This is a genomic window from candidate division WOR-3 bacterium, assembly GCA_039804025.1.
GTDB lineage: Bacteria > Hydrothermota > Hydrothermia > Hydrothermales > JAJRUZ01 > JBCNVI01.
In genome coordinates this window covers 1-57,671 of record JBDRZP010000006.1, presented here as the reverse complement: position 1 = coordinate 57,671, position 57,671 = coordinate 1, and the positions used below count along the sequence as shown (strand labels likewise).

General features: G+C 29.7%; 59 protein-coding genes and 1 tRNA gene (1 of these 60 running past the window's edge). 36 read left to right on the top strand and 24 right to left on the bottom strand.

All coding sequences use genetic code 11. From position 1 onward, the window contains the following. Positions 1-454, top strand: partial view of a zinc-binding dehydrogenase gene (locus tag ABIN73_03420; GenBank protein ID MEO0268772.1) — the 3' portion only. The gene continues 764 nt to the left of window position 1, outside the view; only the last 454 of its 1,218 coding nucleotides appear in the window; the start codon falls outside the window, past its left edge; its stop codon occupies positions 452-454. Here ABIN73_03420 and ABIN73_03415 read toward each other — a convergent pair whose 3' ends face one another. Further along, positions 455-1,654 (bottom strand): pyridoxal phosphate-dependent aminotransferase family protein, encoded by a 1,200-nt coding sequence (locus tag ABIN73_03415; GenBank protein MEO0268771.1) that lies wholly within the window; start codon positions 1,652-1,654, stop codon positions 455-457. A 126-nt stretch (positions 1,655-1,780) separates the two neighbouring features. Between ABIN73_03415 and ABIN73_03410 the strand changes: the two genes are divergently transcribed. Beyond that, positions 1,781-1,856, top strand: a tRNA-Pro gene (locus tag ABIN73_03410). A gap of 143 nt (positions 1,857-1,999) precedes the next feature. Here the strand turns inward: ABIN73_03410 and ABIN73_03405 are convergent. Further along, entirely contained in the window at positions 2,000-4,171 is a 2,172-nt protein-coding gene (locus ABIN73_03405) for an AsmA-like C-terminal region-containing protein (GenBank protein ID MEO0268770.1), read from the bottom strand. 11 nt (positions 4,172-4,182) lie between these two features. On the opposite strand from ABIN73_03405, the gene ABIN73_03400 reads away from it, so the two are divergent. From ABIN73_03400 to ABIN73_03375, 6 genes are all read left to right on the top strand, one after another. Next, positions 4,183-5,433 carry a trehalase family glycosidase gene (locus ABIN73_03400; GenBank protein ID MEO0268769.1) on the top strand — a complete coding sequence of 417 codons (1,251 nt, stop codon included), beginning with the start codon at positions 4,183-4,185 and terminating at the stop codon, positions 5,431-5,433. After that, positions 5,426-6,796 carry a glycosyltransferase family 39 protein gene (locus ABIN73_03395; protein MEO0268768.1) on the top strand — a complete coding sequence of 457 codons (1,371 nt, stop codon included), beginning with the start codon at positions 5,426-5,428 and terminating at the stop codon, positions 6,794-6,796. Before ABIN73_03400 ends, ABIN73_03395 begins: the two co-directional genes overlap by 8 nt. A gap of 147 nt (positions 6,797-6,943) precedes the next feature. Next, entirely contained in the window at positions 6,944-7,942 is a 999-nt protein-coding gene (locus tag ABIN73_03390) for an ATP-binding cassette domain-containing protein (GenBank protein ID MEO0268767.1), read from the top strand. Next, complete coding sequence (locus ABIN73_03385; protein ID MEO0268766.1) at positions 7,920-8,723, top strand: ABC-2 family transporter protein; 804 nt, start codon at positions 7,920-7,922, stop codon at positions 8,721-8,723. The genes ABIN73_03390 and ABIN73_03385 overlap by 23 nt, the downstream gene beginning before the upstream one ends. Then, the gene (locus tag ABIN73_03380) at positions 8,720-9,496 is read left to right on the top strand and encodes an ABC-2 family transporter protein (GenBank protein MEO0268765.1); all 777 of its coding nucleotides are present in this window, start codon (positions 8,720-8,722) and stop codon (positions 9,494-9,496) included. Before ABIN73_03385 ends, ABIN73_03380 begins: the two co-directional genes overlap by 4 nt. A gap of 245 nt (positions 9,497-9,741) precedes the next feature. Next, the gene (locus ABIN73_03375) at positions 9,742-10,470 is read left to right on the top strand and encodes a hypothetical protein (protein MEO0268764.1); all 729 of its coding nucleotides are present in this window, start codon (positions 9,742-9,744) and stop codon (positions 10,468-10,470) included. Between the two features lie 274 nt (positions 10,471-10,744). Here the strand turns inward: ABIN73_03375 and ABIN73_03370 are convergent, their stop codons facing one another. From ABIN73_03370 to ABIN73_03330, 9 genes are all read right to left on the bottom strand, one after another. Next, the gene (locus ABIN73_03370) at positions 10,745-11,848 is read right to left on the bottom strand and encodes a DegT/DnrJ/EryC1/StrS family aminotransferase (protein MEO0268763.1); all 1,104 of its coding nucleotides are present in this window, start codon (positions 11,846-11,848) and stop codon (positions 10,745-10,747) included. Further along, positions 11,845-13,002 carry a hypothetical protein gene (locus tag ABIN73_03365; protein ID MEO0268762.1) on the bottom strand — a complete coding sequence of 386 codons (1,158 nt, stop codon included), beginning with the start codon at positions 13,000-13,002 and terminating at the stop codon, positions 11,845-11,847. The genes ABIN73_03370 and ABIN73_03365 overlap by 4 nt, the downstream gene beginning before the upstream one ends. After that, positions 12,977-13,897 carry a site-specific tyrosine recombinase XerD gene (gene xerD, locus ABIN73_03360; protein ID MEO0268761.1) on the bottom strand — a complete coding sequence of 307 codons (921 nt, stop codon included), beginning with the start codon at positions 13,895-13,897 and terminating at the stop codon, positions 12,977-12,979. The genes ABIN73_03365 and xerD overlap by 26 nt, the downstream gene beginning before the upstream one ends. Beyond that, positions 13,884-14,816, bottom strand: coding sequence for a 4-hydroxy-3-methylbut-2-enyl diphosphate reductase (gene ispH / locus ABIN73_03355; GenBank protein ID MEO0268760.1), 933 nt, complete (start codon positions 14,814-14,816; stop codon positions 13,884-13,886). The genes xerD and ispH overlap by 14 nt, the downstream gene beginning before the upstream one ends. Positions 14,817-14,879: 63 nt before the next feature. Then, on the bottom strand, positions 14,880-16,748 hold the full coding sequence (locus ABIN73_03350; GenBank protein MEO0268759.1) for a hypothetical protein: 1,869 nt from the start codon (positions 16,746-16,748) through the stop codon (positions 14,880-14,882). Between the two features lie 71 nt (positions 16,749-16,819). Beyond that, positions 16,820-18,031, bottom strand: coding sequence for a hypothetical protein (locus tag ABIN73_03345; GenBank protein ID MEO0268758.1), 1,212 nt, complete (start codon positions 18,029-18,031; stop codon positions 16,820-16,822). Positions 18,032-18,034: 3 nt separating this feature from the next. Next, on the bottom strand, positions 18,035-19,351 hold the full coding sequence (locus tag ABIN73_03340; GenBank protein ID MEO0268757.1) for a cytochrome c: 1,317 nt from the start codon (positions 19,349-19,351) through the stop codon (positions 18,035-18,037). Between the two features lie 21 nt (positions 19,352-19,372). Beyond that, a complete protein-coding gene (locus tag ABIN73_03335) occupies positions 19,373-19,543 on the bottom strand; it encodes a winged helix-turn-helix domain-containing protein (protein MEO0268756.1) in 171 nt (56 codons plus the stop codon). 63 nt (positions 19,544-19,606) lie between these two features. Further along, the gene (locus ABIN73_03330; GenBank protein MEO0268755.1) at positions 19,607-20,020 is read right to left on the bottom strand and encodes an Rrf2 family transcriptional regulator; all 414 of its coding nucleotides are present in this window, start codon (positions 20,018-20,020) and stop codon (positions 19,607-19,609) included. 38 nt (positions 20,021-20,058) lie between these two features. Here ABIN73_03330 and ABIN73_03325 point away from each other — a divergent pair, with 38 nt between their 5' ends. Beyond that, complete coding sequence (locus tag ABIN73_03325) at positions 20,059-21,903, top strand: S8 family serine peptidase (GenBank protein MEO0268754.1); 1,845 nt, start codon at positions 20,059-20,061, stop codon at positions 21,901-21,903. Beyond that, positions 21,900-22,619 (top strand): cohesin domain-containing protein, encoded by a 720-nt coding sequence (locus ABIN73_03320; protein ID MEO0268753.1) that lies wholly within the window; start codon positions 21,900-21,902, stop codon positions 22,617-22,619. The genes ABIN73_03325 and ABIN73_03320 overlap by 4 nt, the downstream gene beginning before the upstream one ends. A 3-nt stretch (positions 22,620-22,622) precedes the next feature. Here the strand turns inward: ABIN73_03320 and ABIN73_03315 are convergent, their stop codons facing one another. From ABIN73_03315 to rpsQ, 9 genes are read right to left on the bottom strand one after another with little or no spacing between them, the layout of a single operon-like run. Continuing rightward, complete coding sequence (locus tag ABIN73_03315; protein ID MEO0268752.1) at positions 22,623-23,792, bottom strand: glycosyltransferase family 4 protein; 1,170 nt, start codon at positions 23,790-23,792, stop codon at positions 22,623-22,625. Beyond that, a complete protein-coding gene (gene rplR / locus ABIN73_03310; GenBank protein ID MEO0268751.1) occupies positions 23,782-24,159 on the bottom strand; it encodes a 50S ribosomal protein L18 in 378 nt (125 codons plus the stop codon). The genes ABIN73_03315 and rplR overlap by 11 nt, the downstream gene beginning before the upstream one ends. Then, positions 24,159-24,710 (bottom strand): 50S ribosomal protein L6, encoded by a 552-nt coding sequence (rplF, locus tag ABIN73_03305; protein ID MEO0268750.1) that lies wholly within the window; start codon positions 24,708-24,710, stop codon positions 24,159-24,161. The genes rplR and rplF overlap by 1 nt, the downstream gene beginning before the upstream one ends. Position 24,711: 1 nt before the next feature. Next, positions 24,712-25,107: a 30S ribosomal protein S8 gene (gene rpsH / locus ABIN73_03300; GenBank protein MEO0268749.1), complete on the bottom strand. Its 396-nt coding sequence runs from the start codon at positions 25,105-25,107 to the stop codon at positions 24,712-24,714. Position 25,108: 1 nt separating this feature from the next. Next, entirely contained in the window at positions 25,109-25,297 is a 189-nt protein-coding gene (locus tag ABIN73_03295) for a type Z 30S ribosomal protein S14 (protein MEO0268748.1), read from the bottom strand. Further along, complete coding sequence (rplE, locus tag ABIN73_03290) at positions 25,281-25,850, bottom strand: 50S ribosomal protein L5 (protein ID MEO0268747.1); 570 nt, start codon at positions 25,848-25,850, stop codon at positions 25,281-25,283. The genes ABIN73_03295 and rplE overlap by 17 nt, the downstream gene beginning before the upstream one ends. Positions 25,851-25,852: 2 nt before the next feature. Next, positions 25,853-26,173 carry a 50S ribosomal protein L24 gene (gene rplX, locus ABIN73_03285; protein MEO0268746.1) on the bottom strand — a complete coding sequence of 107 codons (321 nt, stop codon included), beginning with the start codon at positions 26,171-26,173 and terminating at the stop codon, positions 25,853-25,855. Continuing rightward, positions 26,174-26,542, bottom strand: a complete 369-nt coding sequence (gene rplN / locus ABIN73_03280) for a 50S ribosomal protein L14 (protein ID MEO0268745.1) — start codon at positions 26,540-26,542, stop codon at positions 26,174-26,176. Further along, on the bottom strand, positions 26,539-26,817 hold the full coding sequence (gene rpsQ / locus ABIN73_03275; GenBank protein MEO0268744.1) for a 30S ribosomal protein S17: 279 nt from the start codon (positions 26,815-26,817) through the stop codon (positions 26,539-26,541). The genes rplN and rpsQ overlap by 4 nt, the downstream gene beginning before the upstream one ends. 173 nt (positions 26,818-26,990) lie before the next feature. Between rpsQ and ABIN73_03270 the strand changes: the two genes are divergently transcribed. From ABIN73_03270 to ABIN73_03155, 24 genes are all read left to right on the top strand, one after another. Next, positions 26,991-27,368: a hypothetical protein gene (locus ABIN73_03270; GenBank protein ID MEO0268743.1), complete on the top strand. Its 378-nt coding sequence runs from the start codon at positions 26,991-26,993 to the stop codon at positions 27,366-27,368. After that, positions 27,365-28,663 carry a pilus assembly protein N-terminal domain-containing protein gene (locus ABIN73_03265; GenBank protein MEO0268742.1) on the top strand — a complete coding sequence of 433 codons (1,299 nt, stop codon included), beginning with the start codon at positions 27,365-27,367 and terminating at the stop codon, positions 28,661-28,663. Before ABIN73_03270 ends, ABIN73_03265 begins: the two co-directional genes overlap by 4 nt. Before the next feature lie 2 nt (positions 28,664-28,665). Further along, the gene (locus ABIN73_03260) at positions 28,666-30,840 is read left to right on the top strand and encodes an ATPase, T2SS/T4P/T4SS family (protein MEO0268741.1); all 2,175 of its coding nucleotides are present in this window, start codon (positions 28,666-28,668) and stop codon (positions 30,838-30,840) included. Further along, positions 30,834-31,670 (top strand): type II secretion system F family protein, encoded by an 837-nt coding sequence (locus ABIN73_03255; protein MEO0268740.1) that lies wholly within the window; start codon positions 30,834-30,836, stop codon positions 31,668-31,670. Before ABIN73_03260 ends, ABIN73_03255 begins: the two co-directional genes overlap by 7 nt. Beyond that, complete coding sequence (locus ABIN73_03250; GenBank protein MEO0268739.1) at positions 31,667-32,569, top strand: type II secretion system F family protein; 903 nt, start codon at positions 31,667-31,669, stop codon at positions 32,567-32,569. Before ABIN73_03255 ends, ABIN73_03250 begins: the two co-directional genes overlap by 4 nt. A 1-nt stretch (position 32,570) precedes the next feature. Next, positions 32,571-33,344, top strand: coding sequence for a tetratricopeptide repeat protein (locus ABIN73_03245; GenBank protein ID MEO0268738.1), 774 nt, complete (start codon positions 32,571-32,573; stop codon positions 33,342-33,344). Beyond that, the gene (locus ABIN73_03240) at positions 33,344-34,627 is read left to right on the top strand and encodes a hypothetical protein (protein ID MEO0268737.1); all 1,284 of its coding nucleotides are present in this window, start codon (positions 33,344-33,346) and stop codon (positions 34,625-34,627) included. Before ABIN73_03245 ends, ABIN73_03240 begins: the two co-directional genes overlap by 1 nt. After that, positions 34,624-37,197, top strand: a complete 2,574-nt coding sequence (locus ABIN73_03235; GenBank protein ID MEO0268736.1) for a hypothetical protein — start codon at positions 34,624-34,626, stop codon at positions 37,195-37,197. Before ABIN73_03240 ends, ABIN73_03235 begins: the two co-directional genes overlap by 4 nt. A gap of 3 nt (positions 37,198-37,200) precedes the next feature. Then, entirely contained in the window at positions 37,201-38,328 is a 1,128-nt protein-coding gene (gene cpaB, locus ABIN73_03230; protein MEO0268735.1) for a Flp pilus assembly protein CpaB, read from the top strand. 212 nt (positions 38,329-38,540) lie between these two features. Continuing rightward, positions 38,541-39,863, top strand: coding sequence for a hypothetical protein (locus tag ABIN73_03225; GenBank protein MEO0268734.1), 1,323 nt, complete (start codon positions 38,541-38,543; stop codon positions 39,861-39,863). A 56-nt stretch (positions 39,864-39,919) separates the two neighbouring features. Beyond that, positions 39,920-40,093, top strand: coding sequence for a hypothetical protein (locus ABIN73_03220; GenBank protein ID MEO0268733.1), 174 nt, complete (start codon positions 39,920-39,922; stop codon positions 40,091-40,093). Next, a complete protein-coding gene (locus tag ABIN73_03215; GenBank protein MEO0268732.1) occupies positions 40,090-40,242 on the top strand; it encodes a Flp family type IVb pilin in 153 nt (50 codons plus the stop codon). The genes ABIN73_03220 and ABIN73_03215 overlap by 4 nt, the downstream gene beginning before the upstream one ends. Before the next feature lie 16 nt (positions 40,243-40,258). Further along, positions 40,259-41,674 (top strand): TadE family protein, encoded by a 1,416-nt coding sequence (locus tag ABIN73_03210; GenBank protein MEO0268731.1) that lies wholly within the window; start codon positions 40,259-40,261, stop codon positions 41,672-41,674. 11 nt (positions 41,675-41,685) lie between these two features. Further along, a complete protein-coding gene (locus tag ABIN73_03205; GenBank protein ID MEO0268730.1) occupies positions 41,686-42,705 on the top strand; it encodes a Tad domain-containing protein in 1,020 nt (339 codons plus the stop codon). A gap of 17 nt (positions 42,706-42,722) precedes the next feature. Further along, positions 42,723-43,481 (top strand): TadE family protein, encoded by a 759-nt coding sequence (locus ABIN73_03200; protein ID MEO0268729.1) that lies wholly within the window; start codon positions 42,723-42,725, stop codon positions 43,479-43,481. 12 nt (positions 43,482-43,493) lie between these two features. Next, positions 43,494-44,003 carry a hypothetical protein gene (locus tag ABIN73_03195; GenBank protein MEO0268728.1) on the top strand — a complete coding sequence of 170 codons (510 nt, stop codon included), beginning with the start codon at positions 43,494-43,496 and terminating at the stop codon, positions 44,001-44,003. A gap of 37 nt (positions 44,004-44,040) precedes the next feature. After that, complete coding sequence (locus ABIN73_03190) at positions 44,041-44,211, top strand: Flp family type IVb pilin (GenBank protein MEO0268727.1); 171 nt, start codon at positions 44,041-44,043, stop codon at positions 44,209-44,211. 12 nt (positions 44,212-44,223) lie between these two features. Beyond that, positions 44,224-44,433 (top strand): Flp family type IVb pilin, encoded by a 210-nt coding sequence (locus ABIN73_03185; GenBank protein ID MEO0268726.1) that lies wholly within the window; start codon positions 44,224-44,226, stop codon positions 44,431-44,433. A 4-nt stretch (positions 44,434-44,437) separates the two neighbouring features. Further along, positions 44,438-44,608, top strand: a complete 171-nt coding sequence (locus ABIN73_03180; GenBank protein ID MEO0268725.1) for a Flp family type IVb pilin — start codon at positions 44,438-44,440, stop codon at positions 44,606-44,608. Positions 44,609-44,610: 2 nt separating this feature from the next. Beyond that, positions 44,611-44,823 carry a Flp family type IVb pilin gene (locus ABIN73_03175; protein ID MEO0268724.1) on the top strand — a complete coding sequence of 71 codons (213 nt, stop codon included), beginning with the start codon at positions 44,611-44,613 and terminating at the stop codon, positions 44,821-44,823. Then, the gene (locus tag ABIN73_03170) at positions 44,820-45,365 is read left to right on the top strand and encodes an A24 family peptidase (GenBank protein MEO0268723.1); all 546 of its coding nucleotides are present in this window, start codon (positions 44,820-44,822) and stop codon (positions 45,363-45,365) included. The genes ABIN73_03175 and ABIN73_03170 overlap by 4 nt, the downstream gene beginning before the upstream one ends. A gap of 86 nt (positions 45,366-45,451) precedes the next feature. Then, positions 45,452-48,427: a nidogen-like domain-containing protein gene (locus ABIN73_03165; protein ID MEO0268722.1), complete on the top strand. Its 2,976-nt coding sequence runs from the start codon at positions 45,452-45,454 to the stop codon at positions 48,425-48,427. A gap of 71 nt (positions 48,428-48,498) precedes the next feature. Then, positions 48,499-49,167: a hypothetical protein gene (locus tag ABIN73_03160; protein MEO0268721.1), complete on the top strand. Its 669-nt coding sequence runs from the start codon at positions 48,499-48,501 to the stop codon at positions 49,165-49,167. Positions 49,168-49,226: 59 nt separating this feature from the next. Then, positions 49,227-50,189 carry a hypothetical protein gene (locus tag ABIN73_03155; GenBank protein ID MEO0268720.1) on the top strand — a complete coding sequence of 321 codons (963 nt, stop codon included), beginning with the start codon at positions 49,227-49,229 and terminating at the stop codon, positions 50,187-50,189. Here the strand turns inward: ABIN73_03155 and ABIN73_03150 are convergent. Genes ABIN73_03150 through folE form a run of 4 tightly spaced genes read right to left on the bottom strand, consistent with a single transcriptional unit; the run spans position 50,173 to position 55,763 of the window. After that, positions 50,173-51,972, bottom strand: a complete 1,800-nt coding sequence (locus tag ABIN73_03150) for a hypothetical protein (protein MEO0268719.1) — start codon at positions 51,970-51,972, stop codon at positions 50,173-50,175. The genes ABIN73_03155 and ABIN73_03150 overlap by 17 nt on opposite strands. A 34-nt stretch (positions 51,973-52,006) precedes the next feature. Continuing rightward, positions 52,007-53,968, bottom strand: coding sequence for a hypothetical protein (locus tag ABIN73_03145; GenBank protein MEO0268718.1), 1,962 nt, complete (start codon positions 53,966-53,968; stop codon positions 52,007-52,009). Positions 53,969-54,016: 48 nt separating this feature from the next. Then, on the bottom strand, positions 54,017-55,414 hold the full coding sequence (locus ABIN73_03140) for a hypothetical protein (protein MEO0268717.1): 1,398 nt from the start codon (positions 55,412-55,414) through the stop codon (positions 54,017-54,019). Continuing rightward, positions 55,398-55,763 carry a GTP cyclohydrolase I gene (gene folE, locus ABIN73_03135; protein MEO0268716.1) on the bottom strand — a complete coding sequence of 122 codons (366 nt, stop codon included), beginning with the start codon at positions 55,761-55,763 and terminating at the stop codon, positions 55,398-55,400. The genes ABIN73_03140 and folE overlap by 17 nt, the downstream gene beginning before the upstream one ends. Positions 55,764-56,705: 942 nt before the next feature. Between folE and ABIN73_03130 the strand changes: the two genes are divergently transcribed. Beyond that, positions 56,706-57,332 (top strand): hypothetical protein, encoded by a 627-nt coding sequence (locus tag ABIN73_03130; GenBank protein MEO0268715.1) that lies wholly within the window; start codon positions 56,706-56,708, stop codon positions 57,330-57,332. 5 nt (positions 57,333-57,337) lie between these two features. Next, positions 57,338-57,671, top strand: a 334-nt coding sequence (locus tag ABIN73_03125; protein ID MEO0268714.1) for a hypothetical protein, incomplete at its 3' end; no start/stop codon positions are given.

Below are 57,671 nucleotides of genomic sequence, written 5' to 3'. Positions count from 1 at the left end.
TTTAAAAGAAGATTATTTAAAGAAATTTGCTGAAATAACAGATTCAAAAATTTTAAAACCAATTTTAGGAAAAGAATTTTTAAATTCAGGATTTGATATAATTTTTGAATGCACTGGAAATAAAAATATGATAGAAAATTCTTTGAGATGGATAAAACCTGGTGGAAAAATTGTTTTAATAGGAACATTTGGAATTTTTAGTTTTATTGATTTAACATTACTCTGGTTTAAAGAGGCAAAACTTATAGGAACAAATTCTTCAAGCACTGAAAATTATTTAAATGAAAGAAAAAGATGCTATGAAATTGCCATTGATTTATTAAAAAATAAAAAGATAAGTTTAAAAAATCTTTTAACCCATAAATTTAAAATAGAGGATTATAAAAAGGCAATTGAGGCAAATTTAAATAAGGGGAAATATAAACTTATAAAATCAGCATTTATCTTTAAATAATTATATAACTCCTAATTTTTTCCCAACCTTTTTGAAAATTTCAAGACCCTTTTCTATATGCTCATCTGTATGGGTTGCCATACAACTTGTTCTTAAAAGTGAATCACCCGGCGGAACACCTGGTGGAACAACAGGATTAACATAAATACCTTCTTCTAAAAGTTCTTTCCACATATAAACTGTTTTCCATTTATCCCTCATATATACAGGAACAATTGGAGTTTGGGTTTTCCCTATATCAAATCCAAGTGATTTTAAACCGTTTCTCCATTTTTCAGATACTCTTTTTAAATTCTCAATTCTCTCGGGCTCTTTTTGCATAATTTCAAGTGCCTTTAATGCACTTGCAAGATTCGGTGGTGAGATTGCTGCACTGAAAATAAAAGACCTTGCAACGTGCTGAATGTAAAATATAACATCCTCATCACCGGCAATAAAACCACCAAGACTTGCAAAGGATTTACTGAATGTTCCCATTATTAAATCAACATCCTTTTCAACACCAAAATAATTTGCCGTTCCCCTTCCGCATTCACCAAGGACACCTATTGAATGGGCATCATCAACCATAATTCTTGCATTGTATTTTTTACATATTTTTATAATTTCAGGTAATGGAGCAATTTCACCGGTCATTGAATAAACACCATCAACTATGACAAGTTTGCCTTTGTCTTCTGGTAACTTTTTTAAAACTTTTTCTAAATCTTCTAAATCATTATGCTTAAACCTTTCCATCTTACCAAAGGACATCTTACATCCATCAATTATTGAGGCATGGTCTTCTTTATCAACAATTGCATAATCATCCTTTCCAACAATTGCAGAAATTGTTCCAACATTAGTTTGATAACCTGTTGAAAATACAATACATTTTTCTTTCCTTAAAAATTCTGCAAGTTTTTCTTCAAGTTCAAGATGAATCTTTAAAGTTCCGTTCATAAAGCGGGAACCTGTTACACTTGTTCCATATTTTTTAATTGCTTCAATTGCTGCTTCCCTTACCCTTCTATCAGTTGTAAGTCCTAAATAATTATTTGAACCAAACATTAAAACCCTTCTTCCATTAAATATTGCTTCAGTTCCTTCATTGTTTTCAAGGGGAAGAAAGAAAGGGTAAACACCTTTTTCAATTGCAATTTTTGCTTCATAAAGTGGATTCAAAGGAGTTAAATTCCTGCATTTTTCAAAAATATCCATAATTACCTCCTTCTTTGATAATTTTTATTTTATTTTTAGATATCTTATATAATCAAGAAACAGAAAGGAAATGTTTAATTATTCAAAGTTGAAATTTTTATATTTTTTTTATATAATTATTTTAATCGGGGCGTAGCGCAGTCCGGTTTAGCGCGCTACCTTGGGGTGGTAGAGGTCCGGGGTTCAAATCCCCGCGCCCCGATTAAATATTTTACCCCTCCCCATATTAGCCTATTTTTTTATAGGAAATCTGACTTTTGCCCGAAATAAACTTTTCCCCTTATACTCCACCAACTTTTATCCAGTAAAAACTTAAACTTCCTAATTCAACTCTATTTATCCTATCTAAAAACCAAACCTCTTTTTTAACTCTTCAAGTCCCTTTTTAACACCCTCTTCAAGTTTTTCCTTTCCTTTTTTCTTTAATTCTTCCTTTATTTTTTCTTCAAATTTTTGGGTATTAAGAGAAATAGAAGGATTTTTATATGTCCCCTTTATTTTAAAGAAAAGCTCAAAATCTCCTGACTTATCTGTAAAATAATTTGCAAGAGCTGAATACCTTCTCAAAAGCTCTGCCCCCCTTCCCCTGAATTTAAACAGAATATCAAAATCAAGGTCTCCTTTCAAAGATGCTCTACCTTTTGGTTCTAAAAAGTAATCAGAAGCATCTATTTTAAAATCAGGAAAATCTATAAAACCTTTTTCTATTTTTATTTTTAAATTTATGTTTTTAAACTTTAAATTTTTTAATTCCTCTATATTTAAAATCTCTGCTATTTTATCAAGAATCGGGTCCTTTTTAAATTCTCCATTAAAAGCAATTACAGTGTTTGAAGCATAAAGAGTCCCGAGAATATCATTGAGGTCAAACTTACTATCCGTTTCTATGTTTAAAATACCTTTTATTTCTCCGAGGTAAAACTTATGATTTCTCAAAAGTTCCGAAAATTCTAAATTTTTACCCTTCAAATTTGACCTCACTAATATACTGCCCTTTGTAATTTCAATATTACCTTCAAATTCTCCTCCATAAACTTTTCCCTTTAAATTTTTAATTCTTATACCCCTTTCATCAATTTCAATCTCAACTTTTATATCCCTTAAGTTGTCTTCCTTATAAACAAAATTCCTTATATTTCCTTCCATAAAAATTTTTACATTCTCAGGAAGAATAAGTTCAGGCTTTTTTGTTTCTTTTTTACCCTCACCAGTTTTTTTCTCCTCTGGCAGAACTTCATTTAAATTTAAATTGTTTGAATTTAAAAAACCTTTTAAAACAGTTATTTTACCTTTTGTTTCACTATTTAAATTAAAGGCTAAATCATTTTTTCCTGCATAAAATTTCCCTGAAATATCTAAATTACCCTTTGCACTCCCTTTTGCATTGAAATCCAGAGAATAATTTAAACTTTTGCCTGTAAATTCAAAAAGGTCCCCATTTATTTTTCCTTTTCCACTAAATTCATTTGGAAATAAAAGGGAAAATTCAATATTTAAATTACCCTTTTGTTTTTCTGAAGCAAAGTCTAAGTTTAATTCACCTCTTTTACCCTTAAATTCTATCAAAAATTTCGTAAAATCCACTTTTCTTAAAGGTGTTTTTACATAAAGGGATTTTCCATCAATTTTACCTTTTATATCAGGAATTATATCTTTATAATTACCACTTACATTGATTAAAACATCAAGATTACCACTTAAATCAATTTCTTTAACTTTTAAAATTTCTTTAACAAATGTAAGAGGTATATTTTTTGATTCAAGGGATATTTTATATTCAGGCTCTCCTACAAGTAATTTTAAAATCTCACCCTTTCCATTTAAATTTATATCTTTTACCTTAAGATCGTAATTTTTTATTTCCAGTTTATCCTTTGTTAAGTCAAAATTCAGATTGAAAGAGTATTTAATGGGAGAAACAAATTCAAAATCCTTTAAAGAAACATCACCATTACCCTTAAATTCAAAGGTATTCTTTGTGATACTTTTTGAAGAAATTTTTAAATTAAAGGGGTAAACAATTGTTCTTTTTCCCTTTAAAAGTACTATCTCTATTTTCGCTTTTTCAATTTCAAGACTTTTAAGAATAAAAAATACAGGAATTTCAATCTTTTGAGCTTCTTTTTCCTTTTCAGGTTTTTTAACAGGAACTTCTTCTTTCTGATATAAAAATACAGAGGGGTTTTTGATATAAATTGCGTCTATTTCAAGAGTTCTTTTAAAAATAAGGGGAAGGATTTTTAAGGAAAATTCAATTTTTTCAACATCAAGAAAATCTCTTTTTTCATCTTCCTTAACTTTTATATTTTTTGCACTTATACCTATTTTTCTTAAGGAAATATGGGGTTCCACCTTTTCAATTTTCACATCCTTTTTGAGTGCATCGCTCAAAGTTTTCTGGGTGAATTCTTTTATTCTTTCAGGTGTAAGGTAGCTTTTTATGATAAAGAAAATTGTTAAAAGTAAAATAAAAATTAAGGCAAAAAAGGAAAGAATTATAAATATAATTTTTCTCATAATAAAATTATATGGAAAAATTAAGGGAAAAGGCACAAAAAATTTTACTTAAAAATTTAAAAAAGGGTTTCAGTAAAAATCTTAAAAAAAATTACTTTTATATTTCACCTGATAAAGAGCATTATCACCAGTGGTTCTGGGATTCCTGTTTTCATATTATTGTTATGTCTGAATTTAATACTCAATATGCAATTAATGAACTTGAAACCCTTTTAAGTGTGCAAAAAGATAATGGTTTTATTCCCCATATAATTTTCTGGAATTTTAGATTAAAAGATCGTTTTAAAATATGGTGGAAAAAGGAGCAAGATCCGGACTATAAATTTTTCACTGCTGAAATTCAACCTCCTGTTATTGCTCTTTCCCTTAAAAAATTATATAAAAAATCAGGTGATAAAGAAATGTTAAAAAAATTTATATTTAAAATTGAAAGATACTATGAATATTTAGAAAGGGAAAGAGACCCTGATAGAGATTCACTTATTTCAATTATAACTCCAATGGAATCAGGAATGGACCTTTCTCCTCAATATGATATTGTTTTTCAAAATTTTGAATTTGACCCTCAAAACTCAGTTAAGAAAATTACTGAAATTTTATTTTTTTATAAAAAGATAAATTGGGATTTAAATATAATTTTTGAAAAAGAAATTTTTGATGTTGAGGATGTTGCCTTTAACACAATTTATGCTCTTTCCCTAAATTCCCTCTCCTTTTTGTTTAAGGAGATAGGAGAAGAAAATAAAAGTGAATATTACAGAAAAAAATATGAAGAAGTTAAAGATAAGATAATTAAAAAATTCTGGAATGAAGAAGATAAAATTTTTTACAGTTTATATCACAGGAATAAAAAAGAAGAGAAAATGAAAGTTAAAACAATTTCTTCACTTTTCCCTTTATGTCTTGATATTCCTGAGTATTATGTAAATCACCTTTTATCACATTTAACAGATCCTGAAAAATTTTTTCTAAATTATCCTGTCCCAAGTGTTTCAAGGGATGAAAAGAGTTTCGGACCTTTAACAGATACAAGATTTTTATGGAGGGGAACTACATGGGTAAATACGAACTGGTTTATCTATAAAGGTCTTTTAAGGCATAACAAAAAAGATCTGGCTGATATAATAAAAAAGAAAACAGAAGAACTTATTGAAAAATTTGGATTCTGTGAGTTTTATGACCCTCTAACAGGTTATCCTGGTAAGGCTATGAGAGATTTTTCCTGGAGTACCCTTATAGTTGATTTTAAACATGATGAATAGAAAGTTAATTTATTTAATTTTTTTATCAGGTTTTTTAATTCGTTTTTTACTTTACATTCAGAGAAGAGATCTATGGCATGATGAAGCTGCTCTTTTAATGAATTTAAAAGAAAAATCTTTTGTTGAACTAATTAATGAAAAACTTGAATACAATCAAATGGCACCTTTATTTTTTTTGATTTTAAATAAAGTTTCAGTAATTTTAGATAATGATAAAAACAATGAACTTATCATAAGATTTTTCCCCTTTTTATTTTCCCTTTTATCATTTTTTGTTTTTTATTTTTTAATAAAGGAATTAGATGATAATATTGGATTTCTGTTAATTTCTCTTATTGTTTTTTTAATTTCAGAAACTCTTTTACTTTATTCTTCAGAATTCAAACACTATTCCTTAGATGTTTTTACAACATGTTTATTTTTGTTTATTTTTTTTAAGTTTTTAAAAGATTATTCATTAAAATATTCCATTTTATTTTTTCTTTCAAGTTTAATTTTGCCATTTTTTTCCTTCACGATTTTTTTCTTTTTTCCTTCAATTATTTTAGTTTCCTTTTATCATTTTTATAAAAATAAGTTTTTAAAAAAAATTTATTTTTTAATTTTTTCAAGTTTAATTTTTTTAGTTTTCTCAATTTTTTATTACAAAATTTTTTTATTGCCTTATAGAGAAGTTAAAGGTTTGATTGATTACTGGAATGAATTTTATTTTAATCCTTTTAAAATTTCAGAATATGTAAGATTTTTAGGTGTTTTTATTTCAATTTTTCACGGAACTCTTGGTCTTAGAATCCCAATTTTAGTTTTTCTTTTTTTTATAAGTGGTCTTTTGCTTATTTATAGAAAAGATAAAATTCTTTTTTTATTTTTTGTTATTTGTATTTTGACAGTTTCATCCTTTTCTTTTCTGAGAATTTATCCCTTTCACGGAAGGCTTCTTTTATTTTTAGTTCCAGTTTTAATTTGCATCATTTCTATGAATTATTCAATAAAAAATTTTTTTTTAAAGAAAATATTTTACATAGCATTTTTTATAATTTTTGTTAAAACATTTTTTTATGATTTAAAACTTTTATTATATCCACACAGAATTGAAATAAAAAAGGCAATTTCAATTCTAAAAAGAGAAAATGTTAAATATGTTTATGTTTCAGGAAGTTTAGTGATGCCATTTAAAATTTATGAAAAAAATATAAAAGTTATTGAAAAAAACCAAATTTTTGCTTATTTAAAAAATAAAGACAGATTTTGGCTTATTCTTGATAACAGGGAAATTCGAGAATTTAAAGAAAAAAATTTCTTTTTTGTAGATACTTTTAAATATTTTAATGTTTATTTATGTAAAATAAAATATGTTTTGTAAATATTGGAAATATTGAAAAAAAGAAGATTTGATGGTATAAATATAACATAACAGAAAATTATAAAGAGATAATTATATCTTATTTTGCAAGTAATGATGTGATAGAGTTTTATTAATTTAACTTTCAAATAAAACAGGGGGTTAGTTATGAATACGGTTATAAAAGTTAGGAATCTTCATAAAATTTATAAAAGACCAATTAAAGAGAAAGGGCTTAAAGGAGCCCTGAAAGAATTTTTTAAAAGAAAATATGAAGAAGTTTATGCATTAAAGGGAATTAGTTTTGAAGTTTATAAGGGAGAGATTCTTGGTTTTGTTGGGCCAAATGGTGCAGGTAAAACAACATGTATGAAGATTCTATCAGGTGTTCTTTATAAAACAGAGGGTTATGTGAGTGTTCTTGGTTTTGATCCATTTAAAAGGGAAAAAGAGTTTTTAAAAAAGATAACATTTGTTATGGGGCTTGAAGGGTTTTTAGAGGAGATAGTATGGGATATATCAGCAAGAGATGGTCTTGATTTTATAAAAGACTTATATGAAGTTGATGATAAAATATTTAAGAATAATTTGAATGAAATGGTAGAAATACTTGATGTGAAAGATATTCTTGATGTTCCTTTAAGAAGACTTTCAAAGGGTCAAAAGATGAGGCTTGAACTTATTGCAAGTTTAATTTATAATCCAGAGGTATTATTTTTAGATGAGCCAACACTCGGTCTTGATATTGTTTCACAGAAAAATATAAGGGAATTCATAAAATATTATGTTGAAAAGAATAAAGCAACATGTATTCTAACAAGTCATTATATGAAGGATGTTGAGGAGTTATCTGATAGACTTATAGTTATAAACAAAGGTGAAATAATTTATGAGGGAAAAGTAAAGGGTGCAATTGAAAAATTTTCAGGTAAGAAATTGATAAAGTTCAGTTTGAAAAATGAAAAGAAAAAGGATGAACTGGAGAAAATTTATTCTAAAATTCATAAGGATGAGGAAGAGGAGGGGGTTTATAGAATTTTAGTTAATAAATCTGATGCACTTCTAATTGCAAGGAATTTGTTCCAAAATTTTGAAATAAGCGATATTGTAATAGAAGAGCCTGAACTTGAGGAGGTGTTAAGGGATGTTTTTGAAGAAAGCTTATAAATATATAAGTGTTTCAAAGATCAGTATTCTTCAATCTCTCCAGTATAAGGTAAACACATTTTTTCTTTTATCAATTATAATAATTCCGCCTCTTACTTATTTTTTCTTATGGAAATCAGTTTATGATCAACAAGAAATTATTGGTGATTATAAATTATCTGAATTAATAACATATTATATAATTTCTTATTTTTTTCTTGAAACAAAACCACACGCATGGTGGGAAATAGCAGATTCAATAAAGAATGGAACATTTTCTAAATATATAACAAAACCTATTAACTATTTTTTATTTTATTTTTTCTCTGCATATTCTTATTTATTTACCTGGTGGATTTTTGCTATTTTGGGTGTAATTTTATTATTTTTTGTTTTAAAAAATTACATAATTTTACCCTATGGGCTTTTGCCTTTCTTTTTATCTTTTTTATTTGGTTTTTTAGGTGGTGTTTTAGGTTATATAATTGAATACTTATTAAATCTCCTTGCCTTCTGGATTGAGAGGCCTTTTGCTTTTTTAAGAATCTTAGATCTATCAGTATATTTTTTATCAGGTTCAATAATTCCTCTTGATTTACTTCCTTTTAAAAAAATTTTTCTTTTTCTCCCTTTTAAATATATAAGTTTTTTCCCGGCGCAGATTTTTATTGGTAAAGCACAGAGTGTAAATATTGTGATTGAACTATTTATGTTAATTTTATGGATAATATTCTTTTATTTTCTTTCACAGATAGTTTTTTATTTTGGTAGAAAAAGATATAGTGCTCCTGGGAGTATATGAAAACTATATTAAAATTTTTATTTTTAAAATTAAAATCTCATATAGCCTTTCGGCTTGATGCATTTTTGCAGATCCTTTTTGGCTTTTTAGATTCCTTATTTGCATTTTTATTTTTCCAAGTTGTCTATTCTTATGTAAATAGTATTGTTGGTTTTGAAAAAGGAGAAATTTATATTTTAACAGGCACTGCGTATTTACTTGATTCATTATACAAAAGTATTTTTGGAGCAGGTATCATTTCTCTTTCACAACTTGTTAAAGAAGGAAGGCTTGAAAAGTATTTAATAAAACCCTTTAATCCTAAAATTATTATTGCTCTCAGAGATCCAAGATTTGATTGGTTTTACAGATTTCCTTCCTATTTTGCCCTTCTTGTTTATGGATTTTATCTTTTAAAAACTTTCCCTTCATTTACTGATATTTTACTTTATCTTTTTTCCTTTTTAATTTCTTTTATGATTTATTTATTTTTACATTACAATATTGTTCTTTTAACTTTCTGGATAATTGAAGTTTATAATCTTTACTACATAATTTATGATTTTTATGACCTTGCAAGATATCCAGAAAAAATTTATAAAGGAATTTTCAGAAAAATTTTTATTACGATAATTCCTGTTATAATACTTTCAAACTATCCGGTAAAATTTTTATTAAAAGAGAGAAATTTCTTTTTCCTTTTTTATCAGGCTTTTATTCTTTTTGTATTTTTTATTATTTTTGAATTTATGTGGAAAAAAGGTATTAGAAGATATGAAGGTGCTACTCTATAGATATAAAGAATTCATCATATTTAGGAAGAGAACCATATGCTTTTTATATTACTTAACAAGCTTTAAGATTTTTAACCCTAAAGGAAATAACAATTTTCACCTTTCTTGATTAAAATTTAACAATTAATCTGGAGGTTTAAAAAAATAAACATTAGAAATCTAAAGTCTTTATGGTATTCTATTAAATTGAAAAAAGTATTCTAAAAAAAGTATTATAATAGGGGTTTAAAAATGGAGGTTAAACTATGGGCTTCAAAATTTTAAAAGTTTTATCCTTTGTTCTTATAGGATTTTTCTATCAGGGTCAGGTTAGTATGAAAGAACTTAAGGGAGAATATGAAAAACCTCAAAAGGTATTTATTGAAGGGCAAAGAGGATGGGCTGAAAATGGAACATATTTATGGACAGCAGTATCAACTTATAATGTTGGAATAGGAACAAGTACACCTATCTATAAACTTGATGTTGTTGGTAATTCAAGGATTCAGGGTGATTTATATATAAATTCATGGCCAATTAGGATACAATCAGCTCCGAGTGCAGGACAGGTTTTAAAGTGGAATGCAGCCCAAAATGCATTTATTCCAGACGCAGATGCAGGTGGTACAGGAAATCAAGTTGTTTATACTTCGGAGGCAAGTACATCTTCTAATACATGGGTGGATGTACCCGGAATGTCTATTACTATTACAACAGGTAATCAAGGTGTTTTTGTATTGGCAGTCTTGAGAAGAACCAAACATTTTTCTTCAGGAAGTATTGGGTATTATAGGCTATTAATTGATGGTGTTCAAAAGGTATATGAAGAAGTTATATACGGTTTTACAAATGATACAAAAGAAATTGTTCTTTCCTGGTATGAAAATCTCTCAGCAGGAACCCATACGATAAAGGTTCAGTGGTGTACCAATGTTGCTACTTTATATATGAACGAAGGTGGAAAAGCAACAAGTAATCTTATAGTATGGAGATAAAAAATTAGAATTTTTAAATACTCTTTTTCTGTTTTTTAATATTATAAGAGTGATAAGATACTTGAAGGTGATATTATAGTCCAAAATTTTTATTTATTTCGGCAAGTTCAGGATTTTTCTTTGAATATTCCTTTAAGGCTGTAATGCAGTTCTTCTGTCCCATATTGCAAATCATATTGTAACAGCAACAATCCCAGCAAAGGAGCAACAACCCCGATAAAAATATAAATAAGATTATGTCTTATAAAAAGTAAAGAGTATTGAGAATGTTATGTTAGAATTTTTTTAACATTTCAATTATGTAATCTACCTCTTCATCTTCCAAACAAGGGTAAAGTGGCAAGGTAACTTCCCTTTTTGATAAATCTTCTGTTACATCAAGATAAATTCTTCCATACCTTTCCTTGATATAAGAAAAAAGATGAACAGGGGGATAATGATAGGAACACTGTATCTCCTTCTCCCTTAAATATCTTAGAAGTTCCTTCCTTTCTTTTTCATCTCCTGTAAAAATAGGATTTATATGATAGGAAGAAGGTTCATTTTCATCATAGGGAAATGTAAATTTACCTTCAATTTCTTCCCTTATTTTAAAATAAATTCTTTTTCTTTTTTCCTGCATTTCTTTTAGTCTTTTTAATAAAATATTCCCGAGGGCACCCTGAAGTTCAGTTGGTCTAAAATTAAATCCAGGAAAATTTATATCATAATTAGATACAAGATCTTTCTTTTCTACAGATAAATCTTTTATACCATGATTTCTCAGTAATTTTATTCTTTCATATAACCTTTCATCATTTGTTAAAACCATACCACCTTCACCTAAATGAAGATTCTTATTACCGTAAAAACTATAAACTCCTGCTATACCAAAAGTTCCAGCATACCTATTTTCTCTTTCAGCTGGAAAGGCATGGGCTGCATCCTCAATAAGATAAATTTTATTTTCTTTACAGAATTCTATATATTCTTTCATATCAACAATAAATCCTGCATAATACATAAAAACAAGTGCTCTTGTTTTTTTTGATAATTTCTTTTCAGCATCCTTTAAATCTATTACAGGATACTTTTCTGATATAACATCAACAAAAACAGGTGTTGCACCAAGATGAATTAAGGGTTCAACTGTTGCTGTGAAAGTAAAAGAGGGAACAAGAACTTCATCATATTTACCTATTTCAAGTGCTTTATAAACAAGGTGAAGTCCTGTAGTAGCAGAAGAAACAAAAACTGCTTTACTTTTAGTTAACTCTGCAATATTCTTTTCAAATTTTAAACATTCCTTTCCGAAGGATAATTGCCCTTTTTCAAGAACATCAAGTAAATAAGCCTTTTCTTCTTCTTTTAACTTTATTTTAAAATAGGGAATTTTCATCTTTTAAAATAATTTTCAATAAATTTTATTTCCTCAAATTTATCCTCTATTTTACCTTCTATTTTGTTTATTTTTATTTCTTTTAGAATTTTACCAATTTTTTCACCTTTGAATCCCATTTTAATTAAAAAATCACCATTAACAAAAATTCTTAAATTACAAAAGTTTTTTATAACACTTTTAATTTTATAATAAGGAAAATCTGATTTTAAAAGAGAAATAAATAAACTTTTATCCTTCATTTCATAACACCTTTCTTTTTTTTGATTTTTAAAAGAATTTAAAAATTCTCTCTTTTCATTTTTTTCAAGAAATGAATCTATTTTTTCTATATAATTTTCATTTTTTAGAATTATTGCGAGAATATATATCCAGTCTTCCTTTGAAAATTCCCTTGAATTTTTATCAAAAAGTTCAAGAAATTTTAATATTTTATTTTCTTCTTCCAGATTTTCTTCAAAATAACTTTTTAAAAGGTTAAATTTTAAAAGTTCTTCAATGATTTTTTTTCTTTCTTTCAGTATGCTTATTTCTCTTATTTCTTTTTTTATTCTTGGAAAACTTACATTTTTAATAAATTTTTTAGCCATTTCAAATTCTTCTTCAGCTATTTCTAAATCAAAATCAAGTTTTACTTTATACTTTATTGCTCTTATTGCCCTTGTAGGGTCTTCACGGAAACTTCCATTTTTTAAAATTTTTATTTTTTTATTTTTAATATCATTAATTCCATTATAAACATCAATTATTTTCATTTCAGGGTAAATTAAAAGGGCAACTGCATTAATTGTAAAATCCCTTCTTTTTAAATCCTCCTCAATTCTTTCTGCTTTTTCAATTTGGGGTAAACTTCCTTCCTTCAAATAATTTTCCTTTCTTGCCATTGCAAAATCAAACTCAAAATTATCAAATTCAAATTCATAGGTTTTAAAGGGGTAACTTTTATAAGGTTTTTTCCATTTTTTTGAAAGTTCTTCAATAAATTCCTTGGGATCTAATAGTAGAACAAAATCGAAATCTCTTATTTCCTCTTTTCCTAAAATTAAATCTCTAACTGCACCACCTACAAGGAAGAGTTCACTATTTAATTTTTTTGCTATTTCATAAATGTCTTTTATGTATTTATTTCTAAGTAATTTTTGAAAATCTACCATTTTTAAACTTACCTCTTGGATGATACTTTTCAATTACTTCATGTAAATGTGTTCTTGTTACATGGGTATAAATCTGTGTAGTTGAGATTGAGGAATGTCCCAAAATTATTTTTAAAGTTTTTAAATCGCAGCCATTTAAAAGCATATGTGTAGCGAAAGTATGCCTCAATATATGGGGATGTAATTTTTTAATTCCTGCTTTTATTGAATATTTTTTTAATATTTTCCAAAACCCCACCCTTGAGAGTTTTGTTCCATTTTTGTTTAAAAACAGAAAATCCGAATTTTTATTTTTTAAAATTTTATTTCTTTCTTTTTCTATGTATTCCTTTAGGTAAAAAAGACATATTTTATTTACAGGAATTATTCTCTCCTTTTCACCTTTTCCTTTAACTCTTATTACTTCTTCTTCAAAGTTTACATCACTTCTCTTTAAGTTTAAAGCTTCACTCACCCTCATTCCTGTGGCGTATAAAATTTCTATTAAAGCTTTATCTCTTAATCCATAAGGTTTTTCAATATCAATTGAGTTACTTAAGGCTTCAAATTCCTCATAAGTTAAAAAATAAGGTAATCTTAGAGATTTTTTAGGAAGTTCTATTAATAGTGTTGGATCCTTTTTAAAATTTTCCCTTTCTGATAAAAATTTAAAAAAACTTCTTAAAGTAGATAAAATTCTTAAAATTGAACTTTCTGAATAATTTTCTTTTTTTAATTCAGCAATAAAAAGTGTTATATCAAGGTTATCAATTTCAAATAAATTAATTTCATTTTTATTTATAAATGTAAAAAATTTTTCAAGGTCATTTTCATAACTTTCCTTTGTATTTATTGAATAACCTCTTTCAAGTAGAATATATTCAATAAATTTATTTTTTAAATCAAAAAGATTCAAGTTCCAAAGGTAAAGAAAACTTAATATTTTCCTCTATTCCACTTATTTCAATAACCTCTTCTGCACCATATTTTTTTAATTCTTCAATAATTTCCTGAACAAGACTTTCCGGAGTTGAAGCACCAGAAGTTATACCAAGTGATTTTATATTTTCAATTTCTTTCAAGGGAATTTCACTTTTATCATTTATAAGGTATGCTTTTGCTCCATATTTTTCTGCTATTTCCTTTAATCTATTTGAATTTGAGCTTTTTTGCGATCCTATGACAAGAAATATATCGGTAAAAGGAGCAATTCTTTTTACCATATCCTGTCTGTTCTGGGTTGCATAGCATATATCATCTGCTTTTGGTTTAACTATATTTTTAAATCTTTTCTGAATTTCCGTAATTAAATCCTTTGTATCATCAACTGAAAGAGTTGTTTGCGTTAATATTGCTATTTTTTCAAATTTTTTTCCATCAAGTTTATCCAGGTCTTCTTTTTTTTCAATAACAATTATTCTATCAGGAGCTTCACCTAAGGTTCCCTGAACTTCCACATGGTTTTTATGACCTATTAAAAGAATTAAATAATCGTTTTTTGCATAATACTTTGCCTCAAGATGAACTTTTGTAACAAGTGGACATGTGGCATCTATGACTTTTAATTTTTTTTTCTTTGCCTTCTCCCTGATTTCAGGAGAAACCCCATGAGCTGAAAATATTAAAATACTTTTTTCTGGAATTTCTTCAATATCCTCAACAAATATTGCTCCCCTTTTTTCAAATTCCTTAACCACTTTTTCATTATGAACAATTGCATGCCTTACATAAATAGGGGGACCAAATTTTTTCAAAGCAAGGTCAAGTATCTCAATTGCCCTTTCAACACCTGCACAAAAGCCTCTTGGTTTCGCAAGATAAATTTTAAATCCCATAGGTATATTTTAACCTTAAATTTTAATTATTTCAAAAATTTATAATTAGTTTAATTTTATTTTCTAGAAATCAACTCCAATATTTATTTCTGAATCAATTTTTTTCTTATGTTTCCATATTTTCTTATTTCCTGCAAATTTTTCATAATATTTATCTTTTCCTTTTCCATCTATAAATATTCCTATGCATTTTATATAATTTCTTAAGGAAGGTATTTTCCCTGTATCAATATTTGCTCTTCCAAGTGTTATTCCTCCCTTTGTTTTATACTCATCAATTCCTTCATAATCAATAAATATTCCAATTCCATTTGCATTACCTGCTCCTAAACTTAAATTAGGCGCTTCATATAAATCATTACCTTTATAATCCACTAAATATCCAAGAGAAAAATCATGTCCTGCTCCAATACCCATATTCATCTCTGTTTTATATTTATCATTTCCGTTTAAATCTAAAAGTGTGCCAATAGCAAAATGGGCTGAAGATCCCTGTGTATACCATATACCATTATATTCATCATTACCATTAAAATCTATTAAAAAACCTGAACCCATCCAGTATCCGCAACCCTGTCCAAAGACTCCTGAAAAATATTTATCATCACCATTTCCATCAATCAAAAAACCTGCACCTCCTGCAAGGGAGTGACCATCAGTGAAGTCAGCCCTTATTCCAAATCCCATACCCTGAGCAAGAGATACATTGTGTTTATCACTCTGAGGGGAGGGATACTTTACCGTATCATCCCTTGCAATATAAAAATCATTGCCCTCTTTATCGATTAATAAACCACATCCCTTAACAAATCCAAATCCCTGAATACCCTGAAACCCTTCATAGTAATCATCGCCTTTTAAATCACATAAAATACCTGCTCCAAATAAACCTGCACCTTCTCCATAGGCATCACAAAAATATTTATCATTTCCCTCAAAATCTAAAACTATTCCGTATCCAAATAAACCTGTTCCAATACTAATTTTTTCGCCAGAATATTCGTCATCCCCTTTTAAATCAATTAATATTGAAGTTCCACATAAACCCGCACCATTTCTTCCTCTATATTTATCTTTACCATTTAAATCAATCAAAATACTCAAGGGATAATCTTTATCTGTAATTGAAGAATTTAGGTATTCATCATTTCCATCAGGATCTATTATTAAAAGGTAAGGAGGAGAGTTATAAATATCATTTTCTTTTTTCCCTATAACTACCTTCCCGTAATTTGAATTTAACTCAAAGGTATTTTCAAATTTTGAATTTTTTAAGAATAAAAGCCCTTTTTGAATGAAAAAACTTATATCACTTGAAAGTTTTGAGATTATTTTAAAATCTAAACTTTCAATAATTTTTTCAATATGAGGATTTGAAAGACCATCTTCACCTTCTTCTTCAAAACCTTTAATTATTTTCTTTATATCTTCTTTTTCTATATTTTTTGTGAATTCATCTATTTCATTTAAATAAATTTTTATTCCCTTAAAAATTAATATTAAACCCTTTAACAAATTCTCATCAGAAACTGTAAGCTCCTCTTTAATACCAATTTGCTTTAAAATGTTATTAATATATTTACTTAGATTAATCTCTTTTAGAGAATCCATTAAAAATTTATGTGGTCTTTCAATTAATCCTCTCCTTACTCCTTCATCGATTCTTGCAAATCCAAAGTATGTTAAAGACCATAGGGAGTCACAATTTTCAAGTATTCCTTCTGAAATTATTTTTATATAAGTAGGTATCTTCAATGGTGAGAAAATTAAATTATCAAAAATTTTTAATCTGTATTTACCATATCCATAAATTTCAAAACCTTCTTTTTCAATTGATATTTCATTTAAAGAAATGTTAAGTTCTTTTGAAACCTTTAAAAAATATCTCTCTTCAGGGAAGATAAAATTTAATAAAATCAAAAATGTAATCATTTATTATTTTAAATGTAAGTATCTCCAACAAACAAACAGGTTAAATTAAATTATAATTCAGTTTCCTTAACCTATGATATATTTTTTATTGTTATTATAATTCCCAAGAAAACTATCACAAGGAGCCAGAAAATCATAAGGAAAATACTTATTTTCCCCCACTTTATTTCCTTTTCATTAGAAGTATAGATACCTTTGATTTTTCCTGCCTTGAAGGAGATGTAAATAAGAAAGGAAATAACTACAAGACCCATAATAAATGTGAGTAAAAATAGGAGAGTGCTTCCCAGGTCTAAATTTATCTTATAGTTAAAAATTGAGTAATCATACTGAGAAAGATAATTCATTCTCAAAATTTCCCTTCCATAACTCATGAAAAAAATTGTAATAAGTGATAAAAGTAAAATGATTTTGGGAAATGCATAAACCTTTTTTGAACTTACATAAAGGAAATAAAAGAGAACAAGAGAAAATATGATTCCTATAATAAGAAAGGGATTTAAGAAAAATTTAAACTCAAAGGGAACTTCTAATAAAAACCATATTCCAATTAAAATCTGTATAATCAAAAATAATAAAGCAATTTTAGAGCCAAATTTATAAGACCATTCAAGATAAGTTTTTTCAAAATCCTCTCTATTTTTAAAGTAATCCGAATAAAGCATTATGATAATTCCAGTCTGAATTAAAGAAGGTATTATAAAATGCAAAAATCTTGAAATTTGGAAATACTTTAAGTTAAGACCTGAGGTATTAACAGGTGAAAGTGATGTATAAAGAGACATCCATTTATCAGGTAATAGGGATAAATAGCTCAATGAATGAATTATAAAACCAGAGAACAAAAAGAGTAAAAGAGATAAAAGGACAAAAAATTTAAAAATACCTTCTCTTTTTTCCTTATTGTAATATCCGATATATACTGAAGTGTAAGCAATCATCATTGAGAATATAAATAGTGTCACATAAACTCCAAGAAGAGTGCTTGCTGTATAAAAGAAAACATCGTATATTACCTGAACAAAAAGAAGGGGTGCTATACCAAAAAGTATCGCAAGTGAAATAGAGATTGGTGTCATTTTAATTAAAGAGGATGATAGCCTTTTGCTGAATTCATCTCTTTTAAATGATAAATAAAGAGAAATTAAAAGTGTTCCGATTGTTAAATTTACAAAAAATATATGAAGAGTAAAGGTTAAAACCATAAGGAATTGGAATAAAAGAGGGAAAAAGGGTACTCCCATTTGGTCCTGTAAAATTTTAATTATATTTTTAACTTCCATTTTTTACCTCCCTTTTAAAGATATTAAATATTCAGCAAGAGCTCTTTTTTCTATTTCACTACCAAAAAATGGTGGCATATATTTATAATTTTCACCCATTAAATCAAGAAACTCCATTATACCTTCCACATCCTCAAAACCTATTCTCTCTATCATTTCTTTTAAAGGTCTTACTCCTTTATTTTCTAAGGAATGGCATGAAGAACATTCAATAAGTGCTATTAATTTTCCTGCTTTTAAAATATTTTTTTCATCAATATTTTTCATTTCAGGAGGTGTAAAAGGATAGATTTCAAGAATTCCCTTTCCATTTATTTTTGATACATCACTTTCAACTCCTTTTACTTTATGGTCAAAACCTATAATACAGTTTGAATATATAAATCCCGGAATTATATAGGGTTTTCTCAATATTTCCCTTATCCTTTCACCTGCAAATATACCTCCAAATAAAATTATTATCATTAAAAGAGAAGGTATGAATTTTGAGAGAAGTGTAGTAAAGTTGTTTAAAACAAAATATAAAAAAACAATAATTAAAGGTATAACAAAACCCATTTTAAGACCCTTTGTAACAAGAAGGGGATATATTTCTTTTGAGTGAGATGGTAAAGATTTTAAATATAAATATAAAAAGGGAATGGAGATAAGTATACTCAAAATACCGAGTAATGAAGCCTTTTTAATTACCTCATTTTTAACATTTTCATTTTTTACAAAATTAGTTATAAATATTGCATAAAGTGCTGTTATGGAAAACATTAATACTGTTCTTAATAAAAAGTGAGGAAAGTAGTTGGGATTGAAAAATCCGTAAAAGAAGTTTCCATTTAAGTTCCATTTACCTGTTGAAATCATAAAGGAGAGAATACCCACAATTATAGCCATGGTCGTCCAGGACCCGATTGCAAAGATAAGCCCTATTAAAAGATGGGTTTTCTTATCAACTTTTCCAAAGGTATAGTAATAGATAAATATTCCAAGAACTTCAATTATAAAAAACACCCATTCTGTAGCCCAACCCCAAACATAATTATGTATTATGCTTGAAATTCCCCTTGGTGAGGCGACCATTGTGGCAAACCATATTCCAACACCTGAAAGAGAACCAAAAATATAGGCAAAAACAATTAGTAAAAGGGCAAATTTTTTAACAAATTCAAGAAGTTCTTCCCTGTTTTCCTTGTAAGCCTTCCATTCCATATAAACATTAAACCACATAGCAGAAGTAGAAAGATGAGAGGGTAAAATATGAAAGGTAGCTAATATTGCTATAAGCCACCCAGAGGTTATCTGTGGTAAATAAAATATTGGATACATATTGACCCTCCTTATTCTAATTCATTTTACAGAATAATAGCACCTTTTTGGTATTATAACTTTTCCTTCCTTTTTCAGTTTTGATAAAATTTTTGTAACTTCTTTCTGGTCCATTCCTATTTTTTTTGCAATATCAGAAGGTCTCATTGGTTTTCCCTCTTTTTTTAGAATTTCTAAGATTTTTTCTTCCATATTTCCCTCCCTTTAAATTAAGGATTTGAACCTTAAAACTGGACTGAATTAGTCCTATTTTAATTATAAAATTTTTTTATATCTTTTTGCAAGTTTATAAAAATTTTCTTTTTTTAATTTTTTCTCTACATATTTTCTTATCTCAATCCATATAGGATGTACTGAGCATATATTTGAAAGATTGCAGTATCTTTTTTCTACTGCGCAGATGTTCATTGCAAGAGATTTTTCAAAAATTAATATAATATCAAGAAGAGAAATTTCCTCCGGTTTTTTTATTAATGAATAACCTCCCTTTATACCTCTTATTGATTTCAATATTCTATTTTTTTTAAGTTTCTGAATTATCTTTGAAAGGAATTCTTTTGGAATAAGAGTTTTTTGTGATATTTCCTTTACACTATAAATTTTTTTATTATTCTGACTCATATAAAGAACTATCCTTATCGCATAATCCGTTTCCCTTTTTATTCTCATATTTTGAATTTTTAATTATAAATTACTATAATTTTTTTATGAAAATATTTCTTTTTTTATTTTTCCTTTTAAGTTCAAATTATAAAAAAGATGAAGTAGTGGTAATATGTGAAGATGATTTAAAAACTGAAGTTTTAAATCTGATTTCTGAAAAGGGTTTTAAAATTTCTTATGTGAGTAAATACCTTCCCTTTTTTGTTGTTAAATTTGATCCAGAAAAGGAAGATATTGAAAATGTAATAGAAAAATTGAAAAATTTAAAAGGTGTTAAAAAAGTAACAAAAAATGCAATCCTCACCCCCTTTTATATACCCAATGACCCTTATTATCCTTATCAGTGGCACTTTAAAAAGATAGGAATGGAAACAGCCTGGAATTTTGGTTTTGGGAGTTCCTCAATAAGGCTCGCTGTGCTTGATGATGGATTTGCTTACAGAAATGGTCCTATTCCTTCTTATGAACAAAATGAGGTTATAAGTTCTGATGGTTATTATCACATAGCACCTGATTTACAGGGTTTAAGTGTTTTAGCTGCTTATGATTTTTACCATAATGACCCTTATCCTGACCCGTCTTCACCACATGGAACACATGTTTTGGGAACAATAGCACAGACTACTGATAACAATATAGGAGTTGCGGGAATTGCACCTTCCGTATCCATTATTCTTGCTCAGGTTTTAGGTCCTCAGGGTGGAACTGCTTCTCAGATTGCAGATGGTATTTCCTTTGCTGTTCAGAATGGTGCAAAAATTATAAATATGAGTCTTGGAGGACCACCTGGAGATTCAACAGGAATGAGTGTTATACATCTTGCTTTAAAAAATGCTTACACTCAAGGTGTTTTAGTAATAGCAGCTGCAGGCAATAGTTCTGTTTCAAAACTTTCTTATCCTGCAGCTTTTAAAGAATGTATTGCAGTAGGAGCAACAGATTATAGGGATTCCCTTTCCTATTATTCTCAATACGGCTTTGGTCTTGATATTGTAGCACCAGGAGGGGATGTAAAAGTTGATAGAAATAATGATGGCTATGCCGACGGAGTTTTACAGAATACATGTTACGAATCACAGGGAAAACCTCGTGTTGATTCCTTTGCTTACTTCTTCTTTCAAGGAACATCAATGGCTTCCCCTCATGTAGCTGGAATAGCAGCCCTTTGTCTTTCCCTTGACCAATATCTAACAAATCTTGATTTAAGGAGAATTTTAACCGGAACAGCAATTGACCTTGGAGAAAAAGGTTATGATACAATTTATGGATTTGGAAGAGTTTCTGCCCAAAAGGCGGTTTCCTTTTCTGCTCAAACTCAATACATTGTTTATCCAGGAGATGCTGATGCAAATGGAATTGTGAATGAGATGGATGTTTTACCTCTTGGAATTTACTTCGGTTTAACAGGACCTGCAAGGAACCTTGGGGATAATTTTTCCCCTCAGCCTGCTCAGAAGTGGATTCCAAGAATGGCTACTTTTGCCGATTGTAACGGTGATGGAGTAATAAATGAACAGGATGTTTTGACAATTGGTAAAAATTTTGGTCTAACTCATCCTTTGAGCTATTTTTTAAATTCCTTTTTAACTTTTATTCCAGAAATTGAAGAAAAAAGGGATTTCTTTTATTTACTTTACAGAACAAGTGATAATAAAGAAATAAAAAAATTTTTATCTGAGCTTTTGAATATTACTTATGAAGAGTCAGATGGTAAAATAGTTATTTTTGAAAGGAAAATTGAAGGTAACTTTAAGAAAATAAAAATTTTTGATATTTCAGGCAGAAAAATAAATTATAATAATATGATACCTTATAATTATAAAGGTATTTTCTTTATTTTATATAAAGAAGGTAAAATTGATAAGGAAAAAAGGGTGATTGTAAAATGAAAAAGTATATTATAATTTTCTTTTTTTTATTTTTCTTATTCTGTAAGAAGGGAGAGCCAGAAGTTATAGCGAAAGTTATAAATTTAAAACCATTTTATGTTGAGCTTTCCCTTGAAATCAAAAATTTTGATTATGTTGATTCTGTAATTATAGTGAGATTCCAGGAACCTTATTCACCTTTGAAATTTTCTTTCAGAGGTTTAATAAAAAGTTTCACAGATACTCTTTTAAACCCTGATTTTTCCTATAAATATTTGATAAAAGTAAAAGGTTCAAGTGTAAAGGAAACAAGTTTAAATGTAAAAACTCCTGTGCCTTCTGATTATATTTTAGTTCCTGAGCCCATCTATCTTGAAACTGATAAGAGTTTTAATCTTTCTCTTAAAATATATAACATTAATAAAGTTTTTGGGATTTCAGGAAGAATTCTTTTTGAAAATTCTTTTTTAAAAGTGGATAGCATAAAGAAGGGCTCTCTCTGGAGTCAGGATGATCTATTTTTCAGCACTGTGAAACAAGATACTATATTTTTTGCTGTTACAAAAAAGAGGGGTGCTCTTCCTTTTTCAGGTTCAGGAAAAGTTTTGAATGTTTATTTCTCAAAAAATAATACGGGGGTCTCAGATATAATTCCCTTCAAGATAGTTCTTACTGATTCTGATGGCAACTATCTTCCCTTACCAAAAATAAAAAAGGGTAAAATAATAATTAAATAAAAGTTAAGAAAGTAACTTGTAATAAATTTCCTCATATTTTTTAAAAATATTTTCAAAATATACCATTTTTATTTTTTCTTTTATATTTTTTTCCATTTCTTTTATTTTTTCTTTATTTTTTATTGCCTTTAAAATTTTCTCTTTTATTTCATAAGTATTGAAAGGATTCTTTATTATAAAACCTTCTTTTTCATTTTCAATTATTTCAGCGCTTCCGCAGAATTTTTTATCAGAAACAATACAAGGCGAGAGACTTTTCATGGCCTCAAAGACTACTATGGGACAAGGGTCATATAAGCTCGGGAAGATAAAAAAATCTGATGCTCTATAATAAAAGGAAATATCTTTTTTAAATCCTAAGAATTTTATTTTATTTTCCAAGTTTAATTTTTTTACCAGATAAGGATAAGGGGAATTTTTTTCATTTCCGATTATTAAAAGAAAAGCTTTTTCATTTAAATCTTTAAAGGCTTTAATTAAAAATTCCACTCCCTTTCTGTTTGTTGTTATATCACCTGCAAATAGGAAAATTGTTTTATTTTTCAAAAAGGGGTATTCTTTTAAAAGTTCTTCTTTTTCTTTTTCTGATTTAAAGGGAAATTCAGATGGATTAATGCCATTATAAATTATTTCAATTTTTGAAGGATTAACTTTTGCGAAATTGATAAGTTCTTTTTTTATTTTTTCAGAAACAGCTATTATTATTTTTGATTTTTTATAAATTAATTTTTCCAAGAAAGAAAAAAAATTATGAAAAAAATAATAGTAAATTTTTTTTATCAAAGGAAATTTAAAAAATTTTAAATATCTTTTGTAAGCAGAATGAACAAATTGGCATGTATTTATGTGATGATAAGCAAAAACATTTGGACCTGAAGCATGAATCAAATCAAATTTTTTTCTATTTCTTAAAACAAAGATTGTTGAAAATATAAGAAATATTAATGATTTTAAAAAATGAGGTCTTTCAATAATTCTTTTAATTCTGTGAAATTCTGCTTTTTTTTCTATGATCTCAGGGTCTGCACCAAAACCAAGAAGATGAACCTCATTTCCTTTTTCTAAAAAGTGTAATGCTAAATTGTAAATAAACTTAATTTCACCATTAGAATAATTATTAAATTCATGGGATATAAATAGTATTTTTAATTTTTTTTTGAAATTAAAACTCAAGCCCTCCTTCTCTTGCTCCATCAGCAAGTGCTTTTACTCTTCCATGGTATTTGTAACCAGCTCTATCGAAAACAACTTTTGTAATAGAAAGTTTCTTTGCCTTTTCTGCAATTAATTTACCTACTAAAAAAGCTTTTTTAACTTTACCCTTAATGTTTTTAATTTCATCTCTTATTTCAGGTGAAAGGGTAGAGGCTCCTGTTAATACTTTTGAGGGTCCAAAAGGTGGATCAATTATAATCTGTGCATATATATGTTTCCTTGATTTATAAACACATAATCTTGGTCTTTCAGGTGTTCCAATTACCTTTTTTCTAACTCTTTTATGTCTTCTTTTTCTTCTTAATATTTTTTCTTTTACATCCATTATTTTGCCGCTCCTGCTTTTCCGGGTTTGAGCCTTATTACTTCATCTGCATATCTTATACCTTTACCTTTATAAGGATCAGGTTCCCTTATCCTTCTGATTTCTGCAGCTACCTGTCCCACTTTCTGCTTATCAATTCCTTCAATTCTTATTTTTATATTCTGTCCTTCTCTTTTTACTTCTGCTTTGATTCCCTCAGGAATTATGTATTTCTTGGGTTCAGCATAACCTACATCAAGTATGAGTTCCTTTCCTTTTAAATCTGCCTTATAACCAGCACCTACAACAAGGAGTTCTTTAACGTATCCTTCTGTAACACCTTTAATCATATTATTTATCAGTGCCCTTGTTGTTCCGTGCATTGCCTTAGCAATTTTCTCATCATTTTTTCTTTTTACCCTGATCTCTCCATCCTTTATCTCCACTTCAACACTTTCGTGTATAACTTGCTTAAGTTCTCCTTTAGGACCTTTTACTTTTAATATATTACCGGTTAAATTAACCTCAACACCTTTTGGTATTAAAATCGGTTTTTTTCCTATTTTACTCATTTTACCATACCTCACATAAAAGTTCACCACCAATTTTTAATCTTCTTGCTTCTCTGTCTGTTATTATTCCTTTTGAAGTGGACAAAATTGCAATACCCATTCCATTATTAACCCAGGGAATATTGTCCTTTTTTACATAAATTCTCCTTCCAGGTTTTGAAACTCTTTTGACATCAGTAATTAATGGATTACCCTCTTCGTCGTATTTCAAGTGTATTATTAATTCTTTTTTAACACTTTCACCCTTAATTTCATAATCATTAATAAATCCTTCCCTTTTCAGTAATTCCGCTACCCTTTCAAGTAATTTTGAATAACTTACACTAACTTTATCTTTTTTTCTCATTAGTGCATTTTTAATTCTTATAAGCATATCAGAAATGCTATCATTAACCATTTTACCAGCTTGCCTTTTTTACTCCGGGAATTAAACCCTGAACAGCTAATTCTCTGAAGCATATTCTGCAAATACCGAATTTCCGCAGGTATCCTCTTGGTCTTCCACAAATTTTGCATCTATTTCTGTACCTTACTTTAAATTTTGGTTCATACATAAGCCATCGCATAACTTTAGCCTTTCTTGCCACTTTTTACCTCCTTTTTTCTTTCAAAGGGGAATCCAAGTTCTTCAAGAAGCCTTAAAGCTTCATAATCAGTTTTTGCGGTTGTTACAATTGCTATATCCATACCGAAATTTACTTTTACCTTATCTATATCAACCTCTGGAAAAACTATATACTCCTCGAGCCCAAAATTGTAGTTTCCTCTTCCATCAAATGAATTTCTTTTTAAACCTCTAAAATCTCTCACCCTCGGTAAGGCAAAGGTTATTGTTCTGTCAATAAATTCATAAGCCCTTTTTCCTCTTAACGTTACCTTAACTCCTATGGGCATTCCTTTTCTTAACTTATAAGCTGCAACATGTTTTTTGGCTCTTCTTATACTTGGCCATTGTCCTGTAATATTAGCCACTTCCTTCTGAATTATCTCTATTAATTTTGGATCGTTTACTGCTTCCCCATATCCCACATTAACAACTACTTTTTCAATTCTTGGAACCTCAAAGGGATTTTTATATTTGAATTCCTTCATTAACTTTGGTATCACATTTTTTCTATAATGTTCAAGTAATCTTGCCATTTTTACACCTTATCTATTGTTTCATTACATTTTTTACAGTATCTAACTTTTTTTTCTCCTTCAAACCTAAATCCCACTCTTGTTTTTTTTCCACAATTAGGGCATAAAAGTGAGACATTTGATATATGAATGGGTGCAGGCATTTCAACTATTCCATGGGGTCTATCAGCACTTATAAACCTTCTATGCCTTTTTACTATATTTACACCCTCTACTATTACTCTTTCTTTTTCCGGTAAAACCTTAATAACTTTACCAATTTTTCCTCTATCGTCTCCTGATATAACCATGACCTGGTCACCTTTTTTGATTTTCCTTGCCATTTACCATACCTCCGGAGCAAGAGAAACAATTTTCATAAATCTTTTTTCCCTTAATTCTCTTGCTACTGGACCAAAGACTCTTGTTCCCTTTGGCTCTCCACTTGGATCAATAATAACTGCTGCATTATCATCAAATCTTATTGTTGAACCATCTTTCCTATTTATTTCTTTTTTTGTTCTAACAATTACAACCCAAACCTTTTCACCTTCCTTTATCTGTGAGCCTGTTCCTATTTTTTTGACAGTTGCTCTGCATATATCTCCCACAGTGCCATATTTTCTTGAACTCCCGCCAAGAACCCTAATTACCATTACTTCAAGAGCACCTGTATTGTCAGCAACTTTAAGTCTTGATTGCTGCTGTATCATTTTTCCCCTCCTTCTTCCTCAAATCCTGGTGCCCTTTCAATTATTTCAACAACTCTCCATCTTTTCAATTTTGAAAGCGGTCTTGTTTCCATAATTCTTACCTTATCTCCTATTTTACATTCATTTTTTTCATCATGAGCATAGAATTTTTTCCTTTTCTTTATTTCCTTTTTATACAAAGGATGCCTCACCCGTCTTTCTACAAGCACAACGACGGTTTTATCCATTTTATCAGAAACAACTATACCGGTAAATTCCTTCCTTTTTCCTTTCATGGTTGTTTTAAAAGTTAAATTATAAGAGTTTATTTTTTAAAATTCAAGTATAGAATTATAACAAAATTTTTTTCAAAAATCAAATTTCTATAATAGCTTGACTTTTGTAAAATTTTTTTTTAAAATTGTAGGTTGAAAATTTTTAATTTAAAATAATAAAATATTAGAATACTATGAAAACGATTAGATGGGCTTTAATTTTGATCCTCAGTGGGGGATGCTTTTATTATTCCCCAGAGTCGGATCCTTATAAAATAGAAATTCCTATTGAAGAAACTATGAATAAACCTGAGCTTCAAAAGGTTTCACTTATATTGGAAGTAGTGGATGCAAAAACCATGCAAAATATCCCAGATGTTAAACTGGTTATACTTGGTACCCCTTTACCGCCTTATACTCTCGAAAAGGGAAAAAAAGAATTAATAATTCCTCCCGGAAGATACAGATTTAAATTTTCTGCTAAAAATTATAAAGATGTAATTAAAGAAATTAATGTTTTTCAAAATACATCACTTACCTTTTATCTTGAAAAAGAAGAGGTGGAAAAATGATTTTAAAACTGTTTATTGTTTCATATCTTGTATTATTTGAGGGATATTCAAAACTTTTTAAGTTTGTGAGACCCGTTAAAAGTGTTGCTATCGGTAATCCTGATATTCTGGGAATGAGACTCCTTTCTGACCGAGAAGTTTTACTGAATGCGATGAAGGAAGGTGTAACAAACATTATAATTTTTACAGACAGGGGAACACAGGAAATAGAGTGTGTAATAAAAAAGAGAGATCCTCTCCAATTTTATAAACCTAAAACCTTAAGAACTGATGTTTGGGTTCTTGAAGTGGAAAGAAGCATTAATACTGATTATGGTTGGGAGTGGCTAAAGCAAATCGGATTTTCAGAATATAAAATTCCAGAAACTTTTCCTCTCGATATAGGACCAATAAAGAGAACAACTAATTTATCAAGTACACTTAATTTTCTTGAGGAAAAAGGTGTATTGAAAATCTTATCCAATCCATCCCTTGTGGTTCTTGAAGACAAAACATCAGAATTTCTGAGTGGCGGAGAGATACCTGTAGTGATAGCACAGGCACTTGGAACTGCTACTATTGAATGGAAAGAATACGGTGTAAAACTTAAAATTTCAGGTAAACTTGATGATGAAGGTTATATAATATTAAATTTGGAACCAGAAATTTCTGATCTTGATTATGCAAATGCTGTTACTTTTCAAGGAGCTGTTGTACCAGCTATAAGGAAGAATAGTGCAAAAGTTGAAGTTAAACTCTTACCAGGTGAGAGTATTCTGATAGGGGGCTTAAAAAGAAAAAATGTTCAGGAATTTAGAAGTTATTTACCAATCCTCGGTAAAATTCCTTTACTTGGGAAGCTACTATTTTCAAGGGTTACTCGTAATGATGTTATAAAGGATGTGGTTTTTATTGTCACGCCTTATGTATTACCCTATGAAAGAGGAGCAGCACAGATTCATATTTTTAAAGGGACAAAAACAAAGGAATTTTATATTCCTACAAAAATTATTGATGGTAATACCTATTTTGAACTTTCAGATTTATTTAAAAAAGAACTTGATATTGGATATAAATGGATAGAGGAAGGAAAGTTGGCTGAAATAAATTTTGGTAAAAGACAATCTTTCTTATCAGTTGAAAAGTCAACTCTTGAGATGGATGGGGTTGCTTTTCCGCTTCAGCCTGAGGTAAAAATTATTGATAAAGTTTTATTTGTTCCCTTTTCCTTTTTTGAAACGATAGGTTTATCAGGATTTTGGGACCCTTACACAAATGATTTCTATGTTCTTGAGACCTTGAAAGAAAAAGAGTAGTTATGAAGAAATATGCTTTGATAGGTGCAAAGGGAGGTGTAGGGGTATCTGTTTTGTCCTCACTTTTATCTTATGAAATTTCTCTGAAAAAAAAGAGTGCACTTTTAATTGAAGCAGAAAATCACGGGGATCTTCCCTACATTTTCGGCTCAGATTCAAAGAAGAGTTTTAAAGAAGCCCTTGATAGTTTCAAAAAGGAGAAAAAGTTTAAAGGTGAATTTATATACGGTTATTCTTCTTATCCCTCAAAACTTCATATGATATTTTCTAAAACTGGTGAAATATGGGATAAGGAATACGAATTTATAAGTCCCTTATTAAAGAGAATTGAGCCTGATTATGATTATGTGCTTTTTGATTGTGGGCACACCATTGATGAAAAAATTTTGAATATTCTTGATGTTGTGGATCTAATTTTTGTTGTAATGAAAAATGATTTTCTATCACTTGCAAAATCAAAGAATTTAAGGGAAATTTTCAGATTAAGGTATTATCCTCCCCAGAAGATAGAATATGTAATAAACTTCTTTAATGAAGAGGGAATTTCTCTTGAAGAAATAGAAAAGATTTTGGAAAAAGAGGTTCTTTTTATTTTACCGGAGGATGAGTCAGTTTTAAGTATTACTGAATTTGGTTTTGATACAGGCAAGGAAAAGATCTCACAGGTCATTAAAGATAAAATTAAGGAGATTTCAAGTTTTATTTTAGGTGAATTAAAGAGGGAAGATTTTTTGGAAAAGAGGAAAGAGGTAAAAAGAGATTTTTTAAGTGGTATTTTTAAAAGAAGGAAAAGAGAAGATAAAGATGAGAAAAAAGTAACAGAGGTAGTAGCTGAATCAAGACCAGTTGAGAGTGTTATAGTGGAAGAAGTTGTAGAAGAGGTTCCTTTTGAAGTAAAAAAGTTAATCCATGCACATATTATCAGAGAAATGACATTATCTGGTGAACTTACAGCAACAGTGGAGAGTGCTGCATCGAGAGAAGAAATTAGAAAAAAGGTGGAAAAGTTAATAGTGGAAAAATTGGATGAATTTAATATTCCTTTACCGTCTCAAGAGGTTAGAAAAAAATTTGTGGAGGATATGATAAAAGAAATACTCGGACTTGGTCCACTTGAAGATCTTCTTGCTGATCCTGAGGTTACTGAAATTATGGTTAATGCTCCTAATAAGATTTACATAGAAAAAGGAGGAAAAATTTATTTGACTGATAGAAGCTTTTTCAATGAAGCTCAACTGAGGATGGTGATAGAAAGAATTGTTGCACCAATTGGAAGAAGGGTTGATGAGGCTTCCCCTCTATGTGATGCAAGATTGCCTGATGGTTCAAGAGTAAATATAACACTTCCTCCTGTTTCTATTGACAGTCCCACGATAACTATAAGAAAATTTAGGAAAGAACCATTCACCTATAAGGATCTCATTAATTTTGGTTCTATAGCAGATTTTATGGTTGATTTTTTAAAAGCTTGTGTATATGTAAAGAAAAATATAGTTGTGGCAGGTGGAACTGGTTCAGGTAAAACAACCCTTTTAAATGTTTTATCTTCATTCATTCCTGAGGATGAAAGGATAGTCACGATTGAAGATACTGCTGAGCTGAGACTCCAGCAACCTCATATAGTAAGACTTGAAGCAAGACCACCCAATATAGAGGGAAAAGGAGAAATCACAATAAGAGATCTTGTTAGAAATGCTTTAAGAATGAGACCCGATAGGATAATAGTTGGTGAGTGTAGAGGAGGAGAAGCACTTGATATGCTCCAGGCTATGAACACAGGGCATGAGGGGTCATTAACAACAGTTCACGCAAACTCACCAAGGGATACATTATACAGGCTTGAAACAATGGTTTTAATGGCTGGAACTGAGCTTCCTGTTTCAGCAATAAGAAATTACATTGCTTCTGCCATTGATTTTATAGTTTTTGTAGAAAGAATGAGAGATGGAAAAAGGAGGGTTACAAAAATATCAGAGATTACAGGTATTGAGGGAGATATAATAACAATGCAGGATATATTTATTTTTAAACAGAAGGGGGTCTCCGAAAAAGGTGAGATTATAGGTGAATTTATGGGGACTGGAATAAGACCAAAAGTTCACGAAGAGTTTGAAATTAAGGGTGTTAAAATTGATCAGAGTATATATTATAAAGGGAGGAAAGAGGAATCATGGTAACTTTAATTCTGATTATCCTTTCAATTATAGGTGCTATTTATATTTTAATAATTTTTCTTGAAGAATTCTTTATCTATTATATAAGGAATATTCAGCAAAAACTGGATCCTGCTGATTTTCCTGTTAAAAATTTTATTTTACTTGAATTCAGAGTTTTGTTTGCTCTCTCCATTATTACATACCTCTTTCTTGGTAAAAATCTTGTTACAAAAATTTTTGTTATAGTTTTATTTGCGGTTCTTATAATTATTTTCTTCCCTCAGTATGCTTATACGATAAGGAATAAATGGATAGAGAAATTTAATGACCAACTGGAGGAAGGGATGAGATTAATTGTGAGTGGATTGAGGGCTGGTCTTGGTTTTAATCACTGTTTAAGGATAGTTGTTCAGCAGATGCCTCCTCCAATGAAAACAGAATTTAAAAGGGTTCTTGATGAGGTTTCTCTTGGGGTACCTCTTGAGGAAGCTCTTCATCATCTGGAAGAAAGGATTCCTTCAAGAGAACTTAAAATATTTACAAGTGCGGTAATTTTGCAGAGGAAAACTGGCGGTTCTCTTGTTGATGTTCTTTCAGGTATAGCAGATACAATAAAAGCAAGAAGAAGATTGAAAAGAAGGATAGATACCCTTACTGCGGAAGGAAGGTTATCAGCAATAGTCCTTACTCTTTTACCCCTTTTTTTGTTAATTTTATTAAGAATAACACAACCAGACCTTTTTGCCCCCATGCTTGAAGAACCTATCGGTATTTTAATGCTTTTTATAGCAGCATTGCTTGATTTAATAGCAGCCCTTTGGATAAGAAAAATAATTACTATAGAAATATGATACTTTTAATTTTTATATTATCTTTTATTGCTTTTTATTACCTTGTTCTCTCTTTTATTCCTTCACCTGAAGAAGTTGCTTTATCTTCACGTCTTGAGAGATTAAGGAGAAGGAGGGTTAGAATTGAAATTGCCTCAAAAATTCTTGCTTACTTGGCCCCCTTTGCCGAGATAATTGTTAAGATTTTAAAAAGATATCTACCAGAGGATTATTTACATTCTCTTGAAAGGAAAATGGAAATGGCGGGAGAAAGAGGTAAACCTGTGGAAGCAGTTCTTATGGAAAAAGTAATAAGTGGTTTTGTATTTTTTGTTGTTTCAATTATAATAATGATGCTTATTTTTAATGCACCTTTTTCTTTCAGTCTTGTTATGGGATTTGTAGTTCTTTTTGTGGGATTTTTTTATAAGGATTTTAGTTTAAACCAGGAGATAAAAAGGAGACATTATTTAATACAAAAAGATCTTGGTGATGCATTAGACCAATTAAACACAGCAGTACAGGCAGGTTTGGGATTCAATGCAGCTTTTCAGTATGTAACAGAAGCCATGCACCCATGTCCACTCAGAGAAGAATTTGCCTTAATGCTCTCGGAGCTTAGATTAGGTAAAAAAAGGACTGAGGCTTTAAGAGCCCTTGCTGATAGAACTCAACATCCAGATCTTACACTTGTAGCAATTACAATAGCCCATGGTGAGGAGCTTGGTGCACCAATAACCCAGACATTAGCTTCTCTTGCTGATGAAGTTAGAAGGAAGAGATGGGATCAAGCAGAAGAAAAAGCTGCAAAAACCCCTGTTCTTATAGTAATACCCACAATTCTTTTAATTTTGCCTACAATATTTATTATAATTTTTGGTCCTTTTGTTTTATATTATCTATTCGGAGGAGGTATGTAAAATGAAAGGTTTTTTATTTTTTATAATACTTATAAATCAGAGCCCTGAAGAAAGGGCTGATCTTTACATAAAGCTTGCTGATTATAAAAATGCTGTAATGGAATATTCTGATTTGATTTTTAAAAAACCTGAAGATAAAAAATTAAGAGAAAAACTCTTATTCAGTGCAAATAAATATATTGAAAAAAATTCTCTGAAAATTGATAAAAAAATTTTGGAAAAAGCTTTATTTAAATATAATAACGGAGAACTTGATTCTGCCTTATATCTATCAAAAATTTTATACGACAAATTTTATTTTGATCCTGAAATAATTAATTTTTACCAAAAATGTTTATGGACTGTTGATACTTTAAGGAAGCTTTATTCGCTTTTAATTAATACTGAAAGGAGAAAAGACTATCAGTCAGCCCATAAGCTTGCCCTTGAGATTAAAAATATTTATCCCAGTTACCCTGAAATTGAAGAAAAAATCAATTATTACTTTAGCAAAATACCGAAGGTTGAAGAGAAAAAACCCTTGACAGTTGAAAGAAGGGAGGTAGTGAAAAAACCTGTTGAAAGACCTGTTGAAGCTGAAAAGGCTATTAAGGTGGAAGAAGATGTTCAGGCAAAAGTTCAGGAACTTTATAAAAGAGGTGTTTCACTTTACAGTGAGGGAAAATTAGAAGAAGCAAGGGAAATTTTTAGAGAGATACTAAAAATTGATCCTCAAAATACAAAGGTAAGGAGAAATCTTGCAGTTATAGAGGAAAGATTAAGGGGGAGGAGATAATGGAAAGAAGAAACTTTATTATTACAGGGCTTTTTATATCTGTAATTTCTTTAGTTATTCTATTATATTTCTTTGGAAGGTGGGTCTTAAATGAAACAAATAGATGGCTAACAAGTGATGCGGAAAATTTTTCCAATGCAGTTTTTAGCAGTCTTGTGGAAAGTATAAAAATTCCCTGGGAAACAGGAGATGAGATAAGTTTAAGTTACATTGTATCTCGTATGAAAAAGGAAAATAGAGATATCGAAGAAATTTCAATAATTGATAGAGAAAATACTATAATTGCCCATACGAATACTGACTATATTTTGAGTAAATTTAAATTTCCAGATGAAGCCCCCTTTGATTTAAGAGGGGTTGGTTTTTCAATAAGGAATGATAAAGTATATATATATAAGCCCACTTTAAGCACCCTTGGTGATACTTTAGGTTATATATACCTTACATTAAAACCAAGATCTTTAAGAGAGGGAAGAGATTCTCTAAGAAGAATCCTTTTTCTTTTTGTTGTAGCGCTCTCTGCTTTATTTCTTTTTTTATCTGCAATACTTGTTTTTATTTCAACACCAGTTGAGAGAAGGAAAATAATTTTTGAACCCAAATATTCTGATTTCCTTTCTTATCATATTCCTGAATCTGGTGGATATAAACCAGAGGGATGGTCCCTTTATCCTTTTTATGAAAAAGGAGAAATTCCAAATATTTTTTATAAAGTTTTTAGAATTTCTCCTGAAAGATGGGGAATCTTTAGTTTCCAGATAATAAGTGGTGGTTATACCTGGTCAATTTTATTTCCCTTTATAAATTCTTTTCTCGATAAATACCTTTTCACAGAGGAGGACCCTTTTGTTGTTTTGAAAAATTTGCAGGATGAATTTTCAAAGCTTATGATAAATGATGGTATTGTTGAGGGTTCTCTTTTATTTTTTGATGAGGAAAAAAGTAAAATAAGAGGGGCAAGTTTCGGTGACCATATTCTTTATAGAAAAAGAAATAATGAAATCCTTCCCGTCTATGAACCAGCAAGATTTTATGATTTTTCAATCAGAGCTTCAGAGGTAAGATACTTTGAAATTGAAAGAGAAGACTTTTTAATTTTAGTTACTGGTAATTTTTACAGATGGTTTAGATTTAATGAACTTATTGAAAAAATTAAAGATATAAGGGATGAAGAGGATATTAAAAAAGTTATTGAAAATTTTAAATTTTTGTATGAAGAAAGTAAAATTAAAGAAGGCATTTTGCTTTTATTCTTAAAGAAAATAAAGGAGGTAGAGGGATGAATTTATTTGTCTTTTTTCTTTTATCCCAAACTATTTCAACACTTGTAGGAGGAGATTATATAAAGTCTTTTCCTTCTGGAAAATATATATACGAGGTTTCTCAGAGAGGTGTTGCTATTATAAATGTAGAAAACCCACAGGATCCTTTTACCGAATATGAAATACCAACACAAGGAATATCCATGGATCTTGCAATCTCAGGTAATAATCTTTATATTCTTGATTCACAGGAAGGAATTATAGTTTATTCTTTAAAAGAGAGAGTGAAGAAAAATACATTCAAAGTTAAAAATGCAAATTCAATTATTTCAATTCCTCCTTACTTATATGTCGGGACATCTGATGGTTTTATTGAAATATACGAAGTAAACGGATTTAATTTAAAGGGAAAAGGTAAAATTAAGTTAAATGGGCCCCTAAATTCAATTCAAATTGCTCCACAGGGATTAGTAGCACTTATTTCTGACTCAATTTTATCTCATATAAAATTTTTGAAAGAAGGTAACATAACCGTAGGTGAAGAATATGTATCTCCATCAAAGCTTACAAAATTTTTAGTTCTTGATACCCTCATTTTATTTGGTAAAAAGGAGGGAGGATTTTACCTTGGAAAGTTTTCAAAACCCTTTATAGAGATAGTAAAGGAAATTATTCCAACCTACGTAATTACAGGTCTTCAGATCTATGGATCCCAGGTTTTTGTGGGAACAGAGGATGGAAGGTTATATTTACTTAGTTACCCTGATTTGAATATTATTTCAACAGCCCAATTGGTTGGTCAGATTAATGATTTTGTTGCTATTGGTAATATACTTATGGCTTCAGTTGGAAGAGCTGGTATTTCTGTTTTAAGATTACCAGAGCTGGAAGAGATCAAAACTCTTGGTGGTTTTGGTTCCCTTGTATCTGCCAATATAATGACGAGGGAAGTACTTTATCTTCTTGATCCTCTTCTTGGAATAAGATTTATATCTTTCTTCTCTCCCCATGATCCTCAAAAAGAAGAAGAAACTGAGCTTTTTGGAACTTTTGTGAAAATTTTAAAATTTAAAGATTTGATAATAGCAGCAATAAGAGAAGGTGGAATATGGATTTTAAATGCTGATAGAATAAATGAGATAAGAGGGTTTCTCCCAATAGAAGGTTTTGTGAATGATTGTATAAACATTGAAAATAAAATTTTTGTTGCAACTGAGAAGGGTATTATTGGTCTTGAATATAAAGATGGAAAACTATCTGAAACTTTTAGTATTAAGACAGATACAAAAACTTTAAAGTTAATTCAGATTGGTAAAAAATTTGCAAGTCTTCAGGAAAATGGTCTTTTTATTTATGATTATGACGGTAAAATCATAGAACACAAAATGGACATCTCACCTTACTTATACACCTTAAGAGGTAGAGAGGTTTTTGTATGTGATATGACTGGGAAACTTTACAAATTTGAAGAGACACTTCAAAATATGAGTTTTCTTTTTTCTATAAAAGTTCCTGTTACTGATTTTGTTGTTGGTAAAAACGAAATATATGTTGCCGATGCAACTAATAAAATAAGAGTTTACTCAATACCCGCAAAAAATTTGAAGTTCAGTTTTGATTTACCTGAGCCAGTTTATTATTTAAAAATGAAGTATCCTTATCTTTTTATCTATGGTGTTAGTGATAGAATTTTCATATATAATGTTGGGAAAGATGTACCTGAGTTTGTAAATAGTATAAGAACGAAGAAAAGTATAAGATCACTTGATTTTTCGGAATCAGGTATTTATGTTGGGGAAGAAAGATTTATAGAAACTTACAGATTCTATAGATTTGAAGCACCAACAGAAATCTCATATTATTTAACTTACGGAGAACTTTACAGAGCGGTGCCTTTGAAAGAAGATAATGTCCTATATATTGCTGGAGGTTCTTCGGGTTTAATAGGAATTGATTTAACAAATATTTATTCTCCTGAACTCTTCTTTCATCACATACCTTCAGAAGGAGTAACTTATGATATTCTGATTTCTCAGAGGTTTTTAATATGTGCTAACCTTGAAGGAGGAATAGAGGTTTTTGAGCTTCTCTCTAATAAAAAACCTAAGTTTTTTACAAAAATTAAAGGTGATGTTCTTTCAATTGATGTAGTTAATAATACTTTTCTGGTTGCTGGAGATAGAACGGGTATTATAAAGGTTTATGATATGCGTGGCGGTGTGTTCTCACAGATTTCCGAATTTTCGGAATTAAAATTTCCGGTACTTGATCTTGAATCATTTGGTAATTATGTTTATGCTTCTTTTGGAGATGAAGGTATAGGAATAATTGATATGAGTGTTCCCCATTTCCCAAGATTGAAAAAAATAATAAATCCCGGATTTCCTGTATTTAGATTGAAAATTCTTGATGATCGGGTATTTGCCATATGTGGTGCTTATGGTGTGATTGAGTATAAATTAAAAGAAGATGGAGATTTAATTTATTTAAATCATATAGATACTCCCGGAAATGCCCAAGATGTAAATAAAATGGAGGATTATTATTTAATTTCTGATACTTATGGGCTTGAAATATATAGAAGGAGGTAAAAAATGAGACCAAATGTAAGGAGACTTTTAATAGCCTTATCTTTGGCTGGGATAGCTTCTCTTTTATTAATAAGCTATATTCAGGATGTGGAAAGGAAGACTTTAATGAAGGGTGCCCCTGAGAGAGTTCTTGTAGCAAAAAAAGATATAAGCTCAAGAACAATTATTTCAGAAGATCTAGTGGAATACAGGGAAATTCCTAAACCATTTATAGAACCACTTGCGGTTTCAAATATTGGTGAAATTATCGGAATGGTTGCAATTACTGATATAAGGAAAGGGGAACAAATAACAAAAAATTTACTCTTACCTTTACAGACTTGGACAGTTCTTTCTTCCCTTATACCTGAAGGTTATAGAGCTATAACAATTCATGTAGATGAGGTTTCAGGAGTCGGAGGGTTAATACTTCCTGGAGATGAGGTAGATGTAGTAGCAACCTTTTCTCTTGAAGATTTAAGGAGATACATTCCAGAACAAGAGCTTGAACGATATTTAAGAAGTCCTCAGCTTTACAGGGTAAAAGGACCATATTCTTCTTTTGCGACAATTACATATAAGGCAGTTAGGGTACTTGCAGTTGGAAGATCACTTCTTGCTTTACCACCAACAGTTACAGAGAAAAAAACTGGTTTTATGGGAATGCCAGAAACATATGAAGCGGGAAGTGTTTCATCTGTGACTTTTGCGGTTCCAAAGGAAATCGCAAAAGAACTTGCTCTTCTTGAAAAAGTTGCAAATATTAGACTTGTTTTGAGGTCTGTGAGAGAGATAAAACTTCCGGGTGAAGATACAATAATAGAGAAACCATTAACTGTATTTGATATTTTAGAAAAATATACTCCAAAGCCAAAACCCAAAAAAGTTGCGAAGGCAGCACAAACCTCCCAGGTTTCTCCTTATTCTTATATAAATATATATAAAAGAACGGATTTGGAACAGGTAAAACTAAGAGGAAGTGAAGTAGTTGAACAAAAACCTTGGGAAGAAGGAAGAAGGGAAAGATTTGAACCTGGTAAAATTATGGAAACCTTTATGGGTTCTTATATGAAAGGAATAGAAAATGTTTTAAAACAGGCAGGTGTTAAAGTCCCTGCTAATTTACAAGTTCCCTGCGATACCTGTTTCTGATAAAATATATTAAAAAAATAAGTCCTGAAAAAATAGTTAAAAGATTTGAATATTTTGTAAAAAGGAAATCGAAAACTGAAGCCTTTTTAACTTTTTTATCTTTTATAGGTTTAAGATTTTTCTTTGAAACTTTATTAGAATCTGCACATGCTGTTGAAAATAAGTTTGATTTTATTTTACATTTTTACCTCTTTTTTGTAGCGCTTTTCATTTTGATTTATATTTATTTAAGGTTTTTTTTTGAAAAAGAATTTATATTTAAACTTATATGTTATGGTTTTTTTATTATAATACTTCCACCTTTTGTTGATTACATACTATCAGCTGGAAAAGGTTTTGTTTTGAGCTATTTAACAAAAACTTCACAAATACCTACTATATATTTTTCTCTCTTTACTTCACCTTTCACAGTAACCTTTGGTGCAACACCGGGAGTTAAAATTGAAGTTTTAATTATTGATTTTTTTCTTTCTATTTATATTTTTTTTAGATTAAGTGGAATTAAAAAGAAGGTAATACCGATTTTAAATTTTTTTATCTTTCCTTTTTTCCCTCTTCTTTTGAGCTCAATTTTTGCTATAGAAGAACTTTATTATTATTCACTTGTTACACCAATTTTTATTGCAAAGCCTACAATTCCAAATCTTTTTTTTATAATAATAATCTTAGTTCTTTCTTTTTTTGCTTTTAAGGAATATTTCCCAGAAAAAGTAAATATTTTTTCCTTTATATTTTCTTTTATAACTCTTTTAGTAATTGTTTTATATTCTATTAAAATTAGTGAATTTGTTCCGAGATTTCTCTTTTTGCCTGGTAATATCCTTTATATTATATTACAAACCCTCTCGGTGTTTTTTTTATACATATCCTTTAATAGAGAAAAACTATACATTTTACCTTTAATCCTGTCCTTTCTCTTGATTTCTATCCAATCTTCAGCTACAATAGTTGCTTTTTTTGTTTTTTCAGTATGTTTTTATGTTTACAGAAATTATCCCTTCCTATATAACTTTTTGTTTTTAATTTATTCTTTAATTATAGGACTTACTTTCTTTGCTCTTGGAAGTAAAATTCCTTTTCCTGATTTTAAAAATCATATTTTCAGATTATCAGCCGATTTCTATAAGAAAGAGAAAAAATATGCTAAAGCAATTAATCTTTTATCAAGGATTTCCAAAAAGGAATTCTATGATTACTTTAAATTATCAGAGTTATCTTTTTTAAATGGGGATTTTGTAGATTTTGATATTTTTCTTGAAATAGCACAGATTAAATATATTTCAGCCCCTCCTCACTATAGATCAATAGATCAGCGGGTAGATTTCTGGAAACTGGAAAAGGAAAGATTTTTAAAAGAGAAAGATTACTCCCTTTTATATATGACAGCACTCTCTGTTTTAAATCCAAGAGTTGAAAGTGAAAATATACTTAAATTTCTTTATGAATTGAGTGATAATATTGAAGAGAGAGAAAAATTAAAATTAAAAAGATTCTTATCTATATATGGGTATAAAAAGTTTTCCACATACCCTTGACAGGAAAAATTTTTTTATGTATAATAATAATGAGCTTAAGATAGTGGGAGGCAAAAATGAAAGTAATAAAATTAATATATAACGAAAGGGGTGAGGCCGCAGTTGAATATGCGGTCTTGATAGGAATTTTTGGATTTCTTGGTATTTTTCTATTAAATTATGCTCTTTTCCTCCTCGGAAGTGATCTTCTTTATAAATGGTATAATTTTTTTTACAGATTAAAACCATGAAAATCATAAAAAGGGAAGAGGGTGCTGCTGCTATCGAGTATGCTCTTATTATAGGAGTTATTGCCCTATTTTCTTACGCAGCCTGGAAAATGTTAGGTTTTGTTTTAAGACTTGTTGTAATGAGGCTTTTATATGTTTTATTATGGTAAAAAGGAGGTGTAAGGTATGAGTAAAAAGAGAAAAGGTCAGGTAATGGTAGAGGCAGCAATTGGTATGGCTTTATTTTTGATGCTTACTCTTGGTGCCATTGAAACAGCGAGATTTGCTTTGAGGAGAATTCAGATTACTTATGCATCCTTTCAGGCAAATAGGGTTGCTATTGTTAATAAGGGTGATACGACTGCTGTTAGAAAGGCACTTCAATCTATTTCAACACACATAAAAGATGCTAAATTTGAATTAAAGGATGAAGGAGATGAATACTCTTTAGTTGTTAGAAAAACCTTTCACCCCTTGATTCCTTTTGTTAATGTGGATTCATTAGTTTTTGTAGGTTATTCAAGACTTACAAAAGGTCATTTTCAGAATAAGGAATTTCCTTATAAATATAAAGGTTACAGCACATATTATCCTGCTTTATGGAATTCTTCAGATATGGAAGATGAAAAGGAAGCTGGAATTTTAACTTATGACAGGTATTTAAGGGCTTTTATAAGGTGTGAGAATAATAGGTATGAGAGATGGAATCCCGGGTGGGGACCTTTTGGGGAATATGGTGGTGGAGGTGAAGCAGAAGTCAAGGTTGGTGGAAAGGATGAACATAATGATCCTTTTCATCTTGGAACATGGTATCCTCCTTATGGAATTTTGAGAAATAAGAATCCTGAGAAGGATAGAACAGGAAATCAGGCTTTAATTGACCAGTATTATTTTGTTGAAGCAATGTTAATAGGACCATCTTTTTCTCCCTTTTTGACTTTTTATCCTGAAAATAAACCTTACTGGTCAAGGGCAATTACTGGATTTGGTCATGGTAATAATATAAGTAAGGGTAGTGATGCTCATCCTTACAGGGGGGATTTCCTGGAATATTTTTATTCTCAGGGATATGCTATACCCGGATGGTTTGGTTTCTGGCCAAGGTATGAGGCATTGTGGTGGACACCTGTTGGTTGTGCTGACCTTGTTACAGGAATTTACTATATAGGAATGGGTAATCAGTGGTTTTCAGATCCATGGGGAGAGTATTACAAAGATGAGGACAATTATATTTCAGGATGGGGAACAGCATATGCTGATGCCTGTTGGGATCCGATTGATACTCCATGGGGATGTATTCCTGGAGCAGGAGTTGGTGATGATTTTCAATTTACAATTTTTAATGGATGGTTTGCAAATTACAGGGGAACTGGCTCACCCTGGGATTGGAAAGGAACAAGGAGACTTTACGATGCTGCCTTTTATGTAGCTACTTTTAATGAGATTGAATGGATATATATGGTTGAAGGTTTTATGGTAGATCATCCTGATCATGGAAAATCTCTTCCTTTTAAGGATGATTTAAGGGGATGGGGGACAAAGTGGGATTGTTTATGGTATGAGAGCCCATGGGATGAGTGGGATGGCACAGAAAAACAATAAGGAGGTGTAATATGAAGAAAAGAAAAGGTGCAATTTTAGTTTTTGGTATATTTTTTATGTTGATAGTTTTTGCTGTAATGGGTTATGTTTATGAAATGGGAAGAATGACAATTGCAAAGATGAGGGCACAGAATGCAGCTGATGCATCTGCTATGGGAGCTCAAACTGTTCTTTCCAATTTAAGGAATATAGCAACAACTCATTATATGACAGCAGATCTTTTCAGAAGAATTGCAGTTACGACAACATCAAGAGATTTTCCCTTAAGTATGCCATGGTTATATATAGGTCTTATAGGATATTCCTGGTATAAGAAAGATCTTTTTGTTAATGATTTACCGGATGAAACTGCTGCAAACTTTGTTAAACTTTATCATTTTCTTTTCCATATTCAGGATTTTGCTGTTACAAGAATGCTTGCTGCTTATGATTCCAAAATATTTTTCAGAGATTTTATAAAAGAGGAAGCAGAAAATCATTTTCCAGTTACAAGAAATAGAATGAAATGGGTTGCGTGGTTTATGAGTTACTTTAATTTATATGATGAGAATCAGGTTGAAGGTAATGAAATTGGATGGGTCAATCTAAGATTTGATAAGGAAGGTCCAGGGTGGGCTCCACCTGGTTTAAGGGTTGATTATGGTGAGGAAGTTGATGGGCCTCACCCCCATAGAAGAATAAGAAATAAGCAGGATGAGATTGAAATGAATAAAAAACTTGGTAGAGCTTACAGTGAAGCTTATGTCGTTATACCACCTTCAAATTTTTTGATGAGGACTTTTGTTTCAAGAAACTGGGGTAAGATTGGTGCTATTAAAGAACCTTTCAGTTTTCTTGAAGGTTTTCCATTTGTTGTGAGGAGTGATGCTGCTTCTGGTCCTAAAGAAATTCCTATAAGAATAGGACTTCCTGAAAATATACCTTTAATAAGCTCACTTTCTGAAGATGGATACTGGAGTTTTCCACAGCTTATACCTACGATAAGAGTAGAAGGTAATAACCCAATTGAGGGTCAATGGCCTTATCATTAAATAAAGGGGGTTTTAAAATGAAGGGTAATAAGATAAAATTAAATAAGAGGAAAGGAACATTTCTTGTAGAACTTGCGATCATACTTCCTATTTTTGTTTTACTTTTATCCTGGATTTTTATGTTAGGAATGATATTGCACAGGAAGCAGGTAGTTACACTTGCAGCAAGAGCAGGGGCTCAGTATGCTGTTTATCCTGATCCTGTTTATAGTGAGCGTATGGCAAAAATGGGTGTATGGATGGCTCTCTCTCAGGGTAAAAGAGATGAGGTTGAAAAGAGGGTTAAAGATGTTTTAAAAAGGAATGGTTTAAATCCAGATAAGGCAAAAATAAATATTGATTGGTTCCCTGTTCCTTTTGTTCCTCCTTTTAAAGAAGGAAGTGTTCAAAATCCTGGTCAAAACGGAAGAGCAACAGTTCATGCTCTTTACACAGACATGTTAGGTGGAAACAACTGTGAAACAAGATGCCATTCGGGACTTGTCAGACAGGAACTTAAGAGAGAGTTTGACGATGTTCCAAGGTATAGATACACAGAATACAGAATTCCATGTGATATATGGGTTGTTAGGGTAAGGGTGGAATATCCACTTGGAGAATCAATACTCAATCTTTTAAATCCCATATTTAGATCAGTAGGGTTTAGGGGTGATTTAAAACAAGGAAAAGCTATTGCAAGTTGTGCATTTCCTGCTCCTATGCCTTTTGTTCATGTTGTTTCAAAAACACCACCCTTATTTAAAGCATTATTTGACATTTCGACATACTTTAAGTAGAATATGAATATGATGAAAAAATTAATCTTAATGTTTTTTATAATTATCTTAAACTGTAAGTTTAATAATCCTTTATATCCAAAAGCAGAAATTATTGTATGGTGCGAACCCCAGGTTGTAACTTTAGTTTATGAAATTAAGCAAACTCCTATGGGAACAGAAATAACATTGACATATCCCAAGTTGCTCATCAGTTTTAGAGAAATATATGGTGGAACATATGGAATAATTGATTCATTAAGGGTTGATTACTATTATCCTGGTATAGATCCTGTAAGAGATTCTATAGTTGAAACATTACCTACTTATGCAAGGGGTTTTTCTTTTTATGTTCCATCTAATAATCAAGTAACGACGGAATTTGATTTAGTTACAGATGAAGTGGAAGATTTATTCAATCCTCTTAAGGGTGATTTTAAAGGTCCTATTAATGCCTTTTTAACCTTTTACGGAAAAGACGGGAATGAACATAATTTTAAACTTTTTTTAACCGTTACTTTACAAAAGGTTATACCTAATTGAATGGGTTCAAATCCCAAAAAACATAGGAGGTGTTAAAATGAAGTTTTTAAGGTGTGAGAGAGGAGCTACAGCAGTGGAGTATGCGATGATAATAGGGCTTATAGCCCTATTTGCTTTTGCTGCATATAGGGCTCTGGGACAGCAGGTTCAAAGGATAATAAGTCTAATGTGGAGGCAGATGACGAGTGCTTCTGCTGGTCCTGAATAATTTTTAAAATTTATGGGGTTCAAATCCCCTTTTCTTTTTTTTGATATGAAAGGTATTTTAGATTGTGAAAAAGGAGCAACAGCTGTCGAATACGCAATGATTATAGGGCTTATAGCCTTATTTTCATTTGCTGCTTATAGAGCTTTGGGTCAAGAAGTTTGGAGGATAATATATGAAATGTGGAGAAAGATGTCCAAGGATATATCAGCGGGGGGTGAATAAGAAAATGAAAAAGAAAAGTTTTTTAAGAGAAGAGAATGGTGCATCAGCAGTTGAATATGCGATGCTTATAGGACTTATTTCTCTTTATTCCTTTGCTGCTTATAGGGCACTTTCTAAAGTGACTTATCTGGTGATAAAAAATATGTGGAGTCAACTGACAAAAGCAGGGGGGTAATTATGAAAAGTTTTTTTAAGAAATATTATAAGAATGAGATTTTTAGGAAATATTATAAAAATGAGAAAGGTGCTACTGCTGTTGAGTATGCAATGATTATAGGTTTGATAGCATTATTTGCTTTTGCAGCTTATAAGGCACTTGGAAAAGAGGTACATAGGATAATTGTATGGATGAAGTTTAAATTTATGACTATCCATGCTGGTCCTGAATGATTTATGATATTATTAAATTTCAGATTGTTGGACTTGTTGTGATAATTTCTGTATATACAGATTTAAAATACGGTAAGATTTTTAATAAATTGACATTCCCTTTCTTTTTTACAGGATTTCTTTATAACTTTATGTTTAAAGGATTTTCTGGTTTAGTTTCTTCCTTTATAGGTTTTTTGGTATCTTTTATTCCCTTTTTTATTTTTTTTCAACTGGGTGGTGTTGGTGGTGGTGATGTGAAACTTCTTGCAGGTATAGGTTCCTGGGTTGGTTATCCTGAGGTTCTTTGGATTATTTTTATGACTTCTATTTCTGGTCTTTTTATATCTATCTTGGTGAGTCTTTTTAAGGGTAAAATTGAATTTGTTTTAAAGGGTGCTTTTAGGGAAGGAAAAGAAAGTGTTAGAAATTTTATCTTTTCTCTTATTGCAAAAAATCCAGAATTTTTGGATAAAAATAGGGAATTTAAACTTTATGTTCCCTATTCTTTAGCAATAGCATCTGGGACCTTTTTAGGTTTAATAATTAATTTTTCACTATGAGAGTTCAAATCTCCCTAACCCGCATATATAAAAAAGAAATTAAAAAAGCGGGTTTAAAAAAGATTTTTAGAATGGAGGTTTGAAGTATGTATTTATTCTTTCTTATATCTTTTATCTCTTTAAATGGAGATTTTAACAGGGTTTATACTCCTTCAAAAGAACTTTTAAAACCCTGTGCTAAGTATGCACCCTCTTATGCAACTGAAATTTTAAATTCTGAGTTTGGGAACAGTGTAGATGTATTATTTGGTAATTTTGGGTTTCCAAGACTTATTTCAAATTTTGAGCTCTCTGTTCCAGGGAAAAATGGACTTGAAAAAGCATATAACTTCTTGAGTTTGAAAGGGGAAGTATTAGGAATAGATTATAAGTATCTTTCCTTAATAAATAGTATAGAAGATGAGTTAGGTTATACTCATGTAAGTTTTGAGGAAGTTATAAATGGAATAAGAGTTGAAAATTCTTTTGTAGGAGTTCATATAAATAAGAGAGGTAATGTTTATTATGTCTCCTCTGATTACTTTCCTTATGATGGGACTCCTCTTAAAACTAATTCAAGAATAACAGAAAGAGAGGCTTTAAGTATTATTTATTCTGATTTAGGTTTGAAGGTTTTTCCAGAAGAGTATAAGAGCGAACTTGTTTATTATCCCTATGAAAATTCCCTTATTCTTGTGTACAAAATAAGGTTTGTTTCAGAAGATCCGCTTGGTGATTTTGTATATTATATTGATGCTATCAATGGTTCAATTATTGAGAGAAGAAATGAATTAAAATCTGTTTATGGCTATGTATATGGATGGTGTTTCCCAAATACCGGTGCTGACGGACTTCAGAAGTATCCAATGGCAAACCAGTATGTTTACATTGGTTCTTCAACTGCAACAACAAATTCAAGTGGATACTATTCAAGTTCAGCTTCTGGAAACATAACAGCTTATCTTGAAGGTCCCTATGTTAAAGTTTTTAACGATGATAATCCACCTGGAAGAGCAGTTTTTACTTCTTCTGGAGGGTCGGTAACATATAGTGTTCAAAACGTATCTTACATATGGGATAATACATCCACTTCAACTGGTTTAACAGGTGATGATCAGACAAAGCAGTTTACTCTTCCCTTTTCTTTCCCCTTCTATGGAAAGAATTATACATCAGTTTATATTTGCACAAATGGATTTTTAAGTTTTACTTCCAATTCAAACAAGTATACACCTGACCCTATTCCCAATACCAATGCTCCAAATGCTCTTATAGCTGTTTTCTGGAGAGACCTTAATCCTGCTGCAGGCGGTGGTTCAATAACCTATTATTCTGGTTCAGATAAGTTTGTTGTTACCTGGGATAACATTAAAAATTACAGTAATTCAAACAGACAGAGTTTTCAGGTGGTTTTGTATCCTAATGGTAATATAGAATTTAGATATAAGTCAATAACCAATGACTATACAACTACAATTGGTGTTGAAAATGAAAACGGAACAGCTGGTGTTACAGTTCCAACACCTTCAAATAATACTGCATATAGATTAGTTCCACAACAGGGTGGAGGAGGAAGTGAAGTTTCATGGGAGTGGAAGTATCCTTCTGACGAATCAACAGAGGGAAAACATACAACTGAGGTTATGGTGTTTTATCATGTGAACAAAATACATGATTTTTATAAAGGAACCTTCGGTTTTACAGGAATGGATTATCAGATCAAAGCAACTGTTTATTCTCACTCAGTGGACCAGCAGTATCAGGGAGCTAATGCCTATTATTACAATGGAACAATGCATTTTGGAAGGGGAAATTCAAGTTATCAAATTCAGAATATGGCAAGGTCTGCTGATGTTATATACCATGAATACACGCATGGAGTTGTAGATAAAATTTATGCAAATGCAGGTGGTTTGCCATATAGTGGACAGTCAGGCGCTATGAATGAAGCATGGGCTGATTACTGGGCATGCACTCAATCAGGTGACCCTGTTATGGGAGAATGGGTTATGCCATCCCAGTATCAGAGGAATTTACAGAATAACTATAAATATCCTGATGACTGGGTGGGGGAGGTTCATGATGATTCAAGAATTTATTCAGGTGCATTATGGGATTTCAGGGTCTATACTGATAAAACAACTGCTGATAGAGTAACATGGAGAGCTTATACCTATTATCCAAAAGACTTTCTTGCAGGTAGAAATGCAATGATTCAGGCTGATAAGGATCTCTATGGAGGTTCTCATGAAAGTCAAATAATTCAAGCTTTTGCAAGACACGGGATAGGTGGTTCAAGTGCACGGTATGATATGAGACAGGCTTCTTATTCTTGGGTTACAACTTCAACACCAACAGGAATAACAGGTGATGATCAAACAATCAAGTTCACCCTTCCCTTCTCATTCACTTTCTTTGGTTCCTCTTACTCCTCAGTATATGTATGCAGTAATGGATGGCTCTCCTTCACCTCAAATTCTACATCCTATACACCTCAGAAGATGCCCAATTCCACAGCTCCCAATGCAGTTATTGCTCCTTACTGGAGGGACCTCTATCCACCTGATACCACACAGGGTGCAAAGATAACCTATGCTTCTAATTCATCATATTTTGCTGTAACCTGGTATAAAATTAAGAATTATTCTAATGCTAACAAACAAACCTTTCAGGCAATACTTTACAAAAATGGAACAATAAGGTTTAATTATCAGACTGTTACTGATGAACAGATGACTTCAGTCGGAATAGAAGATGCAAATGGAGCTAATGCTTACCTTTATGCTTATGGAACAGGTAGTGTACTTCCAAGGAGTAACTCAGCAATAGAATTTGTTCCTCAATCCCAGGTTAGTGTCTTTGCATCATCTGGAGATAAGGGAGATATTAAGTTTATTGGTAACAGGGAAGCTTATGAACTTATTGAAAACCCCTATTCAAAATTTGATATATATGATATTACAGGTAGAAAGTTAAGTGTTTCAGAATTCAAGAAGATTAAAAATAAGGCTGCAGGAGTTTACTTCTTTATTCCTTATAATTACAGAGAGAAAAACATAAATAAGGTTGTGATTGTAAAATGATAAAAAATTATGGTATAATATATAATAAAAGGGTTCAAGTCCCTTTGGAATTTAAAAAGGAGGTTTAAAGTATGAGAAAAATCTTTGGAGGAGCAATGATACTCCTCCTTGTGTTTTCAGGGTGCAAAAAGAAAGAAGAAATTACAGTTACCAAGGAACCTGGAATAAGGTTTGCAAGTGCCAGTGAAATTCAGGAGAGGGGTGGTTATGCAATTAATCAGGCTGATTTTGAAAAAGTTCTTAACGCAATGAGGAATGATGAAAGATTTCTGGAAGATATGAAAGCTCTTTCAGGTGGTGGGCTTGAATTTCCAATTCCATGCGATAGATTAATAAGATATATTGAAGAGCTTGTGGGAGTTGATCTTTCTAATGCAAGATGTAAGGCAAGGGGAAAATTCATGTATAAACCATCCTTTGACCTCTGGATTGCAGGACAGCTTGCTTATGCAATAGATTTATATGGTTATCTTGGAGCAGCTGGTTATGCTGGCTTTTCAGGTTCGATTGCAGGAACTCAGGAACTCGGACTTATGACAATAGTATATATAAACAATCATCTCGATACAGTTATGATGAACTATAATTATAATGACAACTCCCATGTAGCTTTTAATGCTGGATTTGTAGTCTGGACAAGTGAAACTGGTGGAGTTTCCGTTGATATAACAACTGATCACCAGTTTTCTAACGGTCAATACGACTGGAACCCAGTTTTCCACGCTGTTTATCAGTTTTAAGAGTAAGGCTTAAATTTTTTTATTTATAAGGGGGGTTAAATTCCCCCCTTTTATTTTTTATGTATTTCTTTTTAATTACTATTGTTTTTTTAAAAGAAAAGGGTATTGTTAAAAATTGGCTTATTCATCAAAAGAAAGATAGTTTTATTATTTACTATACTATTGATAAAAATTTTGATCGATATGCTGAAGAGCTTAGAGTTTTAAGATTTGATTTAAAAAAAAATAAGGTTAAAACAAAAAGAATTTATCGAGATAAAAATGGAATCGGTGATATAAAAATAAAAAATGATACTTTGTTTTTTTCTCTTTATGATTATTTAAAGGATAAAAAAACAAAAAAATTAAAAAAAATTTTTCTTTATAAAAATGGGAAAATAAATAAAATTTTTGAAGAAAAAAGAAAAAATTATTTTTTTTATAAATTTGATTTTTATGAAGACAAAGAAAATAAAGGTATATTAGTAGATAAAAGGGGAAAAATAATTTTTTTAAGTAAAGATAAAGAAAAAGAAATATCCACAGGGATTTTTCCGGTTTTTTTTAATTCTTATATTTTCTTTCTGCATGGTAAAGAAGAGGGAAAAGTTAATTCTCTATTCAAAATAAAAGAAGGTGAAGATAAAAAAGTTGTTTTTGATAGAGAAACAGTTCTGGAATTGGATAAAGAAAATAATTTTCTATTTTTTTTAACAGATAGTGATAATGACCTATTGCCTGAAAAGGTTTATATTATTGACTCTTTATTAAATTTAAATCTTCTTTTTGAATCGGAAAATCACATAATTATTAAACCATCCTTCTTTTTGAAAAAGGATACACTCTTTGCCTTATTAAGCTTATCTGAAGAATTTATACCTGAAAAAATTCTTTTATTGAAAATTCATAAAAATAAAATTAAAAGTCAAAAAGAAATAATTAAAAGAAAAGGAATTGAAGGGAAATGGTTAAATTATCCCCATATTATCCTTCTTGAAAAGAAAGAGAATTATTCCCTTTTTGAACTTATTTCACTAAAATAACCTTATGGGTTTTATTTTTATCCTTAATAAAAAGTATTTTATTAATCTTAAGTGGTTCTGATTTTCTGCCACTAATATCAAAAAATTCTGGATTTTTGAGAGAGCTTCTTATATCCTTAATGTCTTTTATAAAGGTTGGAACAGCAAGGCTTATGTTAGTTACATTTTTTTCATTAATATTTTGAACCCATTTTAATCCTGTTGATATCTTATATAGCTTGTATCCTCCGATATTTACATAGGCATTTATATATTCGCCAATCTGTTTCCTTTCAACACATATTCCTCTTACTTCGTCCTCAAAGGTTCTATCTCCAAGAATATTTCCGGATTTTGTAAAGAGATTTATTTTATTTGAGCCTAATCCAGCCGAAATAAAAATCGTATCATTTACTGCTTCAAGTGCACCTGCTATAAAATAAAGAGGTTGTGTTAAGGTAATTGAATCAATCTTTGGACTTGGTTCATTTAATAAATCAAGTTTGTAAATCCTATATTTTGAAGGGAAAATAGCCCTGTGAACAAAACATAAATTTGAACCCTGAGCATTTGAAAGAGCAAAAATTCTTAATCCAACCCCTTTTCCTACAAGATTAAAACTATCAATTAAGTTGAAGTTAGCACTGTAATGAACTATATAACACCAATTTATATTGGTTCCACTTATTCCTAACTGACTTGTATAAAAAGTTCCTGTTTCAATATCATAATATATTCCAAAGGGATTATCTTGAGTTGAATCTTGGGAGAGATCTATTAACTTATACTTTGAAAGTATGTTTCCATTTTCATTAATTGCAAAAACAGTATCTCTTGGAGAATTAACAATGTAAATATTATTTTCATTAGTTTTAAAGGTAATATCTTGAAAAGCAGAGTCATTTCTCGGCAAAGGAATTTCCTTTATAATTGCTCCAAAAAAGGGCTTTGTGGTTGAATAAGCTTTAACAGTATCATTTGATGGGTCAGGATCTCCTGAAAGTTGTGTCCAGGCTAAAATACGATAAGTTTTTTGAGGAGAACCTGTAAAGTTATTTAATTGAACTGTATCCTTTTTTAAAGGTCCTATACTAACAAAAGAACTATCCCTATAAACCCTTGCGTTAGTTGAACTATCCCTTATTTCAGATTTAACATAAAAACTTTGTGAAGTATTTGAAAAATTTTCATATTCTATTATAACAGGTGTTGGTGTATTTGGCTCAAAATACTCAAGTGGTGATAAGATTCTTTTTGCTCCTACATCTCCTGAAAGTTTTGCTTCCACCTTTATAAAATCAATCATAAAAAACCCTGTATCCTGAGCTGGTTTTGAATAAACAAAACCTATCTTAATACTGTCATAACTAACATAGGCTTGAAGATTTATAGAATCAATTTGATTTTCAAAAACAGGGTTTCCATCACCACCGTATGTTTTTAATACAGTCCAAGGTCCCCATGTTCCACCTGAAAAAGATCTTATTATTATTTCACCCTTTGATATTATTATGGTATCCTTCATAAAAGAAACATTATAGTAAAGTTTGAGACCCTGTGAGTTAAAGGGAACATCAATTGAAGGTGTTATAAGACTATCTTGGTATATAACATGGTTTGTATCACATACTACATAATATGAGCCTTCCTGTGGTGGTTCAACAGGAAAATATTCGCCGTATTGCGCTATTCTCCAGGAATAGGTTAAATTTCCTCCATTACCGATATGCCATTTAGGAGGTATTACTCCATTTTCAAATCCCTCACTCAATAAAGTTAAGGTTGTAAGTATAATACTTAACATTTTTTCCCCCTTTATAATGAAAAGGATTTGAACCTCATTTAATCTTTATGAATTTATAAAGAGTTTTTCCTTTTTTTATTATATAAATTCCAGAATTTTTTACATATATCTTCCTTCCAAGAAGGTCATAAGAATTTTTTTCTCCTTTTAAAAATTCAGGTAAATATAAAAGCCCAATTCTTTTTTCTTTTTCATTTTTTGTTGAAATAAAACTTACCTCTGATATGTATGTTATGTGCGGATTAACAATACTTATTCCAAGTGGACCAAGAGAAGTGTAAAGGAATCCGTTTAAATAAAAAAGACCCCTTGGTTCTCCAAAGAAGATTTTATATTCTGTTTCTGAAGGGTTATATGGGTCACTTATTGAAATTTTTCTTAAACCGTATCCTTGCCCATCTGCAACTATCAGAGTATCCTGTCTTATAAACTCAACATCAAATCCAAAACCAGGTGTTGAAAAATTGCTGTAAAATTGGGGTGCTGTTATATTTGTGATATTCCATAAAGAAAGTCCACCGATCCATCCTTCTGCAACGGCAAGACTATTTCCATTTATCTTTAAAGATTGTGCAAAACCATAGGAAGAAAGAGTTGTTATCAAGATAATATTGTTTGTATCTGAGATATCAAAAATTTTAGTTCCTGAATTTCCATCTGCTAATAAAAGGTAATTAGGAGGATAAAATAACACATCTTCTCCACTCCCTGATGTAGGATAATTAACAATTTCTCTTGGCTTGGTTGGATTACCAACATGTAAAATAGAAAAACCATATCCTGGACCATTTGCTGTATAGAGATAGGGGAAATTAAGGGAAAGAGATTTTGCATATCCATTGACTGTTGTATAACCTGTTTGAACTGGCGAATAAATATTTTTAATTTTAAAAACTTTAACTCCCTCAATACCATCTGCAACATAAAGTAAAGTATCTCCATATACTTCAATATCAAAAGATGTTCCGGATGTTTCAATTGAGTTTATATAAAGTGGTTTTTGCTTATCCTTTATATTTAAAAAGAAAACTCCACCTAAACCTGATGCCAACACAAGGATGGAATCGGAAATTACTTTGGTTCTGTATGTAATCTGAGGAGTTGAAAAAGTATCAAGGGTTAAAAGGGTTGGATAAGAAAGGGTGATAAGACCAAGATCAAGGTCAGCAGCATAAACATAAGATCCTGATTTTGTTAGAGAAACACAGTTAGAAAAAGAGTAATTATGTGCCAATTCATTTCCGTTTGTGAAATTGTAAGTAGCAACTCCAGAGAAAGAAAGGGCAACTATTAAATTATTTCCAAAAAGTTCAAAATTTTGTCCAAATCCATTTGTTTGAAATCCGTATAAATACTGGGGTGCTGAAGGGTTTTGAATTCTAAAGATTTTAAAAGAATCACCTGCTACAACAAAGAGAGAATCATTTCTTTTATAAACATCCTGGAAAAATAGGGATGTTTTTAATTTGCTATAAACTGAGGGTGAAAGAGGATCTTGTAAATTTAATATATAAATAGTATCACCTGAAACAGCAAAACCCAGATTAGAAAATATTTTTATTCTGTTTATATAGGAAGGTAATGAATAAGTATATAAAGTTTCAGGTGGATTCTGTGTATTTAGATTAAAAATTTTTATTTTCCCAGAAGATACACCATAACCATAAGGGAAGAAGTTTTCGTAAGACCTTATTTCCTTTTTGGAATAGCTTCCAATAAGTTGTGGATTATTTAGATTTTGAATGTTCAAAATTCTGATTCCAAACTCACCTGAAAGAAAAACTGTATCACCTATGAAGTCAATATCAAAAATTGTACCCTCAAGTGCTATTTCTTTTTTAAATTGTGGTATACCTGTCCCAAATCTGTATGTTAAAACAGTCCCACCTGAAGCAAGATATAAAAGTGTGTCTTTTTTTAAAATAAGCCTTGAATTACCAGCTGTCCAGTAAGAAATTGGGGTTATATTAAATAGAAAGAAAAATAAAATTTGCATACTTTTACCTCCTTATTGATTATTCTTTATTTTACGAAATATTTCTTTTTATTTCAATTCAAAAATAGTAAAATTTTTGTCCTTATAAATTACTTTAAGGTAAGGTATTGAAAGAAGTTTTTTAGTTAAAATCATTTTGTTTTCAGTTAATATAAAGTTAGGTTTATATTTTTTTATATAAGTTTCAGGGTCAATTTCAAGATTCCAGAATTTGAAAAATTCTTCAAGAACATATGTTTTTACACTTAATCTACCATCAAGAGAGACTTTAAAATCCGGATAAAGAAAATATTCAACAAATCCTCCCCTGTCAGAAGGACATAATATGTTACCGCCTTCTCTGTTATTTTTTAGAAAATAAACTGCTTTTACAGAAAAAAAATTTTCATCAATTACGATTTTCTTTTCCTGTAAAAAAATTTTTATCACTAAAAATATGTTTATAATTAATAGAAAAATTTTCAAAAATATTTTATTTTCAAAAAAATCAAATTTTAATTTAAATTTTGATATTTTGTTAAAGTGGGAAGGGACTATAAAGGCTGAAATTATTGCAAAAAGAGGAATATTCCTTACATGTTTCAAAGAAAAATAAAAGAATAGAATTATTAAAAGAGTATGATAAAACTCTTTTTTTAATGGTGAAATTAAAAATATTGAAATGAAAGATAAAATAAAAATAAAGGAAATTATATAATAAAAATTTTTTTCAACAAATATTGGAATCAAAATTGTCTCCCATTCTGTTATGTACTTTGACCATATAACTATTTTCTCTGTTAATGCTTTGTATATATATTCAAAATATTTAATATGATAAGGATTAAAAATTATTATTAAAATTATGCTTAAAATTATGTAGATAAATAAAATTATTGTTTTTTTAAAATTTTTCTTAATCAAAAGATTTAGTAAATATATAACACAAATTCCTATTGGTGCTATTATACCTGCGTGAAATAAAGAAAAAAAAATTAAAACAGGGATGGTAAAAAAATAAATTTCTTTTTCAATGATTAATAAAATTAGAATAGTTGATAGGTATGTAAAAAAATGAGGTCTTAACGTAGTTCCCCAGAAAAATAAGGTATAAATAGGGATATATATAATTAAAAAATTCAAAATAACTTCAGTTTTTCTTTTAATTAAATAAATAATTAAGAAAAATATGAAACTTAATAAAAAATTTTTTAAAAAATATATACCCTTATTACCAAACTTTTTATAAACTAAATAAAGTAAAGCTTCAAAATATAGAGAATGAGCAATCCACTCTTCTGAAGGTAAAAAGATATAATCATTTTGAGGTAATTTATTATTTTCAACAAAATATTTTCCATCCATTAAATACCAATAAAAGTCAGGACATGCTTCAACTTTACTTGCTTTATAAACTGATATTAAAAAAATAAATGATAGAAATAAAAAGCTACCCTTTAATCGCATTCAAAAATTCATTTTTAATTTCTGATTCCTTAAAATTTCCAAGCATTTTACTTGTTATGAGTTTTGCACTTTTGTTTTTAACTCCCCTTATAACTGTGCATAAATGAGTAGCATCAACAACTATTCCAAAACCTTTGGGTTCAATTTTTTTAAAAAGAAAATCAGCAATCTGGTCAGTTAATCTCTCCTGAACCTGTAATCTCTTTGAAAATACCTCAACAATTCTTGGAATTTTTGAAAGACCAATAAGTTTTTTTTCAGGAATAAAGCCTATGTGAATTTTTCCAAAAAAGGGAATCAGGTGATGCTCACATAAACTGGCAAAATCAATATCCTTAACAATAACCATCTGATGAATTTCAGTATAGAATATTAAAATAAAATAATTGTAAAGATCAAATAATTTTCAGAAAGATTGAAAAGCTGATTTAATAAATAAGTTGAATTTTTATGCGATTATTATTTAGAATTTAAGTTGTAGAATTATAGCCTTGTCTTATAATTTTAAAAGGGAGGATTAATTTTTATGGTATCTTTTCCTTTTTTGACATTGGATTTATATTCGGAGGCGATTTATTGTGTAAGGATAGCTCAGGGTTATTTTTTTAGGTTGAATCCTGATGAGGGAGTTTCTAATTTTCCAACAGGTTATTTTTATCCCTTTATTTATGCTTTTTTGTATATATTGAGTTTTAGGAATAAGGATCTTTTTATTTTGTTTACATATATTTTTAATTCTTTAATTTTTTTATTGACTCTTTTTGTGGTTAGAGGTTTTTATAAAAAGTATTTTAATGAAGAGAGCAAATTTCCGCTTATTTTATTGGTTTTATTTATTCCTTTTACTTTTAGTTTTTATACTACTTTAAATTTTCCTTTATATACTCTTTTCTTTTATCTTGCTCTTTATTTTGTTGAGAGATTTAGTTTGTTTTTGTTTTTTTATTTATTATTAATTTTCACAAGAAATGAGGGGGTAATTCTTTTTCTTTTTTATTTTTTTTACAATTTTTTTAAAAAAAGAAAATTAAATAAGGATGTTGTAATAATTTTTTTAGTTTCTTTTTTGCCTTTTATCTTAAATAAAATTTTAACAGGTTATTTAATAACTATTTCGCTAAGGGGGCAAAGTGTTTTTTTTAATATGAAATTTAATATTGCCTTGATTACAGCTTTCAAAACTTTTTTTAAGCATTTCATAGGGATTTTTTTTGGTTTTCCTATTTTGGATATAAAAATTTCTGAGAATTTTTATAATATAATTTACCCCCCTTTTTTTCTTTTTTTTGTCATGTTTTATCTTTTTAGAGAAAGAGATTTTTTAAAAACTTTTTTATTTATTCCTTTTCTTTTAATTCTTTTTCTTGATAGTTTTACAATTTTTACCGGTCTTCATTTTTCAAGGCATATTGCTTATTTTTATCCTATTTTGATATTATTTTTTTATAGGGGGTTAAGATATATAAAGTTTTTTTTGCCTTATATTTATTTATTTTATTTTTTGGTTTTATGGATTCCATTTGTGGGTAGTTTAAAGGATCAAATTGAAACTGCAAAGATTTGGAGAATTAATGCTTTAAAAGTAGGTTCTATGATTCCTGATAAAAGTGAAGTTCTTATTTATACTGATTCCTTCTTCTTTTTTTATAATATGGATAGACTGAAAATAAGATCTATTGCTCCGGATTTTAATTCTTTATTTGCAAAAAAGATTAAAAATTTTGTTGATAGAAAGATGGTAAAAAACATTTATGTGGAATTGTTAAATACCCATTATAGGAATGCAAATTATTTTTATGGTGAAAATATAGGATTTGTTTTTAAAGAAATAATCCCTGATATATTTCCTGATACCATTTGGAAAGAAAACTATAAAGGAATTGATTATCTCTTGCTCAAGAGAAAAATCAGAGATTAATTTTTATGGTATCTTTTCCTTTTTTGACATTGGATTTATATTCGGAGGCGATTTATTGTGTAAGGATAGCTCAGGGTTATTTTTTTAGGTTGAATCCTGATGAGGGAGTTTCTAATTTTCCAACAGGTTATTTTTATCCCTTTATTTATGCTTTTTTGTATATATTGAGTTTTAGGAATAAGGATCTTTTTATTTTGTTTACATATATTTTTAATTCTTTAATTTTTTTATTGACTCTTTTTGTGGTTAGAGGTTTTTATAAAAAGTATTTTAATGAAGAGAGCAAATTTCCGCTTATTTTATTGGTTTTATCTATTCCTTTTACTTTTAGTTTTTATA

What these genes read in the sequence shown, in the direction of transcription:
- ABIN73_03415 (MEO0268771.1), bottom strand. Translation starts at nt 1,654, where the DNA reads ATGGATATTTTTGAAAAATGCAGGAATTTAACTCCTTTGAATCCACTT.
- ABIN73_03405 (MEO0268770.1), bottom strand. Translation starts at nt 4,171, where the DNA reads ATGAGAAAAATTATATTTATAATTCTTTCCTTTTTTGCCTTAATTTTT.
- ABIN73_03400 (MEO0268769.1), top strand. Translation starts at nt 4,183, where the DNA reads ATGGAAAAATTAAGGGAAAAGGCACAAAAAATTTTACTTAAAAATTTA.
- ABIN73_03395 (MEO0268768.1), top strand. Translation starts at nt 5,426, where the DNA reads ATGAATAGAAAGTTAATTTATTTAATTTTTTTATCAGGTTTTTTAATT.
- ABIN73_03390 (MEO0268767.1), top strand. Translation starts at nt 6,944, where the DNA reads ATGAATACGGTTATAAAAGTTAGGAATCTTCATAAAATTTATAAAAGA.
- ABIN73_03385 (MEO0268766.1), top strand. Translation starts at nt 7,920, where the DNA reads ATGTTTTTGAAGAAAGCTTATAAATATATAAGTGTTTCAAAGATCAGT.
- ABIN73_03380 (MEO0268765.1), top strand. Translation starts at nt 8,720, where the DNA reads ATGAAAACTATATTAAAATTTTTATTTTTAAAATTAAAATCTCATATA.
- ABIN73_03375 (MEO0268764.1), top strand. Translation starts at nt 9,742, where the DNA reads ATGGGCTTCAAAATTTTAAAAGTTTTATCCTTTGTTCTTATAGGATTT.
- ABIN73_03370 (MEO0268763.1), bottom strand. Translation starts at nt 11,848, where the DNA reads ATGAAAATTCCCTATTTTAAAATAAAGTTAAAAGAAGAAGAAAAGGCT.
- ABIN73_03365 (MEO0268762.1), bottom strand. Translation starts at nt 13,002, where the DNA reads ATGGTAGATTTTCAAAAATTACTTAGAAATAAATACATAAAAGACATT.
- ispH (MEO0268760.1), bottom strand. Translation starts at nt 14,816, where the DNA reads ATGGGATTTAAAATTTATCTTGCGAAACCAAGAGGCTTTTGTGCAGGT.
- ABIN73_03350 (MEO0268759.1), bottom strand. Translation starts at nt 16,748, where the DNA reads ATGATTACATTTTTGATTTTATTAAATTTTATCTTCCCTGAAGAGAGA.
- ABIN73_03345 (MEO0268758.1), bottom strand. Translation starts at nt 18,031, where the DNA reads ATGGAAGTTAAAAATATAATTAAAATTTTACAGGACCAAATGGGAGTA.
- ABIN73_03340 (MEO0268757.1), bottom strand. Translation starts at nt 19,351, where the DNA reads ATGTATCCAATATTTTATTTACCACAGATAACCTCTGGGTGGCTTATA.
- ABIN73_03335 (MEO0268756.1), bottom strand. Translation starts at nt 19,543, where the DNA reads ATGGAAGAAAAAATCTTAGAAATTCTAAAAAAAGAGGGAAAACCAATG.
- ABIN73_03330 (MEO0268755.1), bottom strand. Translation starts at nt 20,020, where the DNA reads ATGAGAATAAAAAGGGAAACGGATTATGCGATAAGGATAGTTCTTTAT.
- ABIN73_03325 (MEO0268754.1), top strand. Translation starts at nt 20,059, where the DNA reads ATGAAAATATTTCTTTTTTTATTTTTCCTTTTAAGTTCAAATTATAAA.
- ABIN73_03320 (MEO0268753.1), top strand. Translation starts at nt 21,900, where the DNA reads ATGAAAAAGTATATTATAATTTTCTTTTTTTTATTTTTCTTATTCTGT.
- rplR (MEO0268751.1), bottom strand. Translation starts at nt 24,159, where the DNA reads ATGGATGTAAAAGAAAAAATATTAAGAAGAAAAAGAAGACATAAAAGA.
- rplF (MEO0268750.1), bottom strand. Translation starts at nt 24,710, where the DNA reads ATGAGTAAAATAGGAAAAAAACCGATTTTAATACCAAAAGGTGTTGAG.
- rpsH (MEO0268749.1), bottom strand. Translation starts at nt 25,107, where the DNA reads ATGGTTAATGATAGCATTTCTGATATGCTTATAAGAATTAAAAATGCA.
- rplE (MEO0268747.1), bottom strand. Translation starts at nt 25,850, where the DNA reads ATGGCAAGATTACTTGAACATTATAGAAAAAATGTGATACCAAAGTTA.
- rplX (MEO0268746.1), bottom strand. Translation starts at nt 26,173, where the DNA reads ATGGCAAGGAAAATCAAAAAAGGTGACCAGGTCATGGTTATATCAGGA.
- rplN (MEO0268745.1), bottom strand. Translation starts at nt 26,542, where the DNA reads ATGATACAGCAGCAATCAAGACTTAAAGTTGCTGACAATACAGGTGCT.
- rpsQ (MEO0268744.1), bottom strand. Translation starts at nt 26,817, where the DNA reads ATGAAAGGAAAAAGGAAGGAATTTACCGGTATAGTTGTTTCTGATAAA.
- ABIN73_03270 (MEO0268743.1), top strand. Translation starts at nt 26,991, where the DNA reads ATGAAAACGATTAGATGGGCTTTAATTTTGATCCTCAGTGGGGGATGC.
- ABIN73_03265 (MEO0268742.1), top strand. Translation starts at nt 27,365, where the DNA reads ATGATTTTAAAACTGTTTATTGTTTCATATCTTGTATTATTTGAGGGA.
- ABIN73_03260 (MEO0268741.1), top strand. Translation starts at nt 28,666, where the DNA reads ATGAAGAAATATGCTTTGATAGGTGCAAAGGGAGGTGTAGGGGTATCT.
- ABIN73_03255 (MEO0268740.1), top strand. Translation starts at nt 30,834, where the DNA reads ATGGTAACTTTAATTCTGATTATCCTTTCAATTATAGGTGCTATTTAT.
- ABIN73_03250 (MEO0268739.1), top strand. Translation starts at nt 31,667, where the DNA reads ATGATACTTTTAATTTTTATATTATCTTTTATTGCTTTTTATTACCTT.
- ABIN73_03245 (MEO0268738.1), top strand. Translation starts at nt 32,571, where the DNA reads ATGAAAGGTTTTTTATTTTTTATAATACTTATAAATCAGAGCCCTGAA.
- ABIN73_03240 (MEO0268737.1), top strand. Translation starts at nt 33,344, where the DNA reads ATGGAAAGAAGAAACTTTATTATTACAGGGCTTTTTATATCTGTAATT.
- ABIN73_03235 (MEO0268736.1), top strand. Translation starts at nt 34,624, where the DNA reads ATGAATTTATTTGTCTTTTTTCTTTTATCCCAAACTATTTCAACACTT.
- cpaB (MEO0268735.1), top strand. Translation starts at nt 37,201, where the DNA reads ATGAGACCAAATGTAAGGAGACTTTTAATAGCCTTATCTTTGGCTGGG.
- ABIN73_03220 (MEO0268733.1), top strand. Translation starts at nt 39,920, where the DNA reads ATGAAAGTAATAAAATTAATATATAACGAAAGGGGTGAGGCCGCAGTT.
- ABIN73_03215 (MEO0268732.1), top strand. Translation starts at nt 40,090, where the DNA reads ATGAAAATCATAAAAAGGGAAGAGGGTGCTGCTGCTATCGAGTATGCT.
- ABIN73_03210 (MEO0268731.1), top strand. Translation starts at nt 40,259, where the DNA reads ATGAGTAAAAAGAGAAAAGGTCAGGTAATGGTAGAGGCAGCAATTGGT.
- ABIN73_03205 (MEO0268730.1), top strand. Translation starts at nt 41,686, where the DNA reads ATGAAGAAAAGAAAAGGTGCAATTTTAGTTTTTGGTATATTTTTTATG.
- ABIN73_03200 (MEO0268729.1), top strand. Translation starts at nt 42,723, where the DNA reads ATGAAGGGTAATAAGATAAAATTAAATAAGAGGAAAGGAACATTTCTT.
- ABIN73_03195 (MEO0268728.1), top strand. Translation starts at nt 43,494, where the DNA reads ATGAAAAAATTAATCTTAATGTTTTTTATAATTATCTTAAACTGTAAG.
- ABIN73_03190 (MEO0268727.1), top strand. Translation starts at nt 44,041, where the DNA reads ATGAAGTTTTTAAGGTGTGAGAGAGGAGCTACAGCAGTGGAGTATGCG.
- ABIN73_03185 (MEO0268726.1), top strand. Translation starts at nt 44,224, where the DNA reads ATGGGGTTCAAATCCCCTTTTCTTTTTTTTGATATGAAAGGTATTTTA.
- ABIN73_03180 (MEO0268725.1), top strand. Translation starts at nt 44,438, where the DNA reads ATGAAAAAGAAAAGTTTTTTAAGAGAAGAGAATGGTGCATCAGCAGTT.
- ABIN73_03175 (MEO0268724.1), top strand. Translation starts at nt 44,611, where the DNA reads ATGAAAAGTTTTTTTAAGAAATATTATAAGAATGAGATTTTTAGGAAA.
- ABIN73_03170 (MEO0268723.1), top strand. Translation starts at nt 44,820, where the DNA reads ATGATTTATGATATTATTAAATTTCAGATTGTTGGACTTGTTGTGATA.
- ABIN73_03165 (MEO0268722.1), top strand. Translation starts at nt 45,452, where the DNA reads ATGTATTTATTCTTTCTTATATCTTTTATCTCTTTAAATGGAGATTTT.
- ABIN73_03160 (MEO0268721.1), top strand. Translation starts at nt 48,499, where the DNA reads ATGAGAAAAATCTTTGGAGGAGCAATGATACTCCTCCTTGTGTTTTCA.
- ABIN73_03155 (MEO0268720.1), top strand. Translation starts at nt 49,227, where the DNA reads ATGTATTTCTTTTTAATTACTATTGTTTTTTTAAAAGAAAAGGGTATT.
- ABIN73_03150 (MEO0268719.1), bottom strand. Translation starts at nt 51,972, where the DNA reads ATGTTAAGTATTATACTTACAACCTTAACTTTATTGAGTGAGGGATTT.
- ABIN73_03145 (MEO0268718.1), bottom strand. Translation starts at nt 53,968, where the DNA reads ATGCAAATTTTATTTTTCTTTCTATTTAATATAACCCCAATTTCTTAC.
- ABIN73_03140 (MEO0268717.1), bottom strand. Translation starts at nt 55,414, where the DNA reads ATGCGATTAAAGGGTAGCTTTTTATTTCTATCATTTATTTTTTTAATA.
- folE (MEO0268716.1), bottom strand. Translation starts at nt 55,763, where the DNA reads ATGGTTATTGTTAAGGATATTGATTTTGCCAGTTTATGTGAGCATCAC.
- ABIN73_03130 (MEO0268715.1), top strand. Translation starts at nt 56,706, where the DNA reads ATGTTTTATCTTTTTAGAGAAAGAGATTTTTTAAAAACTTTTTTATTT.